Annotated in this window: 42 protein-coding genes (1 of these 42 running past the window's edge); 30 read left to right on the top strand and 12 right to left on the bottom strand. The window is 51.0% G+C overall.

Annotated features, from left to right (window positions below; all coding sequences use genetic code 11):
- Nucleotides 1-21 precede the first annotated feature (21 nt).
- From QKW35_RS16285 to QKW35_RS16295, 3 genes are all read left to right on the top strand, one after another.
- Entirely contained in the window at nt 22-963 is a 942-nt protein-coding gene (locus tag QKW35_RS16285; RefSeq protein WP_282354898.1) for an electron transfer flavoprotein subunit alpha/FixB family protein, read from the top strand.
- Nucleotides 964-1104: 141 nt separating this feature from the next.
- Complete coding sequence (locus QKW35_RS16290) at nt 1105-2766, top strand: electron transfer flavoprotein-ubiquinone oxidoreductase (RefSeq protein WP_282354815.1); 1662 nt, start codon at nt 1105-1107, stop codon at nt 2764-2766.
- 132 nt (nt 2767-2898) lie between these two features.
- Nucleotides 2899-3516, top strand: coding sequence for a helix-turn-helix transcriptional regulator (locus QKW35_RS16295; RefSeq protein ID WP_282354816.1), 618 nt, complete (start codon nt 2899-2901; stop codon nt 3514-3516).
- A gap of 9 nt (nt 3517-3525) precedes the next feature.
- Here the strand turns inward: QKW35_RS16295 and QKW35_RS16300 are convergent, their stop codons facing one another.
- A complete protein-coding gene (locus QKW35_RS16300; protein WP_282354818.1) occupies nt 3526-4344 on the bottom strand; it encodes an AraC family transcriptional regulator in 819 nt (272 codons plus the stop codon).
- Between the two features lie 224 nt (nt 4345-4568).
- On the opposite strand from QKW35_RS16300, the gene QKW35_RS16305 reads away from it, so the two are divergent.
- From QKW35_RS16305 to QKW35_RS16315, 3 genes are all read left to right on the top strand, one after another.
- The gene (locus QKW35_RS16305; RefSeq protein WP_282354819.1) at nt 4569-5453 is read left to right on the top strand and encodes a nuclear transport factor 2 family protein; all 885 of its coding nucleotides are present in this window, start codon (nt 4569-4571) and stop codon (nt 5451-5453) included.
- Nucleotides 5454-5699: 246 nt separating this feature from the next.
- Nucleotides 5700-6824, top strand: a complete 1125-nt coding sequence (locus tag QKW35_RS16310) for a substrate-binding domain-containing protein (RefSeq protein WP_282354820.1) — start codon at nt 5700-5702, stop codon at nt 6822-6824.
- Entirely contained in the window at nt 6825-9533 is a 2709-nt protein-coding gene (locus tag QKW35_RS16315) for an EAL domain-containing protein (RefSeq protein WP_282354821.1), read from the top strand.
- On the opposite strand, the gene QKW35_RS16320 is transcribed toward QKW35_RS16315, so the two are convergent.
- The 4 genes from QKW35_RS16320 to QKW35_RS16335 all read right to left on the bottom strand — a co-directional run bounded on the left by QKW35_RS16320 (nt 9530) and on the right by QKW35_RS16335 (nt 13407).
- Nucleotides 9530-10534: an MBL fold metallo-hydrolase gene (locus QKW35_RS16320; protein WP_282354823.1), complete on the bottom strand. Its 1005-nt coding sequence runs from the start codon at nt 10532-10534 to the stop codon at nt 9530-9532. The two genes, QKW35_RS16315 and QKW35_RS16320, sit on opposite strands and share 4 nt — an antisense overlap.
- 14 nt (nt 10535-10548) lie before the next feature.
- Nucleotides 10549-11535 (bottom strand): Clp1/GlmU family protein, encoded by a 987-nt coding sequence (locus tag QKW35_RS16325; RefSeq protein WP_282354824.1) that lies wholly within the window; start codon nt 11533-11535, stop codon nt 10549-10551.
- A gap of 127 nt (nt 11536-11662) precedes the next feature.
- The gene (locus QKW35_RS16330) at nt 11663-12532 is read right to left on the bottom strand and encodes a DMT family transporter (protein WP_282354825.1); all 870 of its coding nucleotides are present in this window, start codon (nt 12530-12532) and stop codon (nt 11663-11665) included.
- Nucleotides 12533-12945: 413 nt separating this feature from the next.
- Complete coding sequence (locus tag QKW35_RS16335; protein ID WP_282354826.1) at nt 12946-13407, bottom strand: Lrp/AsnC family transcriptional regulator; 462 nt, start codon at nt 13405-13407, stop codon at nt 12946-12948.
- A gap of 693 nt (nt 13408-14100) precedes the next feature.
- Here QKW35_RS16335 and putP point away from each other — a divergent pair.
- Together putP and putA are read left to right on the top strand one after the other, a co-directional pair.
- Nucleotides 14101-15603, top strand: coding sequence for a sodium/proline symporter PutP (gene putP, locus QKW35_RS16340; protein WP_282354827.1), 1503 nt, complete (start codon nt 14101-14103; stop codon nt 15601-15603).
- Between the two features lie 518 nt (nt 15604-16121).
- The gene (gene putA, locus QKW35_RS16345) at nt 16122-19787 is read left to right on the top strand and encodes a bifunctional proline dehydrogenase/L-glutamate gamma-semialdehyde dehydrogenase PutA (protein WP_282354828.1); all 3666 of its coding nucleotides are present in this window, start codon (nt 16122-16124) and stop codon (nt 19785-19787) included.
- 1162 nt (nt 19788-20949) lie between these two features.
- Here putA and QKW35_RS16350 read toward each other — a convergent pair.
- Nucleotides 20950-21861, bottom strand: coding sequence for a hypothetical protein (locus QKW35_RS16350; protein WP_282354830.1), 912 nt, complete (start codon nt 21859-21861; stop codon nt 20950-20952).
- Nucleotides 21862-21904: 43 nt separating this feature from the next.
- The gene (locus QKW35_RS16355) at nt 21905-23452 is read right to left on the bottom strand and encodes an SDR family oxidoreductase (protein ID WP_282354833.1); all 1548 of its coding nucleotides are present in this window, start codon (nt 23450-23452) and stop codon (nt 21905-21907) included.
- Nucleotides 23453-24086: 634 nt separating this feature from the next.
- Between QKW35_RS16355 and QKW35_RS16360 the strand changes: the two genes are divergently transcribed.
- On the top strand, nt 24087-25466 hold the full coding sequence (locus QKW35_RS16360) for an MFS transporter (RefSeq protein ID WP_282354835.1): 1380 nt from the start codon (nt 24087-24089) through the stop codon (nt 25464-25466).
- Between the two features lie 715 nt (nt 25467-26181).
- Here QKW35_RS16360 and QKW35_RS16365 read toward each other — a convergent pair.
- The 4 genes from QKW35_RS16365 to QKW35_RS16380 form a co-directional block, all read right to left on the bottom strand.
- Nucleotides 26182-28140, bottom strand: coding sequence for a bifunctional diguanylate cyclase/phosphodiesterase (locus QKW35_RS16365; RefSeq protein ID WP_282354837.1), 1959 nt, complete (start codon nt 28138-28140; stop codon nt 26182-26184).
- Between the two features lie 15 nt (nt 28141-28155).
- Complete coding sequence (locus tag QKW35_RS16370; protein ID WP_345774501.1) at nt 28156-28878, bottom strand: transglutaminase-like cysteine peptidase; 723 nt, start codon at nt 28876-28878, stop codon at nt 28156-28158.
- Nucleotides 28879-29024: 146 nt separating this feature from the next.
- Nucleotides 29025-30371, bottom strand: coding sequence for an O-antigen ligase family protein (locus tag QKW35_RS16375; RefSeq protein WP_282354839.1), 1347 nt, complete (start codon nt 30369-30371; stop codon nt 29025-29027).
- Between the two features lie 79 nt (nt 30372-30450).
- Nucleotides 30451-31044 carry a hypothetical protein gene (locus QKW35_RS16380; RefSeq protein WP_282354841.1) on the bottom strand — a complete coding sequence of 198 codons (594 nt, stop codon included), beginning with the start codon at nt 31042-31044 and terminating at the stop codon, nt 30451-30453.
- Nucleotides 31045-32140: 1096 nt separating this feature from the next.
- Here QKW35_RS16380 and QKW35_RS16385 point away from each other — a divergent pair.
- From QKW35_RS16385 to QKW35_RS16485, 21 genes are all read left to right on the top strand, one after another.
- On the top strand, nt 32141-33547 hold the full coding sequence (locus QKW35_RS16385; RefSeq protein ID WP_282354844.1) for an undecaprenyl-phosphate glucose phosphotransferase: 1407 nt from the start codon (nt 32141-32143) through the stop codon (nt 33545-33547).
- A gap of 74 nt (nt 33548-33621) precedes the next feature.
- On the top strand, nt 33622-34752 hold the full coding sequence (gene wecB / locus QKW35_RS16390; protein WP_282354846.1) for a non-hydrolyzing UDP-N-acetylglucosamine 2-epimerase: 1131 nt from the start codon (nt 33622-33624) through the stop codon (nt 34750-34752).
- Nucleotides 34753-34776: 24 nt separating this feature from the next.
- On the top strand, nt 34777-36024 hold the full coding sequence (gene wecC, locus QKW35_RS16395) for a UDP-N-acetyl-D-mannosamine dehydrogenase (RefSeq protein ID WP_282354848.1): 1248 nt from the start codon (nt 34777-34779) through the stop codon (nt 36022-36024).
- Entirely contained in the window at nt 36024-37259 is a 1236-nt protein-coding gene (locus tag QKW35_RS16400; protein WP_282354849.1) for an O-antigen polymerase, read from the top strand. Before wecC ends, QKW35_RS16400 begins: the two co-directional genes overlap by 1 nt.
- Nucleotides 37252-38421: a hypothetical protein gene (locus QKW35_RS16405; RefSeq protein ID WP_282354851.1), complete on the top strand. Its 1170-nt coding sequence runs from the start codon at nt 37252-37254 to the stop codon at nt 38419-38421. The genes QKW35_RS16400 and QKW35_RS16405 overlap by 8 nt, the downstream gene beginning before the upstream one ends.
- Entirely contained in the window at nt 38414-39409 is a 996-nt protein-coding gene (locus QKW35_RS16410) for an acyltransferase family protein (protein ID WP_282354853.1), read from the top strand. The genes QKW35_RS16405 and QKW35_RS16410 overlap by 8 nt, the downstream gene beginning before the upstream one ends.
- A 43-nt stretch (nt 39410-39452) precedes the next feature.
- The gene (locus tag QKW35_RS16415; RefSeq protein WP_282354855.1) at nt 39453-40544 is read left to right on the top strand and encodes a glycosyltransferase family 4 protein; all 1092 of its coding nucleotides are present in this window, start codon (nt 39453-39455) and stop codon (nt 40542-40544) included.
- The gene (locus QKW35_RS16420; RefSeq protein WP_282354856.1) at nt 40528-41907 is read left to right on the top strand and encodes a phenylacetate--CoA ligase family protein; all 1380 of its coding nucleotides are present in this window, start codon (nt 40528-40530) and stop codon (nt 41905-41907) included. The genes QKW35_RS16415 and QKW35_RS16420 overlap by 17 nt, the downstream gene beginning before the upstream one ends.
- A gap of 27 nt (nt 41908-41934) precedes the next feature.
- Nucleotides 41935-44109 carry a bi-domain-containing oxidoreductase gene (locus tag QKW35_RS16425; RefSeq protein WP_282354857.1) on the top strand — a complete coding sequence of 725 codons (2175 nt, stop codon included), beginning with the start codon at nt 41935-41937 and terminating at the stop codon, nt 44107-44109.
- A 7-nt stretch (nt 44110-44116) separates the two neighbouring features.
- Nucleotides 44117-45289 carry an aspartate-semialdehyde dehydrogenase gene (locus QKW35_RS16430; protein ID WP_282354858.1) on the top strand — a complete coding sequence of 391 codons (1173 nt, stop codon included), beginning with the start codon at nt 44117-44119 and terminating at the stop codon, nt 45287-45289.
- Nucleotides 45276-46016, top strand: coding sequence for a WecB/TagA/CpsF family glycosyltransferase (locus QKW35_RS16435; RefSeq protein ID WP_282354859.1), 741 nt, complete (start codon nt 45276-45278; stop codon nt 46014-46016). Before QKW35_RS16430 ends, QKW35_RS16435 begins: the two co-directional genes overlap by 14 nt.
- 6 nt (nt 46017-46022) lie before the next feature.
- On the top strand, nt 46023-47432 hold the full coding sequence (locus QKW35_RS16440; protein WP_282354860.1) for a mannose-1-phosphate guanylyltransferase/mannose-6-phosphate isomerase: 1410 nt from the start codon (nt 46023-46025) through the stop codon (nt 47430-47432).
- A 146-nt stretch (nt 47433-47578) separates the two neighbouring features.
- Complete coding sequence (galE, locus tag QKW35_RS16445) at nt 47579-48589, top strand: UDP-glucose 4-epimerase GalE (protein WP_282354861.1); 1011 nt, start codon at nt 47579-47581, stop codon at nt 48587-48589.
- 376 nt (nt 48590-48965) lie between these two features.
- A complete protein-coding gene (locus QKW35_RS16450; protein WP_282354862.1) occupies nt 48966-50348 on the top strand; it encodes an MBL fold metallo-hydrolase RNA specificity domain-containing protein in 1383 nt (460 codons plus the stop codon).
- A gap of 26 nt (nt 50349-50374) precedes the next feature.
- Nucleotides 50375-50728: a hypothetical protein gene (locus QKW35_RS16455; RefSeq protein WP_282354863.1), complete on the top strand. Its 354-nt coding sequence runs from the start codon at nt 50375-50377 to the stop codon at nt 50726-50728.
- 136 nt (nt 50729-50864) lie between these two features.
- Nucleotides 50865-52034, top strand: coding sequence for an outer membrane beta-barrel protein (locus QKW35_RS16460; protein WP_282354865.1), 1170 nt, complete (start codon nt 50865-50867; stop codon nt 52032-52034).
- A gap of 41 nt (nt 52035-52075) precedes the next feature.
- Nucleotides 52076-52627 carry a polysaccharide biosynthesis/export family protein gene (locus QKW35_RS16465; RefSeq protein WP_282354867.1) on the top strand — a complete coding sequence of 184 codons (552 nt, stop codon included), beginning with the start codon at nt 52076-52078 and terminating at the stop codon, nt 52625-52627.
- A gap of 75 nt (nt 52628-52702) precedes the next feature.
- Nucleotides 52703-54901 (top strand): GumC family protein, encoded by a 2199-nt coding sequence (locus tag QKW35_RS16470; protein WP_282354870.1) that lies wholly within the window; start codon nt 52703-52705, stop codon nt 54899-54901.
- The gene (locus QKW35_RS16475; RefSeq protein WP_282354872.1) at nt 54898-55614 is read left to right on the top strand and encodes a tyrosine-protein phosphatase; all 717 of its coding nucleotides are present in this window, start codon (nt 54898-54900) and stop codon (nt 55612-55614) included. Before QKW35_RS16470 ends, QKW35_RS16475 begins: the two co-directional genes overlap by 4 nt.
- A gap of 340 nt (nt 55615-55954) precedes the next feature.
- Nucleotides 55955-56542, top strand: coding sequence for a hypothetical protein (locus QKW35_RS16480; RefSeq protein WP_282354875.1), 588 nt, complete (start codon nt 55955-55957; stop codon nt 56540-56542).
- Nucleotides 56543-56809: 267 nt separating this feature from the next.
- Nucleotides 56810-57259 (top strand): REP-associated tyrosine transposase, encoded by a 450-nt coding sequence (locus tag QKW35_RS16485; RefSeq protein WP_282354876.1) that lies wholly within the window; start codon nt 56810-56812, stop codon nt 57257-57259.
- A 290-nt stretch (nt 57260-57549) separates the two neighbouring features.
- Here the strand turns inward: QKW35_RS16485 and rpsA are convergent, their stop codons facing one another.
- On the bottom strand, nt 57550-57671 hold the 3' portion of the coding sequence (gene rpsA, locus QKW35_RS16490; protein ID WP_282354877.1) for a 30S ribosomal protein S1. 1555 nt of this gene lie beyond the right edge of the window; the window shows 122 of its 1677 coding nt (coding positions 1556-1677); its start codon lies beyond the right edge, outside the window — the gene reads right to left on this strand; its stop codon occupies nt 57550-57552.

A 57671-nucleotide genomic window follows, 5' to 3' on the forward strand; every position in this document is an offset into this window, starting at 1 on the left:
AGTAATTTAAGGGGTGATCTAATGGCTATTCTGGTTATTGCAGAACACGACAATAGCACCCTGAAAGGTGCAACTCTGAACGCAGTTACCGCCGCCTCTCAGATGGGCGATGACCTGCACGTACTGGTCGCAGGTGCCGGTTGTGGCGCGGTGGCTGAAGCCGCGGCACAGGTGGCAGGCGTCAGCAAAGTACTGGTTGCTGATGCGGCCGCCTACGCGCATCAGCTGGCCGAGAACCTGTCCAAGCTGGTGGCCCAATTAGCGAAAGAGAGCGGGCAAGACTACAGCCACATCGTATCGCCAGCGACGACTACCGGCAAAAACTTCCTGCCACGCGTCGCGGCATTGCTGGACGTGGCGCAGATCTCCGACATCACTGCGGTAGAAGCGGCGGATACGTTCCAGCGCCCAATTTACGCGGGCAACGCCATTGCGACCGTTCAGTCCCTGGATGCGATCAAAGTGATCACCGTGCGGGGTACTGCATTTGATGCAGCGGCTACCGAAGGCGGTTCCGCCGCGGTTGAAGCGGTGGGTTCCGTACACGATGCCGGTATCTCCAGCTTTGTCGGCGAAGAGATGGCGGTATCCGACCGTCCAGAACTGACCGCTGCAAAAGTGGTGATCTCCGGTGGTCGCGGTATGGGCAACGGCGAAAACTTCGCCCTGCTGGAAAAAGTGGCCGACAAGCTGGGCGCAGCGGTGGGTGCCTCCCGTGCCGCGGTGGATGCTGGCTTCGTACCGAACGATATGCAGGTCGGTCAGACCGGTAAGATCGTTGCGCCTGAACTGTACATCGCGGTGGGTATCTCCGGTGCCATCCAGCACCTGGCGGGTATGAAAGACTCCAAGGTCATCGTCGCGATCAACAAAGACGAAGAAGCACCGATCTTCTCCGTGGCTGACTACGGTCTGGTGGCGGATCTGTTTGAAGCCGTGCCGGAACTGGAAGGCAAACTGTAAGTCGCTCCCGAGCCGTTAACCTTTCCGTAGGTTGGCCTTCGCAACGCGAAGCCCAACACACAGGTAAATCGTTGTTGGGCATTGCTGCGCAATGGCCAACCTACGGGATGCCGTATTGGCTCATTTTTGTGAGGTATTCATATGCGCGAATCCATGGAATTTGATGTTGTCATCGTTGGTGCCGGCCCATCTGGCCTGTCGGCGGCGTGCCGCTTGATGCAGCAGGCGCAGGCCGCGGAGCAGGACCTAACGGTCTGCGTGGTGGAAAAAGGCTCCGAAGTGGGCGCCCATATCCTGTCCGGTGCGATCATTGAGCCGCGTGCCCTGAATGAACTGTTTTCGGACTGGAAAGAGCAGGGTGCGCCGCTGAATACGCCGGTCACTGAAGACCAGTTGTTCTTGCTGAAAAGCGAAGTAAAAGCCCAGAAGCTGCCGAACCTGGTGGTGCCGAAGACCATGCACAACCACGGCAACTACATCGCCAGCCTGGGGAACCTGTGCCGTTGGCTGGCCGAGCAGGCGGAACAGCTGGGTGTGGAGATCTTCCCGGGCTTTGCCGCGGCCGAGATCCTCTACCGTGAGGACGGCTCCGTCAAAGGCATTGCCACCGGTGACATGGGCATCAGCGAAACCGGCGCGCAGAAAGGCAGCTATATGCCGGGCATGGAGCTGCACGCCAAATACACCCTGTTTGCCGAAGGCTGCCGGGGTCACCTGGGTAAAGAGTTGTACGCCAAGTTTGATCTGGATGCTGACGCAGACGCCCAGCACTACGGGATTGGCATCAAGGAGCTGTGGGACATCGATCCGGCGCAGCACGCGCCAGGATTGGTGTTGCACGGATCCGGTTGGCCGCTGGAGAAAGACACCAGCGGTGGTTTCTTCCTCTACCACACCGAAAACAACCAGGTGGTGGTGGGGCTGATCATAGACCTGAACTACGCCAACCCGCACCTCAGTCCGTTTGATGAGTTCCAGCGCCTCAAGCACCATCCGGTCCTCAAGCAGTATCTGGATGGCGGCAAGCGTGTCTCCTACGGTGCACGCGCCATCGCCAAGGGCGGCTTTAACGCGCTGCCGAAGATGACCTTCCCGGGTGGTCTGGTGATCGGCTGTAACGCGGGCACCCTGAACTTCGCCAAGATCAAAGGCACTCATACCGCCATGAAGTCCGGTATGTTGGCCGCAGAAGCCGTCTTTGACGCGATCAGCGGTGGCTGTGAAGGCGGCAACGAACTGACCGGCTTTACGGAGCGCTTCAAGGATTCCTGGTTGTACGATGAGCTGTACCGTACCCGCAACTTCGGTCCGGCGATGCACAAGTTCGGCCCGATGCTGGGCGGTGCCTTCAACTTTATCGACCAGAACCTCTTTGGCGGTAAACTGCCGGTCACCCTGCGTGATAACCATGTTGATTATGCCCAGCTGAAACCGGCGGACCAGTTTACGCCGATCAACTACCCGAAACCGGATGGCAAACTCAGCTTCGACAAGCTCTCCTCGGTGTTCCTGTCGAATACCAACCACGAGGAAGACCAGCCGTGTCACCTCAAACTGAGTGACGCCGATCTGCCGCTGAACAAGAACCTGCCACTGTATGCAGAACCTGCACAGCGCTACTGCCCTGCGGGGGTGTACGAAGTGGTCGAGGACGACGCTCTTGAAGGGAAGGGGGGACAGCGCTTCCAGATCAATGGCCAGAACTGCCTGCACTGTAAAACCTGTGATATCAAGGATCCGGCCCAGAACATCACCTGGGTAACCCCGGAAGGGGGCGGTGGTCCCAATTACCCGAATATGTAAGCGGCTACCAGCCCTTACTTTTCCTCTCTTTGCTGTTGTGAGTCCGTTAGCTCGCACATCCTTTGTCAGGTGCCGTTTTGACGGCGCCTGACCTTTTTCCTGACCTTTTAACGAATGTTGCCGGACAAGATTATGAGGGTATTCAAGACTATTCTGGTTGTGGCTCCAGATGAGCTGTATCGCCAAGGCGTAAAAATCGCTCTGACCCAAGGTGAACCTGTAAAACACCCCGAGTTTGCAGAAGCGGAAAAGCTGACAGCCAAACATGTTTTGCAGGCTTGGGACTTGATCATACTGTGCGAGCACACCGTAACGCAGGGGCGAATGCGTACGCTTCGACAGCTGATCAGCGCAACTGACGTGCCTGTACTGGTGATTTCAGATCATATGGGACCTGATTCGCTCTATAAAAGTCGTCGAATTGGCGCGCAGGGGCTGGTGTTCAGTTATTCCGGACTGGTCGAGGTCTACCGTGTTGCAAACAAACTGCTGAGTGGTCAACACCATTGGCCCGTTGTTAGGGAAAGATCCAACTTAAAAGATTCTTCACGGGCTCAAAGGACGTTACCTAAACCGCCGAAACTTACCGAGCGGCAGGAGCAAGTGCTGGAGTATGTGAGGGTGGGATTGTCGAATAAGCAGATCGGCTATCAGATGAATCTCTCGGAAAGCACTGTTAAATCGCATTTGGCCGTGGTGTTTCGTAAATACGACGTGTCTACGCGCACTAAACTGGTCGCAAAATTATAAGGGCTGAATTTAACGTCCGCTTCTGGTCGAACGAAACTCTGTGGGTGTCAGATTCACATTACGTTTAAAGAACTTGATGAAATTGGTAGCTTCGGAAAACCCGAGATAGTGGGCGATCTCGGCTACCGATGCACCACTGTGCGCAAGCATCCTTTTCCCTTCCAGTGCGATACGGTGATCGATCACCACTTTGGCACTGTATCCTTCGATCTCAAGACAGGCTCTGCTCAGCGTGCTGGTAGCGTACCCCAGCCGTTTGGCATAAAACTGTAGCGCGTGTTCGACGCGGTAATGCTGTTCCAGCAACTCAATAAACATTTTGTACTTTTCGTAGCCAACGGTGCGTTTGGTCTGGCTTTGAACCAGATCATGCTGAAAACAGGCCAGGCGAAACAGCAGGGCCAACAGTTCATGGCGAATCAAAGAGATTTCCAGCTCACTGCCATCAAAGCCTGCGATATCGCTCTCCAGTCGACCGATTATCTGCTCCAGATTGGTTCGCAACTCATCGCCCAGCTGCGTTTGGGGCTGCCAGTCGAATAGGGTAAGCAGTTCCAGTTCGCGGGTATGGGAAACGGCGGCGTCGAACGGCAACGCTGTGGGGTCGACCAGGACAATCTGTGCCTCCACCTCTGGAGTTGGATGCCATTGTTGGACCTGACCGGGTCTGACCACCACCAGTGAGCCTTGCGGCAGCGTGTAGTCCACGAAGTCGAGCGTATGGATCATATCTCCCGAAGTAACCATCAGCAGCAGGTAGAGTTCTACCCGTTCGGGTAGCGTCAGGCGCTCATCCGGTACCTTTTTCTTCAAATCACTGAATGACAACACCTCAACGCCAATAGAATTTAACTTCCTGTTTTCAAAGCGGGTCTTTCTAAGTGGGGTTGCTTCAACTGTATTCGTTGCCATATGGGACTTTTACATTTTGCTCGATTTTGATCATTAATTGCGTCTAGCTTACCTCGTTGCCTAGAGGTCTGTCAGAGATAATTTTTCCATCACATACGTTATCAACATCGGCTCGGAAAGAGTCGATACCGGGAGGAAATATGCGTCTCTTATCTCGTACACCATTTAAAGCGGTTGTCGCACTGAGTGCCGTTTTGCTGAGTGGATCTGTAATGGCGGGCAGTGCTATGAACGATACGATGGGCGTGTCGAACAAAACCAAAGTGGTTGAACTGCTGAAAAGCATCGAAACCGGTGATGCAGGTCCGGTGGCTTACATTAACCCTGAGAAGTATATCCAGCACAATTTGGCTGTAGCCGACGGTTTGGCAAGTTTCGGGGCAGTCTTGCAGGCATTGCCAAAAGGCTCTGCGAAAGCGGATACCGTGCGAGTATTCCAGGACGGTGACTACGTTGTTGCGCATACCACGTACAATTTCTTTGGTCCCAAGGTTGGTTTTGACGTCTTTCGCTTTGAAGAGGGCAAAATTGTCGAGCACTGGGATAACCTGCAGGAGATCGCGCCGGCAAACCCAAGTGGACGCACGCAGCTGGATGGCCCTACTGCTGTGACGGATCTGGATAAAACCGAGCAGAACAAAGCGATTGTCACTGATTTTGTACAGTCGATCCTGATTAAGGGCGAGATGGAGAAAATCTCACAGTTTATCGACGGAGGGGACGATCAGTATCTGCAGCACAACCCCGGTGTTGCGGATGGGTTGAATGGCCTGGGACAGGCGCTGCAAGCATTGGCTGACCAAGGAATGCCGATGGTATTCACCAAGAATCACAAAATACTGGGAGAAGGTAATTTTGTGCTGTCGATCAGCGAAGGGCAGTTCCTGAATCAACACGTGGCTTTTTATGATCTGTTCCGCCTGGATAACGGCAAAATCGTTGAGCACTGGGACACCATTGAGGCAATCCCTCTGCGTACCGAGTGGAAGAACGACAACGGCAAGTTCGGTTTTGTAGCCCGATAAGCTATTAAGCCTTTAGCTCAAATTTATCCCTCCAAAGTCGCCTTTCTTATGGCGACTTTTTGCGTTCTGCTAGCAGTGGTTTGGTGTTCACATCACTTTATCTAAAATTTGTTGGACAAACTCACAGCGAATATCGGGTTATTACCTATAATCCTATTTCAAGAACTGCGTTTAACCGGTATCTTGTATATCAATCAGGCTGTACCGCCTATGAGGGCGGGTAAAACTGACAGGAGGTTGGTCACCATGTCCAGGTTTGTTTCCCATATCTGCGCGCTTGCCGTTGTTGCTGTGTGTGTCGTTATCACTCCGATAGCACAGGCTTCGGAAGATTATATGCGCATAGATGAGTATCTTCGTCTCCATCCGGAAGAGCGGGATACAATGGATCAATTCTCTGAACTGGTGCGCGCGCCTGCCATTCCTGTAACAGCCCAACTGGATCGCCCGGTACGCATTGCGGTGATCTACCCGGGGTTGCAAAAGTCCGATTACTGGCGCCGCAGTTTAACTTCGTTTGAGCACCGTCTGCGAAGTTTAAAGTTACCCTATGAATTAAAATCCTTTTTATCCCGACCATCTGTGGACGCGGCACTGCAGCGCCAGCAGTTGTCAGAGGCGCTTAAATGGGAGCCGGATTACCTGGTCTTCACCCTAGATATAGCACCCCAAAGCCGCATGATTGAGCGCTTGATTGCCCGGGGTAAGCCTAAGCTGATTTTGCAGAATGTGACGACACCGCTGATCCGTTGGCAGAAACGCCAGCCGTTCCTGTATGTGGGCTTTGACCACGCTGAGGGCACCAAGCTGATGGCGGACTGGATGCTTCGCAAAACCGATTACAGCGGTGAATACCTGATGCTCTACTTTTCTCCCGGCTACGTCAGTCAGATGCGGGGTGATACCTTCGCCAACCAGGCGGCTAAGCATCCGGATATCAAGCAGGTTGCCGCCTTCTATACCGATGGCGACCGCGCAAAAGCCTATGAGGCAACAGTCAGAACGCTGGAGAAACATCCGGACATCAAGATGATCTTTGCCAACTCCACCGATGTAGCACTGGGTGCGCTTCAGGCACTGAAAGAGGTTAACCGCACCGATATATTGTTGAATGGTTGGGGTGGTGGTGACGCCGAACTCGCCGTGCTCAGCAAGCAGGGGCTGGATGTTACGGTAATGCGCATGAACGACGACAATGGCGTCGCTATGGCTGAAGCGATTAAGCTGGATCAGCAGAACGAAGCGAACCGTGTGCCGCAAATCTATTCCGGAGATATTGTCCTGCTCGACAACAACCAGTCTGCCGAAGAGGTTCAGATACTGAAGCAGAGGGCCTTTCGACTGAGCGAACTACCTTTAGAGGCTCAGTAAGTGCAAAAGGCTCGTTTCTCTACCGTTCTACTCATCTTGGTGTTTACACTGCTGGCCGTCGTCTCTGCCCTTTTGTTAACACCGGCCTACTTGGGGTCTGAAAAAGCCCTACAGCATGAAATTCAGCTCGCCTATGAGCGAGATCAGCGTGCGTTGGACGGTCTGCTGGAAGCGCGATTCCGTAACATCCAACATATCAGCCAGGAATTGATCAAAACCCACGAGCTGCGTGATCGGATTCAAGCGAATGAGTACCTGTCGGTAGCGAGCTTTCTCGACGAGTTATTGCTGGGCCCCAACGGTCAGCATATCGATGCACTGGTGGTCGAATATAACGACGGTGCGCCCACTGTTGTCACCAATAGCAGCATGTTCGATATTCAGCTGCCGTGGGACCAGATACTGGAGACGTACAGCCCGCCCGGTGTGTGGAACACGGTGACTGCAGAAGGAGAAAGGAAGCGTTATAGCTTGCTTCGGCTGACGCTACCGGTGGTTGATGCACAGTACGGTGAAGTGATTGGCAAGATGCATACCTTCGTGATGCTGAACGACAACTACTGGATTATAAGTTTATTCCAGGAGTTGTTTGGTGCGCAGGCGATCTCTTTGCATAACGGTGCACAGGTGCTGGACGGTCTGGAGAGTGAAGACACGCAACTGCAGACCCTTGCCAACGCAGAGTTCACAGATCGGGGCGTGGTGACCAATGATCAAAGCATCCTGCGCGAGCATACCTTGAATATAGGTGGCGGTGAGCAGTATACGGTGCGCTCGCTGTTACCGAACGCCGCTTATCACGCGTTGCAGGATGCCTATCTTTCCAATTTGCTGGTGGCTGCGATCGTGGTTGCGGTGCTGGGCATTTCAACCATGTTTGTTATCCTGCGCCTGACGCGGAGTTCGCTCTCCTACCTCACGCGGTACGCTGAACAGGTGCCGGAGAGCGGTTCGCCGCAGAGCTTCAGCGGAGGGCACTTCCAGGAGTTCGAGCGTGTCGGCATGGCCGTGGAGAAGATGCTGCTACGCATCCGCGACCGCGATAAACTGCTTTCAAGTATTCTGGATCATTCACCCGACCTGATCTTTGTAAAAGATAAGGGACAACAGTACCAAGTGGTAAATACCCGCTTTGCTGAAATGTTCAACCAAACGCCTGAAGAGGTGATTGGACAGGCCGATCAGGCCGTTTTGTCTGAGGGGTTGAAGCGACTGGCCAATCGTTCAGATTCACAACTTCTTGAAAGCGGTGAACCGAACTCCTACGAAATGGATATGGAAACCAGCAAAGGTGAGCTTACTTTTCTGGTAAACAAGTTCCCGATTTATTCCGACGAGGGGGATATCGAGTCGATTGGTGGTATCGCCACAGATATTACCGAGCTTAAAAATGCCGAGCGACGCCTGCAGCGCTTGGCGCATTACGACAGCCTGACCGGATTGCCAAACCGTACGCTGTTTAAGCAACAACTCAAAGCTGCAATCGCCGATAAAAAAAGCCATATAACGGCGGTGATGTTTATCGATCTGGATCACTTCAAGAACATCAACGATACCTATGGACACAGTGTGGGTGACCAGCTGTTGTTGCAGGTGGCAGGTCGTCTGCGCAGCTGTGTCAGTCTGGAGGATACCGTATCTCGTCTGGGAGGTGATGAGTTTACCGTGATCCTTCGGGGGTTGAAGGACAACCTGCAGGTCGAGACCATTGCTCATCGCATTGTGGTTGCCCTGCGTAAACCGTACGACTTGGGGTCGATCCGCTGTTATACCTCGGCCAGTATCGGTATCTCGATCGCAGGTAAAGATGGTAACGATGTGGACACGCTTACACGTCATGCTGACCTTGCAATGTACCAGGCCAAAGAGAAGGGGCGTGACGTTATCCAGTTCTTTGATCAGGAGATAAACGAGTGCCACCAGCTTCATCATCAGTACGAAGAAGATCTTCGCCAGGCCTTTGATCGGAATGAGTTGTTTGTGGTGTTCCAGCCGCGCTTCGATATTACCGGCCAGCATATGATGAGCGCTGAAGCCTTGGTCCGCTGGCGTCATCCTGAGCATGGACTGGTGCCACCGAGCGACTTTATTCCGATCGCAGAGGGTTCCAACCAGATTGTTAAGCTGGGACGTTTTGTGCTGAACGAAGCCTGTACCCAAGCGGCTGCCTGGCTGGCCGAGGGGTATCCGATGTCCGTCTCGGTAAACCTTTCAACCCGTCAGCTCTACGATCAGGATCTGTTGCGGGACATTCGCAATGCGTTGTCCGACAGCGGTTTGCCATCCCGCCTACTGGAGCTGGAAGTGACCGAAACCCATATGATGGAGAATATCGATCAGTTCCTGCCGCTGCTCAACGAAATTCGTGGCATCGGTGTTCAGATCTCCGTGGATGACTTTGGCACAGGGTACTCTTCGCTGATGTATCTCAAGAAGTTACCAGTCGCGGCCGTAAAGATCGACCGCTCCTTTATCATGGATATACCGGGGGATGTGGATGATGAAAACCTGGTCAGGGCGATCATCAGCATGTCACACAGTCTGCGCTTGAAGGTCGTGGCCGAAGGTGTGGAAACAGAGGAGCAGCGTCGCTTCCTCAGCAGTCTCGGATGTGATGAATTGCAGGGCTTCCTGTTAGGACGTCCGGACGATGTTTCTGTACTCAAGGCGTTGGCAGACAAGCAGACGTTGAAATCGGAGAACGATTAAGCGGCGGGTTTGCGGGTGTTTGGGCAAGACGTGGTTACTTCGTCATAGATCACGTCAGAAAGTGCTTGATACCGTCCAGAAAAATGAAACGGTATCAGGTGCTGGACAGCGGCCGCTGTGCCGATCTCTCCGCACGCTTTGGTGGTCAGATGCCCGGTAAAGCCCGCCAGATCCTTGTCTCCGTTCATAAATGACGCCTCGCAAAACAGTGTATGCGCACCTTGTGCAAGGCTACACAAGGTGGATCTATTCTCCGAACTGTCCGCCAGATCAGTCGCGTATACCAAACGTTTTCCAGCGCTTTTCAACAGAATCTTATCCGCCAGTTCACCCGATAAAAATGTCTTGTCCTCGACCTGGATTTCGGCATCTCTTACACCATTCAGTACATGATCTTTCAATACCTGTAGCCAGGGGCCTGCGCATAAGTTAAGAGCACGTAGACGATCTTTCCTTACGTTCACCTGTCTTAGCGGTTCGAAGGCATAGGCGAGAACCGGGGTGAAGGGGTTGTCCGGACCGCAGTCTTTGGCGGTGTGATCAAGGGTGACCGCCCGAATCTGAAATTGGGTTTCTTGCCAGATGATCTGGTCGTTAATGGCTCGCACATCCAGTGCTGCGCTTAATGGGGAACCGGCGGCAATCTGCCAATGGTGTAAATGGTTTCCGTGCACCTCGTAGATATCGAAATGCGGCGCTTTGTCACCGATCCGGTCCCACAAGATCCCGTCGATCATGCCGGTAATGTTCTTTGCCAGCCCCGGTGGACCAAAGATACGGCATGACGGATAGTGGCCGATACGGCATCGCATCAGCCACAGGAAACCACAGATATGATCCACGTGGGCGTGGCTGATAAATACATCCGTTACCTGATGGGCGGTGCGGGCGGAGAGGGGGCCGTGATAGCCCAGATCAAATAGCAGGCAGCGTTTCTGATGGCCGATCTGAAGCAGCAGCAACGGATCACCAAATACACCGTTAACCAGCGTGGCATCCACAAGGCCAACCCGCATCATGATGGGGGGCTGAGCTGATCCATCGCCTGTCGGGCGACAAAGGCTTCATGGGCGAGGGGGGCTATTGTCGGTTGGGTTTTGTTTTCTTCACCGGATAGGGAGTGAACGGCGGTGTGAAGCCCGCGTTTGTCGTTGTATACGGCATCCCGTATCAATAGCCTGTGGACCTTGGTTTCCGCCGGGACCGGTGTTGTGATCAAGATCTCATCGTCATCTATCGCAGCAATCTGCCCCATACCCAGTGTGCGCTGACCGTTGATCAGTGCGACCTGTCGACCAGTCCAGCCATCGCTATCTTTGGAGGATGGCAACATACCGGTTAGCTGCAGACGATCCAGCCTGAAACGGCGCTCATGGGCGTGTTGCATATAGTCCAACCACCGGTCGGTACGGTGTTGCTTGATATCGGACTTCACCGGTTTTTGTGCATCTGGATTTGCATCGAGAAACAGCACTTCAGCGCGGCATCGCTCAAGCTCATCGCTTAACGGGGTAGGTAAGTCAGCTTGTACAAGCACAACGACGAGGTCAGCCTGAGTCGCCTGGGTCATTGCCGGCAGAAGTTCAGCCGCACCCACTCCGCGTGTTACACCCGGGGTGTCAATGAGCAGGTAGGCTTCGGGTCGTTGTGTTTCTCGTTCAATCAGCTGAGTGATGCCGGTGATCAGCGGCAATCGGAAACGACCTGCATCCAAAGAACAGAGAGGCTCTGCGTCTAGCAACAGCCACTCTGGGGTGCTGGATTCATGCTGATCCAGTTTATACAGCGACAGGCAGCCGGGTATACCAAAGGCTGGAGATCCTGGATCGGCATCAAGAAGCCTGACGGAGGCTCCCTTATTAAGCAGCTGGGTTGCGAGCTGAGTCGCCAGGGCGGACTTGCCTGTCCCAGTGTCGCCAAAAATCAGTATGCGACGGGGATGCTGAAGATACTGGCTGATAAGCGTCTGGCAGCTGCTTCTATTGGAGTGAAGGCTACGCATTGCAGGTTTTCTGCAGGAAGATCAGCTTCCTGATATCTACAAGCGTAGCAGAGCCACCGATAGACGGTGACCTGTGACGTTAACGCCCGCGTATTCTGCCGATCCTTTTCAGCTCGCCGAGAAAAGGCTAACGCTTGGCCTGTCCAACCAGCACACCACCAATAATCAGCACTAATCCTGCAATGGTAGAAATCATTACCGGTTCGCCGACGATCACCGCCAGAAGCAGCAAAGAGATCGGAGGAGACAGATACACCAGGTTGCTCAACTGTGCGGTGTTGCTGCTCAGGCGCAGGGCGTTCATCCAGAGCAGGAAGGCCAGGCTCATCTCAAAGGCACCGATGTAGATACCCCCTGCAAGCGCCTGCCAGGGCATTGCCGTAAAGCCGTCCTGGATAAACATCAGCACCGAGAGTATGGGTAGGCTCAGGCCAAAACAGAGCAGCAGGGATGCCACCGCATCGTGGGGCTTGCGGGTATTCAAAATCCAATAGCTGGCAAAGAAGATAGAGCTGCCGGCACCCAGTGCAACACCCAGCGGGTTCTGGAAGTCCAGAGACAACAGATCCCCCTGAGTGGCGATCACCAGCACGCCGGAGTAGGCAATAACAACGCTGATACCGTTGAGCAGCGTAAAGCTCTGTCCCAGAAACGGTACGGCCAGAATACTTAGCATCACCGCCCAGGTGTAGTTCAAGGCCTGGGCCTGTTGCGCGGGTAACAGGTCGTACGCGGCAAACAGGATCAGGTAGTATGCGGTGGGGTTAAGTACCGCTAAAAGCAGAAAGTAACCTGGGGACTCGCGCAGGTAATCCTTGGCCAGTTGGAGTTTGCCCTGATGGGCTGCCGCAACGGCCAGAATGCCGCAGCTGGTGGCCACAGCAAGCCAGAGCATCTGCAATGGGCTGATCAGGGATAGGGTCAACTTAAAGGCGCTGGCGACGGTAGACCACATCAAGACGCAGCCCATGGCCAGTAATACAGCTTTACGGTTCAAGGTGTTTCCTTACAGAGAATGGGTTCCATTTGCAGGCAGTAGTCATCAGGTTGGTGCAATTGTAGGGCAGTATTGATGCTGCTGACAGCCTAAAGCGCTGCCTTACATTACAAGATAAAAATCCACTGTCCCTGTAGGGCCGCGTCGTCGTCATCGTAGGTGATCACGCTGCCGGCAGTCTGAAGGACTACCCTACAACACAAGATAAAAATCTACCGTCCTGTAGGGCAGCGTCGTCGTCATCGTAGGTGATCGCGCTGCCGGCAGTCTGAAGGACTGCCCTACAACACAAGATAAAAATCTACCGTCCTGTAGGGCAGCGTCGTCGTCATCGTAGGTGATCACGCTGCCGGCAGTCTAAAGGACTGCCCTACAGAGGTAGGGGGTTCATCAGGTACCGATCGCAACAAAGATCAAAGCAGCTTCGCTTCAATATCTTTTACATCTTCCATAACCACAAACGTGCTGGTCTGCGTTACGTAGGGGAGGGAGGAGATCTTTTCACCCAGTACCGCTCGGTAGTTTTCCATGTCGGTGGTACGCACCTTGAGCAGATAGTCGAAGTTTGCCGCGATCATATGGCACTGCTCGATCTCCGGAATTGCGCGTACCGCATCGTTAAATGCCTGCAGTGCTTTGGTACGGGTGTCGCTGAGTGAGACCTGCACAAACGCCACGTGCTTGGTGCCCAGCTTTTTCTGATCGATCAGCGCGATGTAACCCAGGATATACCCCTGTTCTTCCAGCCGCTTCATACGGATCTGGCAGGGCGTTTTAGACAGACCCACCCGCGAGGCTAGCTCGGTGACGGTGATACGGGCGTTCTTTTGTAGCTCGCGCAGAATGGCGCGATCAATCTTGTCCAGATTATCCATACAGATGTCGATGATTAGTGTTTTTATGGCTGCTTGCAGAGTATGTGTAGAAGCATACGGCTGTGTTTGTGAAAAATACAGTGAAAAAGACTAATGCAGACGGGGGTGGATTGATTGATGGTTGGGTGTGCCCTGTCTTTAGTGGGGAATTGGCCTTTGAGTAAGGCCAGTTTGGAGCAAATACGACTACTGAACGCGAAGCATGAACATTGATTGCCTGCAATTTGAACAGTGAAGAGGCCTATGTTGCTTAGAGGTGGTGCTGATTAGTGCAAATGTCTCTATTGGATTGTCCAAAATGCTTTAAAGACTTTTTGAGAGATCAATTAAAAACAAATGATCTTCATATCAAGGATATATAGAACAATCGCCTTTAGCGTTATCTGTAAGCTATTGCGCCATTGTGATAGCTGGTCTGTGGTGCGGTGATCCCGTGCCATTCCTGCGCACATGTAAGGAACCGGCAAGCGGCGGCAATACATGCGCTGTTGCTTGCCGGGGCTTCAGGGAATTCGCCAACTCAGGATACTGCGAACAAGTCCGAAAGTATCAGATTTATTCACAGTATCCTTACGCTTCGGGGGTGTTGGTAGGTTTTCCACATCAATGCTCTGGAAGAGGTTTCCTGCTTGGGAAGACCTGTTCTGTCCGAACGCATAATAATCATAACGCTGAATAAATAGGTTTCTGTTCATGGTAACCCTTACCTTTATTGTGTACCTGATTCTGATGCTTGCGATTGGTATCGTTGCATACCGTCGTACTCAAGATCTGTCCGACTACGTACTGGGTGGTCGTAACCTGGGTCCTATCCCTAGTGCACTGAGTGCCGGTGCGTCCGACATGAGTGGCTGGCTGCTGATGGGTCTGCCGGGCTACGCGATGGCTGCCGGTTACGGTTCTTTCTGGCTGGCTGGTGGCCTGCTGGTAGGTACCTGGTTGAACTGGCTGCTGGTTGCACAGCGCCTGCGCGTATACTCCTTCAAAGCGGACAATGCGCTGACTCTGCCTGCTTTCTTCGAAAAACGTTTTGAAGATAACAGCCACAGTCTGCGTGTCGTATCTGCTTTCTTTGTGCTTGTATTCTTCATGTTCTACACCAGCTCCGGCCTGGTTGCGGGTGGTAAGCTGTTCGAGACCGTATTCGGCTTCGACTACACCATTGCGGTTCTGGTTGGTGCGGCTGCGGTGATCTCCTACACCCTGTTCGGCGGCTTCCTGGCCGTATCCTGGACCGACGTGGTACAGGGCCTGCTGATGGTCGGTGCACTGATCCTGGTGCCGCTGATTGCGATGGGTGAAATTGGTGGTCTGAGCGGTACTCTGGCTGCAGTTGAAGCCAAGAACCCTGAGTTGCTGAATGCCTTTACCGAAGCCGATGGCAGCTCCATCAGTGTAATCGGTACGCTGTCCCTGCTGGGGTGGGGTTTGGGTTACTTTGGTCAGCCGCATATCCTAGCGCGTTTCAAAGGTATCAAGAGCAAAGATGCGGTGCCGTCTGCACGTCGTATCGCTGTGATCTGGTCTGCTATCTCCATGGCGGGCGCATGTCTGATTGGTCTGGCGGCGATTGGTTACCTGCCGGAAGGTCTGGGCGACAATGAAACCGTATTCATGGTAATGGTTGATGCGCTGTTCCACCCTGCGGTTGCGGGTGTTCTGCTGGCAGCGATCCTGGCGGCGGTAATGTCCACTGCTGACTCCCAACTGCTGGTATCGTCCTCCGCGCTGGCGGAAGACTTCTACAAGGCGCTGTTCAACAAAGACGCGTCTCAGGAGAAGCTGGTGCAGGTGGGACGTATTGCCGTGATTGTGATCGCTGTGATTGCGACCTTCCTGGCGCTGGACAAAGACTCTAAGGTCCTGGCGCTGGTATCCTATGCTTGGGCTGGTTTCGGTGCGGCATTCGGTCCTGCCCTGATCATGTCCCTGTACTGGAAGCGTATGAATAAAGCCGGTGCGCTGGCGGGTATCGTCGTAGGTGGTGTGACCGTTGTTGTATGGAAGCAGCTGTCCGGTGGACTGTTCGACCTGTATGAGATCATCCCAGGTGTTATCTGTGCTTTCATCGCAATCATTGTGGCAACCCTGGCGACTGCAGCGCCTGCACGCTCTATCGAAGAGAAATTCGAAGAAGTTGAAGCAGAGATCAAAGGTCCTGAAAGCGTAGGCGTTGGAGTGGCTGTCAAAGGCTAATCCTTGCCTGCTGAGCTCTGAGTTCAGCATATCCATAAAAACCCCGCTCATTTCGGTGAGTGGGGTTTTTTATTGTCTAAAATTTGGGTGTGCAGAGCATATTTTGAAAGTCATCGGTATCTGTAGGGTAGCCTTCAGGCTACCGGCAGGCTGATCACCAAAGATGACGCAGAGCCTGCCCTACAGAAGATGTGGTAGTGGATAGGGTTGTAGCATCGGTCTCAGGCCGCGACCGAATCCGGGGATTGATATGTCGCCCTCGGAGCGGGCTGCTACAGAGGTATTGAGATCGCGCGCTCGTTCCCACGCTCTGCGTGGGAACGCATACCCATTGAGGGAAACAAAACAACAAAAATTCACGAAGTAATATGTTCTTTTTTGTCGGTCTTTTAAGGTCGCATTGCCTTTAAATTAGATAAAAAATAATTGAAACAAAAGATAAAACAGTAATATTTAGAGAAAACGAACTTTAAGTCATCGATAGAATAGCTAAAAAATTCTTACAAGAAGGTGAGGCTATGAATCTTACGACCGAGCTGACTCTCGACCAGTACCGCGAGATTATCCGCAACAACTACCTGGCAGATGAAACCACTGCTATTCACTCCCTGATGGATAATGCCCGTCTGTCTGCCGATGATCGTGCAGCGATCTCTGCCCGTGCGGCGGAGCTGGTTACTAAGGTTCGTAACGAAAGCAAACCTTCCATGATGGAAAAGTTTCTGGCGGAATACGGCCTGACGACTAAAGAGGGCGTGGCCCTGATGTGTCTGGCTGAGGCGCTGCTGCGTGTGCCGGATTCCACCACCATCGATGCCCTGATCGAAGACAAGGTTGCCAGTGGTAACTGGCGCAGCCACTTGGGTCAAGCAAACTCCTCTCTGGTGAACTCCTCTACCTGGGCGCTGATGCTGACCGGGAAGCTGATCGCACCAGAAGAAGACGAGAAGAAAAGCGTTACCAAGACCCTGCGTTCTCTGGTTAAGCGTCTGGGCGAGCCGGTTGTACGTACTGCCGTGGGTCAGGCAATGAAAGAGCTGGGCCGCCAGTTTGTACTGGGGCGTACCATCGAAGAAGCGACCAAGCGTGCCAGCAAATACGAAGCACAGGGTTATACATACTCCTACGATATGCTGGGTGAAGCGGCACGTACCGATGCGGATGCGATCCGTTACCACCAGGCATACTCCAAAGCGATTCGCGAGCTGTCTGCAGCGTGCAAACACGATGATATCCGCAAGAACCCGGGTATTTCCGTAAAACTGTCCGCACTGCACGCCCGTTACGAATTCGGTCAGCGTGACCGTGTGATGAACGAGTTGGTTGACCGTACCCGCTCTCTGGCCCTGCAGGCGAAGCAGGCCAACATGGGCTTCAACATCGATGCGGAAGAGGCCGATCGTCTGGATCTGTCCCTGGATATCATCGAAGCAGTCCTGTCTGATCCTGCGCTGGCAGGTTGGGATGGCTTCGGGATCGTTGTACAGGCGTTCGGTCAGCGTGCGTCTCACGTACTGAACTGGCTCTATGCACTGGCGACCAAACTGGACCGCAAGATCATGGTGCGTCTGGTAAAAGGTGCGTACTGGGATGCAGAGATCAAGCGTGCACAGGTGCTGGGCCTGAATGGCTTCCCTGTGTACACCCGCAAGGTGAACAGCGATGTGTCCTACATGTGCTGTGCCGAAAAACTGCTGGGTATGACCGATCGTATCTACCCGCAGTTCGCGACCCATAACGCACACTCTGTGTCCTCCATCCTGCACATGGCACGTGATATGGGCACCGAGAAGTTTGAATTCCAGCGTCTTCACGGCATGGGTGAATCCCTGCACGACACCGTGCTGAAAAACAGCAACACCGGTTGTCGTATCTACGCACCGGTGGGTGCGCACCAGGATCTGCTGGCGTATCTGGTACGTCGTCTGCTGGAAAACGGTGCCAACAGCTCCTTTGTAAACCAGATTGTGGATACCCGCATCTCTCCGCAAGAGATCGCACGTGACCCGTTTGATGCGGTTAAAGCGCTGGGTGGCAACGTTACCAGCACCATGATTGACCGTCCTGCTGGTCTGTACGGCGAAGGTCGAGTAAACGCCCGTGGCTGGGATATTACCGATCCTGTAGCGGTAGAGCTGCTGGAGGCGGAACGCTCTGGTTTCCAGGAGCACCAGTGGAATGCTCAGCCGATTGTAGGCGGTAAAGCGATCACTGAGCCAGGCGCCCGTAATCAGATCAATGTTGTAAACCCGGCCAAGCCGGATGACCTGGTTGGTTTTGTAACCGAAGCCTCTGCCGAAGACATCGAAACGGCCATCACCTCCGCACAGAACGGTTACATCGCGTGGTCCAAAACCTCGCCGGAAGAGCGTGCAGCTGCCCTGCGTAAAGTGGGCGACCTGATGGAAGAGCATGCCGCAGAACTGTTCAGCCTGACCACCCGTGAAGCGGGTAAAAACTTGCTGGATGCGGTGGGTGAACTGCGTGAAGCAGTCGACTTCGCCCGTTACTACGCGGCGGAAGCCCTGCGTAACGCCGGTGCCGGTGAAGCGCGTGGCGTGATTACCTGTATCTCTCCGTGGAACTTCCCTCTGGCGATCTTCTCCGGTCAGGTGCTGGCTGCACTGGCGGCGGGTAACGCTGTACTGGCGAAACCGGCAGACCAGACTGCGCTGATCGCTTCACGTGCAGTAGAGCTGATGCACGAAGCAGGTATCCCTGCCGATGCACTGCAGCTGCTGCCAGGTAGCGGTGCCAATGTCGGTGCGCCGCTGACCTCCGATGCACGTATCGCAGGCGTATGTTTTACCGGTTCTACCGCAACTGCTCAGCGCATCAATAAAGTGATGGCTGAAACCGTAGCGCCGGACGCACCGCTGGTGGCTGAAACCGGCGGTCTGAACGCAATGATCGTAGACTCCACCGCGCTGCCGGAGCAGGTGGTACGTGACGTGCTGGCGTCATCTTTCCAGAGCGCCGGCCAGCGTTGTTCTGCACTGCGTATGCTGTACCTGCAGGAAGACGTGGCGGATCACATCCTTGAGATGCTGTTTGGCGCGATGGACGAGCTGCGCATTGGCGATCCATGGCTGCTGAGCACGGATGTGGGTCCGGTGATTGATGCCGCTGCTAAAGCACGTATTGATGAGCACTGCGAAGCATTCCGTAAGCAGGGGCGTGTGCTGAAAGCACTGCAGGTACCGCAGGACGGCCTGTTTGTTGCGCCGACCGTGATCAAGCTGAACGGTATCGAAGAGCTGGAGCAGGAGATCTTTGGTCCTGTACTGCACGTGGCAACCTTCTCTGCAGGCGAAATCGACAAAGTTGTCGATGACATCAACGCGCAGGGTTATGGTCTGACTTTCGGTCTGCACACCCGTGTTGATAGCCGTGTAGAGCGCATCTGCGACCGCATCAAGGTGGGTAACATCTATGTGAACCGTAACCAGATCGGTGCGATCGTTGGGTCCCAACCGTTTGGTGGTGAAGGCCTGTCCGGCACCGGTCCAAAAGCGGGTGGCCCTCACTACGTTAAACGTTTCATGACCAATGCGCAGGCTGCCGTAGAGTCCGAGCTGTCGGCAAACATCGACGCCGCTGTGCTGCAAAGCGCGATTGATCAGGTAAAAGGCTCCGCTCTGGCGAAAGCATGGGCACGTGAACCGGAGCGTAAAGCGAAGTTGGTGAGCCTGCTGGGCGAATCTGCGAACAGCATCGAGGTGCTGAGCAACCTGGAAGCCGAAGCGATGCCAGGACCAACCGGTGAGCTGAACCTGCTGTCCGACCTGCCGCGTGGTGTGGTGCTGTGTCTGGGACCAGACAAAGAAACTGCAACCCAGCAGGCCGCGGTAGCGCTGGCGCAGGGCAACGCGGTTGTGCTGGTGGCTCCGGGTATGGAAGCCTGGGCGCGTAACGCGACAGAAGTGGGTCTGCCGGTAGTTGCCGTTGAAGGTTTGTTGCAGGCGGATGCGCTGGCAACCACCGAAGGCTTTGCTGCCGTGGTAAGCAGTGCGGACAGTGAGACCCTGCGTAGCTACCGCCGTGTACTGGCTGCTCGCGACGGTGTGCTGTTGCCGCTGATCACCGAAATCAACGCACCAGAGCGCTTCGTCATCGAACGTCACCTCTGTGTAGACACTACTGCGGCAGGCGGCAACGCTAGCCTGATCGCATCGGCGGAGTAATCTCCGCCCCGTATCAAATCACTTGTTGAGCTTCTTCACGATCTCACTCCGCCGGATCTGGCCTGATCCGGCGTTTATCGCCTCCGCTCTGGGGGCTTTTTTTGTCTGGAATTTGATTGTGCTTTTGTAGGGCAGCGTTCACGCTGCCGGTAGCCTGAAGGCTACCCTACAAGGGTGGGGCACTTTGTTGCGGTGGTCTCCGACTGCGACTGATCCTGGTATGTAGGTCGATTTTGTGTCGCGCTGGGGGCTTTTTGCCTGGAGTTTGATTGCACTTTTGTCGGGCAGCTTTCAAGCTGCCGGTAGCCTGAAGGCTACCACTACAAGAGAGGGGCGCTTTGTAGCGGCGGTCTCTGACCGCGACTGATCCTGGTATGTAGGTCGATTTTGTGTCGCGCTGGTTTTTTTTGCCTGGAATTTGATTGAGCTTTTGTAGGACAGCGTTCAAGCTGTCGGTAGCCTGAAGGCTACCCTACAAGAGTGGGACGCTTTGTAGCGGCGGTCTCTGACCGCGACTGATCCTGGTATGTAGGTCGATTTTGTGTCGCTCTGGGGGGACTTTGGGGGCCTGGAATTTAATTGTGCTTTTGTAGGGCAGCTTTCAAGCTGCCGGTAGCCTGAAGGCTACCCTACAAGGGTGGGGCGCTTTGTAGCGGCGGTCTCCGAGCGCGACTGATCCTGGTATGTAGGTCGATTTTGTGCCGCTCTGGGGGACTTTGGCCTGGAGTTTGATTGCACTTTTGTCGGGCAGCTTTCAAGCTGCCGGTAGCCTGCAGGCTACCCTACAAGAGTGGGACGCTTTGTAGCGGCGGTCTCCGAGTGCGACTGATCCTGGTATGTAGGTCGATTTTGTGTCGCTCTGGGGGCTTTTTTACCTAGAGTTTGATTGCGCTTTTGTAGGGCAGCTTTCAAGCTGCCGGTAGCCTGAAGGCTGCCCTACAAGGGGGGGCGCTTTGTACTAGCGGGTTGTGTTGTCCGTGACTGTTTCAGATACGAGGAGCAATCCCGTAGTGGAATTATGCTGTAGGGCAGCGTTCACGCTGCCGGCAGGCTAAAAGCCGGCCCTAGAATGTCTGATCACGGGCAAGAAAATGCAAAGGCGGCCATACCAAGGTCACCACAAAACGGAGCGGTGACGTTGGCATCGCCGAGAGGTGTGACTTTAGAAATCTGCCGCCACGCTGAGGGTGATGACATTGCCTTCGGCATCAACCGAGGACAAATTTGAGTTTGTATTGGTGTACTCGTAATTCAGTACAACATCAAAGCGGTCATCAATCGGTTTAATCAGCGTTAGGCTGATCATATCCTGATCATCTTCACGCTTTTCACCAATGGAAGCGGTGACGTTGTCATAGTCACGCCAGTATCGCTGGTACTTGCCCTTGAATTTGGCGATTTGCTCACCGCCGTAACTCACAGGAATGGAAACTGCTGCCTTCAAGTAAAAGGCCTGGTAGTCCAGCTCGTTGTCATCAGCATCCTCTTTTTCCAGCTTGGCGCCAATTGAGGTATAGGCAGAGCTGTCCATAAAGAAGTAATAGTTATCCGTCGAGATGCTGTTTTGAGTGGCATCACGTCCAGGTGCTGAGTCAAAGTCTTTTAAGACCAGGCTGTAGCTGAATTGGTTATACCAGTCATCGGCGGCTGCAAACGCGATGGACGGAGTCAGGCTGTGGGAGTTGTATAAATCATCACTGCCCAAGTCCACTGTCGAATAGCTGTAATACAGACCCAGGTCGTTGTCTTCGGTCTCCCAGGAGCCGAATGCAGACAAGGTGTGAATCTGGAGATCAAAGTCACTCAGAGTGTCGTGTTTGCTTTGGTACAGGTCGTATACCAATTCAAGCTCGGAGTTTTCGCTTTCCAGGGCTAAATAACTGGCAGAAAAATCCAGCACAACCGCTTCGTCGGATTGGCCGGTGGTGGTGTCCAAGGCGGAAACCGTGATGTTGTCGTCGTACTCAACACCAAGTGATGCCGACAGCGAGAGAGGAGACTCTCCCGCGTACGACAATGAACTTGATGCCAGTACTGCACACGCGATTAACGTGTTTGATTTAGCTTTTTCCATAAAAGCTGATCATCCTTTTATCAAATGTGTATCTGGCAAAGCGTTAAGAGTTTTTCGCAGCTTTCTTGGCATTTTCTTTGGCAGCGTTTTTCGCATTTTCCTTCGCGGTTGCTTTGGCTACCTGTTTAGCGGTCTCTTTGGCGATATCCTTTGCAGCTGATTTGGCCGCCTGTTTTGCACTGCCTTTCGCTGCAGATTTCGCTGCGTCTTTGGCTGCGTCTTTGGCTGCAGCTTTTGCTGCTTGCTGAGCTTCAGCTTTCGCTACCGTTTTAGAGGAGCTTTTCGCCGCGCTTCGTGCCGCGTCTTTGGCATCAAACTTAGCGATACGTGCGTCAAACTTAGCTTTTTGCAATGCGCCTTTCTGCTCCATAAACGCAGCTTTTTCCTGCATGTGTTCATCGCCGGTTTCTTCAAACTTGGCTGCGAACTTATCTGCTTTGCTGAGGAAGCGTGCTTCCTGCTCAAAAGACTGTGTGAAGGCATTGATTTGCTGCTTGGTATAGTTGCCTTCAAGCACGCGCTGCAGGTCTTCTGCATCAATGTCGAGCACCAGCTTTCCGTTGCTCGCGTTATTCAGGGAGCGGTTCATCGCAAACAGCTGTTCAGGCGAAAGCTGGCCTACGAGCTCTGCGGTGGCATCAATGTCGGCCTGGATAGCGTCCGCGTCTGTCAGATCAGCAATAGCCTGCAGCGCATCCGCGTCGGTTTCGTCGGCGATGGTCTGCAGCGCATCGGCGTCGGTTTCATCGGCAAGTGCTTGCAGGGCTTCAGCATCGGTCTCGTCTGCCAGTGCCTGCAGCGCCTCAGCATCGGTTTCGTCAGCGATTGCCTGCAATGCATCAGCGTCGGTTTCGTCAGCGATCGCCTGCAAAGCGTCAGCATCAGTCGCATCGGCAAGTGACTGCAGTGCTTCAGCGTCAGTTTCATCCGCGACCGTTTGCAGAGCGTCAGCATCAGTTGCATCGGCGATTGCCTGCAGGGCATCTGCATCGGTTTCGTCTGCGATTGCCTGTAGCGCATCGGCGTCAGTAGCATCGGCGATTGCCTGCAGCTCGGCTGCAAGTGTCAGGTTTTCTTCAGTTGGATCCGCTTCGGCGGTTTCCTGTGCAGCTGCCGCAGCGGCATCTGCCTGAATCGCGTCCTGTGCGGCCGCATCTGCTTCGAGTGCTGTCAGTGCAGCGGTATCTGCTTCTGCCGCTTCTAGCGCTGCAAGGTCGGCTTCCTGTGCCGCTTGGGCGGCTGCGTCTGCTTCGGCTGCTGCTTGCGCTGTCAGATCCGCTTCAACGGCAGCCAAGGCATCGGCATCTGCCTCAGCGGCTTCAATGGCTGCTGCGTCCGCTTCGGCTGCCTCGATTGCCGCTGCATCGGCATCGATAGCGGCTTGTGCTGCCGCGTCAGCTTCATGTGCTGCTTCCGCCGCGGCATCATCCGCTAGCGCCTGTTCCAGATTTTCCAGGTCGTCTGCGGTGAGGGTGGTGATTAACAGGTCTTCGCTATCAAATTTATGACCATCTACGCCGTCTTGCGCGAAACTTGTTGGGAGATAGGTCAAAGAAAGGACTAGTGTGGAAATAGCAGTCTTTTTGAACATGTAAGACATCCTATACATACTGTGGTCAAAAAATCGCCGTTATTCAGTGCTGATACGCACACAGGGCTCCCTCCCGCGATGGCCGCATCGAGATCTGCGGAACTGCTAAGGTTGGATTCCCGTGTCGCGTTTTGACAACACGCTCCTAACTATCCGATTTCATCGTTTAATAAACGAGAGCAATGCTCCCTTGCATACTTAGTTCCATACCGAATTCCATTTACATGCAGTCGGCGGGGGGCTCACCACGGGTCATACGGATACGACTACAACCCAAGCGAGATGTCGGGTGGGTAGCAAGCTATAGGCCAAGGGTTAAAATTCTATTTATTTCAATGGGTTATGCTCGTTTTGTTGTAAGCGTGAATATGAAGCGAGATGAACGCAGGTTGATATTGCGAAAAACTGACGCTAATCGGAGACAAGAAATCTACGTAATATAGGTAATACTATAAAAAACAATAGATTATAGTGTCTCTAAATGGAGACATGAGTGGGTCTGCATGGAGATACTGTGTATGCGAGGTGTGGTAATAGACGCGTGCATCTCGATTTCTGGATCTGCAACGTCACCAGCATTAATATTTCAGGCTTGGGCATTCAGGGGCAGCGATTAAGCGGCCGGAGGCATAACATGGATCTCTTCTCGCCACTGTCAAACGCGACGTTTCGCTGGCTTTTCTTCAGTCAGATAATTTCATTGCTGGGTACCGGGTTAACCACGGTTGCATTGGCATTGCTTGCCTACGACTTGAACCCTGGCCATGCCGGCGCACTGTTGGGAAGCGCGCTGGCGATCAAAATGGTGGCGTATCTCGGCGTAGCGCCGGTGGTTGGCGGGTATGTGAGTCGCTTGCCCCGTAAGGCATGGCTGGCATCGTTGAATGTGGGGCGGGCGCTGGTCGTTGCATGCCTGCCGTTCGTCAGTGAAACCTGGCAGCTGTTCCTGCTGATCTTTCTTCTCAACGCTCTGGCCGCGGGCTACACGCCGGTTTACCAGGCGTTACTACCGGATATCCTGCCTGAAGAGAAACAGTATACCCGCGCACTGTCCCTATCCCGCCTGGCGATGGAGATAGAGGCGTTGTTCAGCCCGATGTTGGCCGCGTTGCTGTTGCTCGTAGCGTCCTATGACCTCTTGTTTGTTCTCAATGCGGTGGCGTTTGCTGTTGCTGTCGGATTTGTGTTGGTGTCCGTGCTTCCGCAAGGCGTGGTCAGTGAGCGCAGTGGCGGTGTCTGGCATCACGTGAGCTTTGGCGTAAAGAGTTATCTGAAAACACCGCGTTTGCGAGGGGTGTTGTTGCTCAACCTGGCGCTGTCTGCAGCAGGCGCGATGATCATTGTAAATACGGTGGTCTACGTACGCAGCGTACTGGGGCTGGGTGAAGAGGCGGTGCCGCTGTTGATGGCGTCTGCGGGGGCGGGGTCTATGGTCGCGGCTTTGGTGCTGCCTAAGTTGTTGGAACGCTGGCCGGATCGTCCGGTTATGTTATGCGGCGGGGTGTTATTTGCGGTAGCTCTGATGTGTGGTTTGCTAGCGCCGGGGTATGCGGGATTATTTCCAATCTGGTTTGTTATTGGTGTCGCAACTTCACTGGTGTTGATTCCAACAGGCCGTGTCGTGCGCGACTCCTGCAGTGCCGCTGATCGCAACGATTACTTTGCCGCAAACTTCGCGCTAACCCATGGCATGTGGCTGGTGGGATACCTGTTGGCGGGGTGGTTGGGTAGCCTGTTGAGTATAACGATGACGTTTTTGCTATTGGGGCTAGTGGCTTTTGCTGCCACGATTACCGCAAGCAGGGTATGGGGCCAGATGGATCAGAAGGTGCTGTGGCATGAGCACCAAGCGATGGAGCACCTGCATCCCCACGTGCACGACGAACACCATCAGCACGAGCACGAAGGATGGGAGGGGCCTGAGCCGCATGTGCATCCCCATCACCACCCCAGGCAACGCCACCGTCATCCATTTGTGATTGATGAGCACCATGTGCATTGGCCGAAGCAGTAGTGCTCTGTGTTGTAGGGCAGCTTTCCAGCTGCCGGCAGCCTGAAGGCTGCCCTACAGACGGGGCATGATTATCGGTAGCAGCCCGCTTTGAGGGCGATTTGAGGTATACAGCATCTAGCCATTGTTTGTCGCTTTCAAGCTGCGTGTTAACGGGCATATTGTAGGGCAGCTTTCAAGCTGCCGGCAGCCTGAAGGTTGCCCTACAGACGGGGCAGATTATCAGTAGCAGCCCGCTCTGAGGGCGACTTGAGGTATACGCCATCTAGCCACTGTTTGTCGCTTTCAAGCCGCTGTGTTATCGAGCAAATTGTAGGGCAGCTTTCAAGCTGCCGGCAGCCTGAAGGCTGCCCTACAGACGGGGCATGATTATCAGTAGCAGCCCGCTCTGAGTGCGACTTGAGGTATACAGCATCTAGCCATTGTTTGTCGCTTTCAAGCCGCTGTGTTATCGAGCATATTGTAGGGCAGCTTTTAAGCTGCCGGCAGCCTGAAGTTTGCCCCACAGACGGGGCATGATTATTGGAAGCAGCCCGCACTGAGGGCGAGTTGAGGTATACAGCATTTAGCCACTGTTTGTTGCTTTCAAGCTGCTGTGTTGTCGAGCATATTGTAGGGCAGCTTTCAAGCTGCCGGCAGCCTGAAGGCTGCCCTGCAAAGGTAGGTCTGGTTGCCGTGTGTTGGCCACCGCAACGCGGTGCCCAACACACTCTCTAAATTAACCTTCCAGTGCCTTCGGGCGACCGTGCAGCCAGCCCTGGGTACCGTCAATCTGCAGCTGATTCAGCTCGTTCAGCTGAGTCTCACGCTCGATATGTTCCGCATACGCCTTGATACTCAAGCTGTGCGCAATACTGATCAGGCTACTCACGAAGAAGCGGTCTTCCGCGTGCTGGTCGATCTTGCGGATCAGCGAGCCATCAATCTTGATGTAGTCCGGCTGTAACGTGTAGAGGTACGCAAAACCAGCCGGGTGGATGCCGAAGTTATCGACACCAAACTCCATGCCGTTTGCTTTCATCATCTCGCGGAAATGGCGCACATCGCTCAGGTTGTTGAGGATCGCGCTTTCGCTCACCTCAACATGCAGGTGGTGTTTGTGTTCGCTATCGGCAACCTGAGTCTTAAACCAGTTCACAAACGCTTTATCACGCACGGCGTCTGCACTCAGGTTGATCGCTAATGTGCCGCAGTTTGGATGTTGGCGGGCATGTTCGAGCGCACGCTGAATCACGGCGCGGTCCAGCATTACCATCAGGCCAAGTTCTTTGATAACACTCAGGAACTCACCGGCGGTGCACGGTGTGCCTTTCTGATCGAGAATGCGGGCCAGCAGCTCCTGCTGAGTAGGCTCTGGACTTTCTTTACTGCACACCAATGGCAGGGTCTGCAGGAAGATCTGTGCGTTGTTTATAGAATCGGCGACGTGTTGGTGCCATGCGGTGCTGTCTCGCAGGGCTTTCTCATCAGAGCCGTACATTACGTAGTTCTGGTCCTGCTCTTCCGCCTCACTCAATGCCAGGCGGGCTTCGGTGAGCAGTGGGTTGCAGCGGGTTGTGTCGTTGGCGTGAGCCAAACCGATATGGATCGGCCAGTGGCGCTCGATAACTGTAGAGCCGCTCAGTGCCTCGAAATTAGCCTGCAGATCAGCACACAGCTGGTTTACGGTGCGCTTCAGACTGTCATCATCCATTCGCTGCAGTAGCAGAACAAAGTCTGCGCCGGTCAAGCGCCCCAGAATGCTTTGATCGGATGCCTGGGCGAGCTTCTCCAACTTGCAGGCAACAACCTTGATATAGTTGCTGGCTTTTTCCATACCCAGATCGCGGTTCAGGCGCGTAAGATCGGTAATGCGCAGGTAGAGCAGGGTGCCGTTGCCGAAATCCTGGCGGTAATCCAGACGCTCGGTAAGCTGTGCTTCGGCGGCGCGCTGGTTGGGCAGGCCGGTCAGGCTGTCCTGGTAGGCGGTGCGGCGCAGGTCTTCGATGTGGCGGCTCTGCTCGTCAAACATCAGGCGAACCTGTTTCACCATCTGGTTCATCGCGGTGACCACGCGTTTCAGCTCGCGGGTGCCGGGGATGCTGGATTGCTCGATAAAGCGCTTCTCACTCAGGGCCAGGGCCTGGGCTTCCACGCCTTTCAGCGGGCTTAGGATATACGTCAGCAGGGCGCCGATGGCGACAGCGCTGAGCGCGGCCAAAATGCCAAACCAGATCAGGGTGTTCTGAATCCCGTGCCAGAGTTTTGCATAGGCGTAACCGGCGCGGCTCTGAACGTGTACGCTGCCGATCTTGCTCCACTGGTGGGTTACATCACGGGTCATCTGAGGCGGAGTGATCTGAAACAGGTTGGTAAACCAAGTGGGTACATCGTCATCAATACGTGGAGGCGTGGTTTTTGAGTACAGGATCTTGCCGCTGTTGTCGCTGATGTCGATACGTTGGTAGAAACCGCTGTCGAAGATGGCGTTCACGGTTGTTTCGATGGCGGCAATATCGTTCTGTGCAATGGCGGGCGCAAGATAAAGCCCCAGATGCGTGGCGGCGTCCTGGCCGTGGGATTGCAGCTGGTTTAACAGCATCGTCTTGGAGCTGTTGGACATAAGGTAGGCGGAACCCAGCAGCAGGGCGATCAACACTGCAAAGGACGCGGCTACAAGTTGCTTAACAAGACTCATTGTATGCTCTCCCAGCTATTCAACAGAGTTCACTGTCTGGTTCTCAAGCCGCGAACGTAGCTTGACCCAGTGTTCCAATCGATCAGAAGTACCGATAATTTCGGCGCGGCGTCCCTTTTTGGATAACCAGAGGTTGTCACCGTTAAAGCTGTACACGTGAATCAGGTCGGGACGTTTGTTTGCCGGTTTGATCTGCGGGATCAGATTGTCCAGTACCAGTGGCATCGCGGATGGTGTTTTGTAATAGGTCAACACCATGTGTGCCTGGTTGTACTCCACCGCTTTAACGTAGGCGATGCTCATCTTGCTATCCGGCACACCTACCTCACGCAGGGTGTAGTACTTGGCGATGGAGAAGTCTTCGCAGTCGCCGCCATTGGTGATCAGAAACTCCACCGGTGTGGCCCAGTAGTCCTCTTTCTTCCAATGGTTGATGTCATCTACGAAGCGCAGCTGGTTAAAGAAATCGTTAACCTTACGCAGCTTCACAGCTTCGGAATCGCGCTTGATGCTTTTAATCAGCTGTTGCCAGCTCTGTAAGCGAAGCTTGGCCTGGGGTCCATACTCGCGTCCAAGCTTTTCGATATAGGCTTTAGACAGGCGAACGCTCTGGTGGCTGTCCCCGAGGGTGGCAACAGAGAGGCAGAAGGCGAAAATAGCCAGTAATAGGTACAGGCCCAGGCTGCCCGGTCGGGTGTGGTTTGAGACTCCGGAATTGGGGCGTGCGCGTTCAGCCACAAAGCCTCCTTGCGTTAAAGTGAGGAGCGATCCGCGATTATCTGGCTGTGATATACAAATCAGCAGATCAGCACAGCATCAGCTAGGCAGTATAGCTGCACTCATCAGAAAGGCCTTTGCCGGTAAATGACCGGCACAAACCGAGGTTAGTGCCGGCTGAAACTCGTCTGTCGTTTTCCGTCCTTGTGGTACATCGATATCCAGCCAAGTGCGAGAATCACCATAAAGGTGGCGGCGTTGGCTGGAATCTGCAGGTTGAAATCGACGGTTGAATGGATGCCCAGGGCAATAATAGCCATGATCGCGGTGAAGGATAACCCGCGCATCAGCGTATCCTTGCGCTGCCACTGGGCGCGCAGTGCCACTATAAAAGTAAGCAGTACCGCCAGTAGCAGTGGCATAAAGCCAATCAATCCAAACTCGATGGCAAACTGCAGGTAGTCGTTGTGGGCATGATCAAAGTAGATGCGGATATCCTGATGGCGATACTCCGGGAATACGCCATAAAATGAACCCGGCCCAGTGCCGGTGATCAGGTTGTCCTTTAGGAGGGGCAGTGCTTGTTCGTTTACCTCATCACGAGCGATCGTGTTCCTGGTGGTATTTTCGATACGGTTAACCACTTTCTCCACGCCAAAGAACGTACCCACCACAACCAGGTCGATGATGATCAGGCTGGTGAGCAGAATAACGGTGGCACGCGAGGCGCGTTTGCTCAGTATCAGGGCAATCACACCGGCAAGGGACATGCTGGCAAAGAATGCGGTGTTGCCCATGCGGGAGTGGGTCATCACCAGTGCTGCAACCATTATCACCAGGCCAATACGCACGCGGGCCTTAGTGCCCAGCAGAGCCTCCAGCGTGCGGCGGCCAAAGTCGCGCCAGCTACCGGCTGAATTGTCTTTCAGGCTGGCGATCATAAAGCCGATACCGACCGCCAGGCAAAGTTCGAGATATCCCGCGAGGTGGTTGCGGTTGATAAAGGTACCGGTTGCCACGCCCTTGTACGCTTCTTTTGGCAGGAAGAGTACGTATTCGATGCCGGATAAGGTCATCAGGCTGCCGTAGATCGCCTGGCAGATACCGGAAATAATCAGCGTGTATACAACAATTTTTATGCGGCGGCGCGACTTCAAAAGCAGCAGGGTTAAAGCAAACAGTGCCGTTAGCGCGAGGCCTAAAATCAGTTGTTGAAGGGTGCGTGCGGGGTCAAGCGAGCCGCCCTGACTGTTGTCCAAATAGAAACTGGTAAATACCCAGCCCTGGACGAGCGTAAATAATCCCAGTACCGGCCACGCCTTGCGAAAAGCGCGGGGTAAAGGCTGTTGGTTCTGAAGGTGTTTAATGCCCCACCACGCACACAAGCCAAAAGTGGCGACGCACAATACGGCTACAGCCCAAGGACGGTTGCTGCCCAGTGGGATAGGCAGCCAAAACAGCAAACCACAAAACAGGTAAAAGATCGGACGGTCTGAGGCGATTGCGCGGGACATGGTAACTACAAGCTAAAGAAAAAGACAAAAAGAAAGCGCAATAATGCGCTTTCTTTACAACAGTCGCGGCACGTGACTATTAAGTCGGGCTTCCGCTAGTACCACCGGACGCACTTGGAGCCGGAGCAGGTGGTGCGTTAAACGTTGGTGCAGGCGCAGCCGGTGTTGGTACTACTGCAGTAGGTACAACCGTAGCAACCGCTTGAGTAATGGCTGCGGCTTCAGTAGGAGCTGCTTGAGTTACTGCCTGAGCAACGGCAGCGGCTTGCTCTGGAGCTGCCTGTGCAGCTGCCTGTGCAACAGCTGCAGCCTGGGCTGGAGCCGCCTGGGTTACAGCTTGGGCAATGGCAGCAGCCTGTGCTGGAGCTGCCTGTGCAGCTGCCTGTGCAACAGCTGCCGCCTGGGCTGGAGCGGCTTCTGCTGCTGCTTGAGCGATAGCTGCTGCCTGAGTAGGAGCTACCTGTGCTGCTGCGGCTACTGCCTGGGCAGCCATGGCTGGGTTTGCTGCAGCAATCTGTGCAACAGCCTGTGCAACACTCAAACCTTCAGCTTCAGCATTTGCGATGATCTGATCCATTGGCAGGCCTGCATCCAGGTCCGCTTGAACGTCAGCATAGGCAGAGCACAGTGGGATCATCATCCCTGCCAGTGCTCCAATAAGTACTCGGCGCATGATTTTCACTCCATGAGAGGCGTTTCAAACAAAAATATAAGTGCTGGGATTGTACCGGCAGACGGAAATCACTGTAAACCATAAAGTGTGACTATTGGGTGAAAAGTGCGCGGAAATTTTGAGGGTAGAACATGTTGGCTGGCGTCTATAAGAGGGGGGGAATTTGGTGAGGTGGTTCACACTAGATCCTGTAAGGCCGTCCTTCAGAGGGGGGCAAGCATGCTGCTCTGGCTGATACGGCGTTACAAACCTACTCAAATGCTCATTTACATTTACACATTGTGGGGCCGCTTTTAGAGGGTATCGCAAAACTACTGCGCTTGCTGATATGGTGTTAAAAATCTGCTCGAAATGATCATTTACACCTATACATTGTAGGGCAGTTTTTAAGCTGCCGGCAGCGTCAATGCTGCCCTACAAATCCCTATTAGTCTGTGCCGCCCTAAATGCGTTTTCGCAGCTTTTTGCCTTGTATAAGCTACGCTCATTACGTTTTACAACACCCTCTTTAAGCTGCCAGCAGCGTGATCGCTGCTCTACAAATTCCCATCAGGTACAGCCAATAACAAAAACTGTACGCATTCTCATGCAGAGCTGGGAACGAGGAGAAAGGTAGCTTTCCCTGCTAATCAACGATGAACCTTTTTAAAGTCATACAACCGAAATAGTTTTTCAATATCATCGTTAGGACTGCACGGGCGATAACATCGGGAATGATGCCCAGAATTTAAACGTGCGTTTAATGCGTCGCGCAGAGGGTGTCACATCTGGGCGTTAAGAATTTCTTCGGTTTTCACGCCATGGGGCTATCCCGCAACGATATGATGTTTGTATAATCCTTCGCCTGCTGTCGCCAGCATAATATGGAAGTGGTTTGGATTTAGTGGCGGATATAGGCAAGCACCGGATTGCATTGCGCGCAGTGCGTATTTTTCCCTTTTGTTTGTCCTCTCGCTCCTAATTCATACGCACACCCAAGTATAGCCAAACCTTTTGTTGTATCTAGAAAAAGGTGGCGTGTAATGATTTAAACGCTTGGTTGCAGTGAACAGGTTGTAAAGCCGCCAAGTGGTAAGCAAGGGAACGATGTGTACAGATGCTAGATAGAAGAAAGCGAAGCCGTGTAACAGCGAAAGGCGCGAGTGGTGGTATTACGTTTTGGGTTCAGTGGGGAGCTGCGCTGTCATCTCTGCTGCTGTTACTGATTGGCCTAACCGTATTGAAGACAGATGGCTTTGATGCACAGTACCGCATGTTGGCCGTTTTACTTCCTCTAGCTGCGGTACCTGTGTATACCCTGATGCGCGTTTATCAGCGCGGTGTGGGGTATTTTGCAGGTGCCACCCGTGTTTTAGTCGCTTGGAGCGTCCTGTTAGCGCTTTTGGTGGCCGTAGCCTTTGTTACTAAAACGAGTGAAAGCTTCTCACGAGAGGTCTTTTTACAATGGGCTGCGTTGGGTGCAATTGCCCAACTTATCTCTTATGTCATTATTCATAATATTAACGAGCGTCTATACAGTCGGCACCGTGCAAAGCGGGTGGCCGCAATTATCGGCACAAATTCGAGTGCGTTATCCTTAGCTGAAAAAATTACCCGTGAGCGTGGTGAGCCTTTAAGGGGCTTTATCTCCATGGGTGATGATGCGGATGAGGTCAAAGCATCCGGCTATACAACCATTGGTACTGTTAGTAGCCTGCGCAGCTTGGTTGCCAATCACTCAATCACCCGGCTTTATATTGCGCTTCCTCTAAGTGAAGCCAAGCAGATCGAAGGGTTGTATATCGATCTCCTGGACATAAGTGTTGATGTGGTATGGGTGCCTGATTTTGCTGATTTGGTCCTGCTTAATCACTCTGTGTCTGAAATCGCAGGTATGCCTGCAATTCACCTGAACGAAAGCCCGCTTACCGCATACCCGGCTGCAATTGCCGTCAAATCTATTCTGGATAAGGCAATAGCATTGATGGCATTAGTGGTGTTAAGTCCATTGATGCTGGGCGTGGCATTGGCAATCAAGCTGACATCACGCGGCCCTGTAATATTTAAGCAGCTACGTCACGGATGTAATGGCGCGATTATCGAAGTTTGGAAATTTCGCTCGATGCGTGTGCATGATGATGCGGATGTAAAACAGGCCTCACGTGGTGACTCTCGTATTACGCCGGTAGGGCGTTTTATACGCCGATCGTCCATTGATGAGCTGCCGCAGTTGATCAATGTGCTACAAGGCCGAATGTCCCTTGTAGGTCCTCGTCCTCATGCGGTACAGCACAACGATTATTACTCAGACAAAATTCACGCCTATATGGCGCGCCATCGCATCAAGCCTGGTATTACCGGTCTGGCTCAGATTAGTGGCTGTCGTGGTGAAACTGAAACGATTGATAAGATGGAGCAGCGGGTAGAGTTGGATCTCGCATATATCAATCGATGGTCTGTATGGCTCGATATCAAGATATTGGTTAAGACGCCAATGTCATTGCTTTCTAAAGATATTTACTAATTACATTTGGATACAAGCATCTGGTGGAGCGTTGTTTGCTCGCGATTCGCCTTTTGTGTTGATAGGACGCTTTAATGGAACGCAAAAAAGTACTTATAGTATTTGGAACTCGCCCGGAAGCTATAAAAATGGCGCCTCTGGTTCATGTGCTTTCTGACGATACCCGTTTTGAGGCGAGAACATGCGTGACAGGGCAGCATCGAGAGATGTTGGATCAGGTATTGGAGTTATTTCAAATAGAGCCTGAGTATGATCTTAATATCATGCAGCCAGGGCAGACGTTAGGTCAGGTTACATCACGTATTTTGGTCGGTTTAGATGAAGTTCTAGATAGCTTTAACCCGGATGTGGTGCTTGTTCACGGTGATACCGCAACGACCTTTGCAGCTTCTCTCGCGGCTTATTACAAACAGATTCCGGTTGGCCATGTTGAGGCCGGCTTGCGTACAGGAAATATTTATTCCCCTTGGCCTGAGGAAGCTAACCGAAAGCTGACGGGCTGCCTGACACGATTCCATTTCGCGCCTACTGAGGCGTCAAAGCAAAACCTGTTAAGCGAAGGATACCCATCCAGTCATATCGAGATAACAGGGAATACAGTTATCGATGCACTGTTGATGATAAAGAAAAGATTGGATGAAGATGTGCAGTTAAAGGATTCATTAACTGCTGCCTTCCCAATGCTTGATCCGGGTAAAAAGTTAGTGCTTGTTACCGGTCATCGTCGTGAAAGTTTTGGTGGCGGTTTTGAACGTATTTGTATGGCGCTGCAGCAGGTTGCGCGTAAACACCCTGACTGCCAAATCGTATACCCGGTACATCTTAATCCACAGGTTCAGGAGCCCGTTAATCGGTTGCTGAGTGACGTGAGCAATATCCATCTCATTGAGCCGCAGCAATATCTGCCTTTTGTATATCTGATGACCCGCGCGCACGTGATCCTTACGGATTCTGGCGGAATTCAAGAGGAAGCCCCTTCTCTTGGAAAACCAGTGTTAGTGATGCGAGACACAACCGAGCGGCCTGAGGCTGTTGAGGCCGGTACGGTTAAGCTGGTTGGAACCGACGTAGAGCAAATAAGTTCAAGTCTCGATATTTTGCTGGCAGATGAAAATGCGTATCAAAAAATGAGCATGGCCCATAATCCTTATGGGGATGGTGCAGCATGTCAGCGCATCGCAAGTGTATTAGCAGAAAATTTGTAAGTTGTACCACGAAAGGAATTTAGTATGTCGTTTAAGAAAGTATCTGTAATTGGACTGGGATACATAGGTCTTCCTACCGCCGCTGTTATTGCTTCTCGTGGTATTGAGGTAATTGGTGTCGATGTTAATCAGCATGCTGTTGATACCATTAATAACGGCGATATCCACATCGTAGAGCCTGATCTCGATATAGTTGTTCGAGGTGTTGTATCAACGGGCAACTTGCGTGCAACGACAACTCCTGAGTCTGCAGATGCATTCATGGTGGCCGTTCCGACGCCATTCAAACACAGTGATGATGGAAGTCACGAACCTAACCTTGAGTACATTAAAGCAGCATCCGAAGCAATAGCTCCGGTATTGGAAAAAGGAAACCTAGTTATCCTAGAATCAACCTCCCCGGTTGGTGCTACCGAAAAAATGGCTGAGTGGCTTGCTGAAGCACGTCCGGATCTGACATTTCCTCAGCAGAAGGGTGATGGCGCTGATATAAACGTTGCGCATTGTCCGGAGCGCGTATTGCCAGGGTATGTACTGCAGGAGCTGGTATCTAATGACCGTGTTATTGGTGGTATGAGCAAGGTCTGTAGTGATCGCGCTGTAGAGCTCTATAAAACATTTGTACGTGGTGAATGCATTATTACAACCGCACGAACTGCTGAAATGGCAAAGCTCACTGAGAACTCCTTCCGAGACGTAAATATCGCTTTTGCAAATGAACTATCCATTATCTGCGACAAGTTGAAAATCAATGTGTGGGAGCTTATTGCGCTTGCAAACCGTCATCCGCGTGTAAACGTACTCAATCCTGGGCCGGGTGTTGGTGGGCACTGTATTGCGGTTGACCCTTGGTTTATTGTTAATAGTTGTCCAGAACACTCAAAGCTCATACGTGTAGCAAGGGAAGTGAATGACTTAAAGCCAGAATACGTGATTGGAAAAGTTTTAAGTGCTGCTGATGAGTTTAAGAGACCAGTGATTGCTTGCTTAGGGCTTTCGTTTAAAGCGGACATAGATGATCTACGTGAAAGCCCGGCGTTGGAGATAGTAAAGGAGTTACATAAAAGGCAGGCTGGGCGATTGGTTGTTGTTGAGCCTAATGTGGAGTTATTGCCAAATGAAATTGATGGGAGTGTTGAGCTGGCATCTATTGACTACGCGTTGGATGTTGCAAATATAGTGCTTGTACTGGTTGATCACAAAGAGTTTAGAGTGCTTGAACGCAATAAGTTGTTGTCTAAAGTGCTGATTGATACTCGCGGTATATTTTGATGAATATTCGCCACCTGACGTCCCCGGTGCTAGTGGTAGGATTTGTGCTAGCGCTATTCTTTGCATCATTTGTTGAAAATGGAATTTCTTGGGGGCGATATGATACTGAGTTGTTCCAATATGTGGGAATATACGCCCTTTTTGTGTTGTGTTTTTTAATTGGTGGTCGGTTATCGGGCGCGAATCGCAATATTGAGAATGATCATAATGCTATAGCGGGTAGTTTTGAGGAGAGTATTAATAAAAAACGGTTTGTGATTGTATGGGGAGTTGCGATCCTTTTTTATTCCCTTAAGCTTCTAGTGTTAGGTGCAGTTCCGATACTAAGTTCAGATCCTACAATTCGCTCGACGGGGGCGTCGCTAGGGGGGGTGGTAGATTATCCTGTAAGGCTGCTTAGTATTTTGGGGGTCGTTTCTTTTTGGTTGTATTACGAAGTACGAAGGCGACAATACTTAGCTCTATTTGCTTTGTCTGTTCTGTGCAATTTGCTGATGTTGAATCGAGCTGAATTGCTCTTTTTGGTGTTCGCAGCAGGTTTGATTTCTCTTAGGGGAAAAAGGATAAAGCTGTCTAGTTTCGTCGGTTACTGCGTTGGCTCTGTGGCACTTTTGTTTGTAGGTATTGGGCTTTTGGCTGTGGTTCGCTACGGGGCCCATAATATTGGTAATGGCTTGGATCTTGGTGAGCTAGTGTTGTGGGTGATACACGGGGATCTGACTGGAGCGATTAATTTCGGCTCATATGTGGCTGACACCGTGAAGGGCGAGCTTTTGGGTGGTAGATACACCCTTGGTGAATACCTGTCTATAATCAATCCTTGGTATGGGGCTCACGGGGCTGAGTATCTAAGAAACGAATTTTTACCAAATCGAAAAACTGCGCAGTCCGTGGCATTGCCGTTTAACTACTATTTGGATTTTGGGTTCTTTGGTGTGGCGCTTTTCTCCTTTGTTTGCGGTTCGGCTTACGTTGCGTTGCGGCGTTATTTTATTTCGGGTGGGAATATTTTGGCAGGGACATTATTTGTATTGTTCTTTTTTAACTTGTTGTTGTCGGTTAGAAACGGAATTTTTCCTGTGAACCCGCTTTTTCTTTATTGTATGGGTGGGGTGTGCTTTTTCTATAAGGTTGGAGGGTTGAGTGGGTGGCGGCTTCTGGTAATGAAGTTGTCGGCAACTTTGTTTGTGATGAGTTTGCCTGTGTCGCTTTTGATTGGCCTTTCTCGTGTATAGAATTGTTAACTTATTTTTTGTTACAGCTTCCCCAGGGCTTCATAGGCTAGCCCCGGTTCTTGTCATACCTTTATTTTTTGGTGAAGATGCCAGCATAATTCAGTTGTACTCGTTGGCTGGGGTGCTTTCTTTCTTTTCAGCTATGGGTTTTGTTAATGTGCTCTATAGTCTGCCTTCCTGTGAGCGAAAGGAGTTTATAACCAGCTATCAATTGCTAATGTTAGCTCTACTATCATTCTCTGTTTTGGCATTGCTAGTGTTTCGTGGCGGGTATACCAACGCTCTTCTTGTCGTGCCGCTTTGGTTGTATGGCTGGGGGATGTATCAAGTTCTTCGAGCCTATTTGCTTTCAAAGGATTGTTTAGGTCAGTTGGCGCTTTTGGAAGCTGCTTTTCTGGGTTGTTTGTGCTTGGTTGTATTTTTTCTTTATCTGTTTGAACCGGGAGCGCTGGGTGTTGTTTTGGGGTTGTTGCTTGTTCCCTATCTGGTTGTTCAAGTGGTCTTTTTTCGAGAGGTGGATTTTTTGTTGGTCTCTCTGAAAGGATGTGTGGAGGTCGTTTTGAGCAAAGGGCTGTGCTATTTTTCCTTTGCTAACTTTTTTAGTGCTTCTCCAATGCTTTTGATGCCTGTTATCTATTCCTATTTTGAAGTGAATGATAGGGATGTTGTATTTGCTGGGGTTGTTTCTACAGTCCTTAGTGTGGCGATGTTGGTTGGAAGGGTGCTTTCAAATTATTATCTTCCAAGGATGTCTAACGCTGTAAGTCCTTTGCCTTACCTAAGAAGTTTTCTTGCATATAATACTTTGTCGTTGGTTTGTGTTTGTCCGCTTTTGTTTGTTTTTTTTGTGTTTGGCTTTGATGTGGCTTATCCTGAGGTGGTTACTTCAAACTCGGGTTATATCCTGGTAGGTTGTGTCGTTTCTTTTGCGTTCTCTCAGTTTGTCCTTCCTCACTCGAACTATATTGTTGTTAGCAATAAATCTGGTTTTTTGTTTTTCGTGAATTTTGTTTGTTTTGTTTTGTTTTGTTTTGGTCTCTTTGTTGTGTGGTTGATGGGAGGGGGTGTGGTTGTAAGTGTGGTTAATTTGGTGGCTGTTTTTTCTTTGCTGAGGGTGGTTTTTATGAGTGTGCAGCTTTATAGGTGGGGGGTGTATGCTTAGTGAAAATATCTCTTTGCGAATTTCTGTTTTAAGAAATGTCGCGATTTTTTTTGTTTTATATATTCATGTTTATGGTTATTTCTCGCAAGGTGACTTTGTATTTGGGTATGTTTTTGATTTCGTATCCCAAGTGGTCGCTAGAAGCTCGGTTCCTGTTTTCTTTTTTGTGTCTGGTTATTTGTTGGAGCACTCTCTGGGAAGAGCTAGGAGGGGGCAGTATGGGCGCTTGATTAGGTTGGCGAAAGTTTACGTTGTATGGAATTTCATTGCTGCTTTTTTGTATTTTATAGTTTCTTTCTGGGTACAGCCGGGTGAGCAGAGTAATGTGTCACAAATGACGGCAGTGGAGTTTTTGCAGGCGCTACTTGGGATTGGGCGAAACCCAATTAATTATCCTTTATGGTTTCTAAGGGATTTGGTGATTGTTTCCTTAGTCTATTTGCTTTTTTTGAGAAGGACTTCATCGATATTTTTGATTGTAATGTTTTTGGCTTCCTTGATGGGTTGGTTTTGTTACTCTGCGGAGGGGTTGTTGCAGCTTAGTTCCCAAGGGCCATGCTTTTTTCTAATGGGTGTATTGCTGTTTAAATTTGGTCGTTTCTCTCTCTTGTCTGCTCCATGTGCCCGCTGGACGTGTCTGGGGGGGTATTTGGTGATGGCGTTTGTTTCTACTCTATTGATATCGGAATATGGGTGGTTGGTGTTTGGGGTATTTAATAAGGTTGTTATTTTCCTCGGTGTTCTTTTGTTTCTTTCAGTGCCTTTTGAAAGGTTGGCGTCTTTCTTTGGGGGGAAGGAGTATTCCCTTCTTTTGTTTGTTGCGCATGAGCCTGCGATGACTTTTCTTATGAATTGGCTGGGGTTGGTGGTTGGCTACCAGTCTTGGCAGTTTTTTTTGGTCCCTGTTTTTTTTGCGGTTGGAATTTTGGGGGTGATAATTCTGTTGAGACTAAATGTATTTAGTCGTGTTCGGTCGGTTGTATTGTGAATTGAACAGGCGCGTATTTGTGTTCTTGGTTAAAGGTATGTAGATGAAAGATATCCAGCTAATAGTAGGGCCTTTTCCACCGCCGCTTGGTGGGGTGAGTGCTTCCGCTGATAACTTGAAAAGATTGATGAGCGAATGTGGCTATTCATGTGCCTGTTTCTCAACAAGTGCAGGAAGTCATAGGGAAAACTTGTATGCGCGAAAAGGTTTGTCAAGCTATTTTTTTGCGCTAAGGCTAATGGTTAGATTGGTTTTGTTTTTGTGTGCTCGTAGAAATATAAGAGTTGTGCATCTTTTTGTTGTGTCGAATAGCGCTTTCTTTCGAGACTTTATATTGTTGCTTGTATTATGGTTTTTTAGGAAGCGTGTCATTGTTCATCTGCATTCTAAAATCAGAGGTGAATTGTTTTTATCGGAACGTTTGCTGCCGATAATGATGTTCGCTTTGAGGCTGGCTGATAAGATACTTGTGCTTTCTGATGGTCATAAGGATTTTTTTTCAAAATTTGTTTCTGCAGAGAAAATTAGAGTGCTTGAAAACTTTGTTTTTTCTGAAGACTTCAAGCGCAGCGAAGTCGAACGTGCGGATGAATGGCTTTATGTTGGTAGGCTTAGCGAAAAAAAGGGCTTTGTCGATTTGCTAGAAGCAGTAGATCAATGTGTGAATGAAAAAGGCGATGATGAGCTTGTAGTTCGTTGTTTGGGATTGGCGGAGAGTGACGAAAAACAAGAATTCTTCGAAGATAGGATTCGGTTACTCGGTCTTGAAAAGAATATAAAGCTTTATGGGGTGGTTCAAGGCGAAGGTAAACTGAAGCACTTCAGTGAGTGCAAAGGTATGGTGTTTCCTTCTCACTTTGAGAACTCTCCTGTAGTTCTAAAGGAGGCGATTGCTGCAGATATGCCAGTCATTGCATCTGATATAGAGGCAAATATAAAAATTTTGGAACGATCCGGTAATGCTGTTTATTTTTCTGCGCAGTCGGTTGAAGGATTGGTTCGCGCGTTTACTGAGGTGTCTAAGGATGAAGGGCGGTTAGCTACCTTAAGGGAAAACTCTAGAGAATCTAATAAATTTGATGAAAAGTATGCTGCTGGGGTAATAGAGGAGGTTGTTAGTGGGTTTGGAGGATAAGCTTTACCCCTTGTTGGATGTATATTATAGGCTTCCGGAGCCTGTGGCTAAATTTATTGGAGGGGTGTATTCATCGTTGCCAGATCGGTGGATTAAAGGAAAGGAGTATGAGGCATTTCTGGAGCTTGCGGAAAACACAACTGTGCGCCAGGAGTATTTGGAATATCAGTTTTTGTCAATGGTTGCTTCTGCAAAAAAAACTGATTTCTACCAAGAGCTTTATAGTGATCATGGTGTATCGTTTGAGTCTGTAAAGGATTTGCGAGACTTGAAAAGATTGCCGACCATCTCTAAGGATGATGTAAAGGCTAACATTGATAGAATGGTATGTTCAGATTTAAGATCTAAAGGTCTCTATCTGACGACAGGAGGGAGTACTGGTCATCCTGTTGGTTTCTTTCTTGAGAAAGGAGTCACAAGGCCGAAGGAAGCGGCGTTTATTGATAGTCTCTGGAAGAAGTGCGGCTTTTTTAAGGGGGCTAAGATTGCTGTTATTAGAGGTCTGGCTTTTAAGTCTAACGACGGTATTTCTCGGCTGGACCCGATTAAAAATGCTTTAATGCTTTCAAGTGGGCAGCTTACTTTTGAAAATGTTGGGTTGTATGTCGACCGGTTGAATGCTTTTAAACCGGATTTTCTTCATGCATACCCATCGTCGGTATATCTGTTAGCACGTTTGTTAAAGAAAGCTGGAGTTAGGCTAGACTTTTGTCCTCGATATATATTTTGTGGATCTGAGAATATATACCCTGAGCATCTTTCGCTAATTGAAGAGGTTTTTGGTGCGCCAGTTTTTAGTTGGTATGGACATACGGAAAGAGTATTGCTGGCAGAACGGTTGACTGATGGGAGGTATCGTTTTCTTGATCATTATGGTATCGCTGAAGTTGTAGATGACTATGGTATCAACATAGGTTCAGGCTTAGGTGAGCTTTGTGGTACTGGTTTGAATAATGGTGTTATGCCTCTCATACGCTATCGGTCTCAGGATATGGTGCTTTTAGATGATGGCTGTCAAAGAAACGACTTTAGTGGTCCATTGATTGTCGCTTCAATAGAAGGTCGTTCCCATGAGTTTGTTTATTCCAAAGCACGCCGTCCGGTGAGCATGACCATGATAAATATGCATAGTTCTGTTTTTGATAACATCGAGAGGTTTCAGTTTGTTCAGAGGGAAATTGGGTGTGTTGTTTTTCAGTATAGATCTTTAAGCGAGCTGTCTGATAATGACTTGTGTAAAATTGAGCGGGCATTATTGGATAAGCTAGGTGATGGATTTGCGCTGAAAACCGAAAGGGTTAACGATATAGCGCTTACGCGGAATGGTAAGCAAACGTTCCTCAAACAAGAGATTGTGATCTAGATTATTTTAGATATTGATAGGTGTGCTGTGAAACAAGTTACTCAAACACTTAGGACTGGTGTAGTTGAAGTCAGTGAAGTGCCTGTGCCTACCCTTTCTGACAAGTTCGTATTGGTTAAAAACGTAGCATCTGTAATCAGTGCTGGAACCGAAAAAACCAAGATCGATATGGGCAAAAAAAACCTTTTGCAAAAAGCGAAGGCCCGTCCTGATCTTGTAAAGCAGGTAATCAAGAAAGTAAAAACTGAAGGTTTACAGAAAACGCTGCAAACTGTTAAGTCGCGCTTAGACTCGCCTTCTCCTCTAGGTTACAGCTGCGCAGGTGAGGTAGTGGCAGCAGGTGGTTTAGTGGAGGGTATTTGTCCCGGAGATAGAGTAGCCTGCGGAGGTGCTGACTACGCGAACCATGCCGAATTCGTAGCTATTCCTAAAAACCTTGTAGTTAAGATCCCTGAGAATGTTTCCGATGAAGAGGCTGCGTTCACCACTGTGGGTTCTATTGCTTTGCAGGGGGCCAGGTTGGCCGATCCTAAGCTTGGCGAAACGTTTTTGGTTCTGGGGTTGGGGCTTCTAGGTCAAATCATGGTGCAGCTGCTAACCGCAAATGGTTGTAAGGTAATTGCGACCGATCTGGATGCTGACTTGGTTAAACGTGCTGAAGGATTTGGAGCGGTCGGCGCGTACCCAGGATCTGATCTGGATGGTATATGCAAGGAGTTTACAGCCGGACATGGTGTTGATGGTGTGCTGGTTTGTGCAGGTAGCTCCAGCAATCAGCCGATCGAGCTATGTGGCCAGGTAACGCGTGAGAAAGGCCGTGTAGTTGTAGTGGGTGCTGTCCGAATGGATATCCCTCGGGAAGACTACTTCAAAAAAGAGATTAGTGTCGTTATTTCCCGTTCATACGGTCCTGGGCGTTATGATCCGTTTTACGAAGAAAACGGAAATGACTATCCGCTGGGTTACGTTCGTTTTACTGAACAGCGGAATATGCAGGCGTTTCTTGAGCTTATATCTCAAGGAAAAATGGATGTTAAATCGCTTATTACTCATCGCTTTGAAGTCGAACAGGCTGCAGAAGCGTATCAGTTGATCGAAGGTAATAAGACTGAACCGTACCTTGGTATTTTGATGCAATATCAAGCCGATCTTTCTGAGGTTGTGAATGGCGGCCGCATCAGTGTAAATAAAAAACCTGTGTCCACGGATAAGATTGGTGTGTCTTTCTTTGGTGCGGGTAATTATGCTACTGCAAGCCTGCTTCCACCTCTGAAGTCAGATGCAGACATTGAATTCCGTGGTTTGGTAACTGCAAGTGGAAGGACTGCTCAAGGTGTAGCAAGTCAGTTTGGTTTCTCGTTCTGTGCAGCAAATTACGATGAACTGTTGGAAAAAGATTCCGATGCGATCATGGTTGTGACCCGTCATGACACTCATGCCGAGTCTGTTTCCAAAGCGCTCGGGGCAGACAAGCATGTATATGTCGAGAAGCCATTGGCTTTGACTATAGACGAACTTGCGAATGTCCACACAGCTTATAAACGCTCAAAAGGTACGGTTATGGTTGGTTTTAACCGTCGGTTTGCGCCATCGACGCTTGAGGTTGTTGAACACTTCAAACATGTTAAATCTCCGCTGGTCGTAAATATTCGTGTTAATTCCGGTCAGATTCCAAGCCATCATTGGATTCAGGATCCTGAAGTGGGTGGTGGACGCATGATCGGTGAAGGCTGTCACTTTGTCGATTTGGCGTCAGCACTCACGGGCTCAAATCCTGTTACCGTTTCGGCGATCGCGAGTGCTAAGGCCGACAAATCTGCTTTGTTGAATGACAATCTTTCCGTCTCTCTCCAATTCGAAAACGGCAGCATCGCAAACATTATCTATTGCGCAGATGGCTCCAAAGCTATGGCTAAGGAGTATGTCGAAGTGTTTGGCGGCGGTAAGAGTGCGGTCATTAAAGACTTTAAACAGGCTGAGCTGTTTAGTGGTGATACAGAGGTTGTAAATAAAAAGCTGTCAGCACAGGATAAGGGGCAGAAGAATATGCTCAAGGACTGGTTGGCGGCTATGAAAGCAGGGCAGCAGTCTGTGCCTTACGAGTGCCTCATGGCTACCAGTATGGCGACGGTTATGGCTATTGAGTCTATTGCAACCGGCTCGCCGATGAAGGTGGATCTGTCAGTTCTTGATAAGGACTAAAGACTCAATGTTTGAAGCCAATAGTGCTGAAATTTTGGAAAATGCCCGAAGAGATAACTTTGCGGGCTTTGATCCTTTTGATGGTCTTAATAGCAAACTGTTTAAACTAGCTCCTTCTTTGAAGAAGGGGGTGTTTGGGTTGGCTTGGATTCAGCTGCATAAACGCTCAATACTCAATCTGAGGCCGGTTTTGGGTGTCCCCAAAGCACGCAATCCAAAAGGTGTTGGGCTATTTATTCTAGGGCTGTTGGAAGATCACAAGCGTACAGGTGATGCTGCTTTTTTGGATGAAGCGTGCACACTTGGAGATTGGTTGCTTGGGCAGAAAAGCGACCAATCCGTGTGGAAGCATGCTTGTTGGGGATACCATTTTGATTGGAATGCCCGAGCGTTCTTTGTTCCAAAGGGTAAGCCCAATATCATTACAACGGTCTATGTTTCACAGGCATTGTATGCGCTAGGGACGACAAAGGGTGAGCAGACCTATATCGATGCGGCATTGGATGCGGCTTCGTTTATGGTGGAAACCCTCTACACCGAGGCTGACGGAAGAAAATTCTTTGGCTATATCCCAGGTGAAAAGGCGTTTGTGCACAACGCCAGCCTTTGGGGCGCAGCATGGGTTGCATTTGTCGGAAGTCAACAAGGTAATTGTCGGTTTAAAGAGCTCGCACTCGCTGTCGCTCGTCAGTCTGTTGCGGAACAGGGCGAAGACGGATCTTGGGTTTATGGTGCCCGACATCATCACCAGTTTATTGATGGTTTTCATACAGGCTACAATCTTGAGGCGCTGCACATCATCCGCAAAGTGCTGGCTATTTCTGAGTTTGATGAAGCTATCGAGCGCGGATTGGCGTACTACAAAGATAAGTTGATCGAAGGTGATGGTACTGCCAAGTACTATGACAATAATCCTTATCCTCTGGATATGCACTCGGTTACCCAGGTTGTTATTACGTTGCTGAAGGTAAGCGGGAAGTTTGAGGATCAGGAGCTGGCGCGAAAAGTTATTGATAACTCAATCAATACTCTCTACATGCCTAACAAAAACCGATTTATGTATCAAAAGCATAAGAGATTCTCCAACAAAGTCGACTACATGCGCTGGACGCAGGCTTGGGTGTATTACTCTTTCGCCTATTTCAATCGAACAATAGCGGAACGAAATGAAACGAATTGAGTTGCTTGGCTCTCCTATGGACATGGGGAGTATGGAAGAGACGGTACAGCTTATTAAAGAGCGCTTAAAAAACGGTGTCTTTACGCAGCACGTGGTGGTGAACGTTGCAAAAGTTGTCAACATGCGTAGAGACTCTGAGTTGGCTCAGTCTGTAACCGAATGTGACATCATCAATATCGATGGTATGGGCGTTGTTTGGGGCGCACGTTTCCTTGGTCACGACGTTTCAGAGCGTGTGGCGGGCGTTGATCTCTTTCATGAGTTAAACGCGATGGCTGAGGAAGAAGGGTTTCCAGTCTTTTACCTAGGTGCAAAAGACGAGATCGTTTCTAAGACAGCTTCAATTATGACGGAAGCGCACCCGAATTTGCAGGTGGCGGGTTATCATCATGGATATTTCTGGGATGATGAAGAGGCCATTGTCGAAGAGATTCGCAAGTCTGGCGCTAAGCTGTTGTTTGTTGCCATTACCTCTCCTAAGAAGGAAAACTTTATCAATAAATGGAAAGATCAGCTGGGTGTTGATTTTGTGATGGGGGTTGGGGGTACATTTGATGTCGTTGCCGGAAAGGTTAAACGCGCGCCTATGTGGATGCAGCGTTGTGGCCTTGAGTGGTTCTATCGGGTGTTGCAAGAACCGAGACGGATGTGGAAACGCTACTTTGTCACAAATTCGAAGTTTGCGTGGCTATTGCTAGCTACGAAACTTGGGCAAACGCGTGTTTAATACATAATGATATTTCCGGTTATTTTGTCTGGTGGGTCTGGTACACGATTGTGGCCGCTGTCCCGCACGATGTTTCCAAAACAATTTTTGGCACTTAATTCTGATTTGGCAATGCTTCAGGAGACGGTGTCACGATTAGAGAGCATAGAAGTTTCTAGCCCTCAGGTGATCTGTAATGAAGAGCACCGCTTCCTCGTAGCTGAGCAGATGCGTCAGATGGATGTTAAAGCTCACATCTTGTTGGAACCTGTTGGCCGAAATACGGCGCCTGCTATCGCTCTGTCTGCGCTTCACCTTAAAGAACAGGGTAAAAGCGATGCGGTAATGTTGGTTTTAGCCGCAGATCACGTTATCGAGAATGTAGCGGTATTTCATACTGCTATTCAGACCGCTTTGCCAAAAGCCGAAGCGGGTAAATTGGTTACATTTGGTATTGTTCCTACCGAGCCTGCAACAGGGTATGGATACATAAAGGGTAATCCCAACGCAAATGCGGATCCTGTTATGGATGTTGCCGCATTTGTCGAAAAGCCGGACCTAAGAACAGTGCAGTCTTATTTGAAAAGTGGCGATTATTTCTGGAACAGTGGCATGTTTATGTTCCGTGTAGACCGCTATCTTGAAGAGCTTGAAATGCATCGCGCAGACATTCTTGATGCCTGTGTTAAAGCAATGAAAGTAACATCCAGTGATATGGATTTTATTCGCGTTGATCGGGATGCATTTGTGTCGTGCCCAGATGACTCCATAGACTATGCCGTTATGGAAAACACTGACCAAGCAGTTGTCGTTCCTCTGGATGCTGGTTGGAGTGATGTAGGTAGTTGGTCGGCGTTGTGGGATTTGAAAGAGAAGGATGAGCATAATAATGTTGCGGAAGGTGACGTTATTCTCGAAGATGCTTCCAATAGCTTTGTATACGGTCAGGACCGGATAGTTGCTGCATTGGGTGTTGATAACCTGGTTATTGTTGATACAAAAGATGCGCTGCTGGTCGCCGCTAAAGATAAAGTACAGGATGTCAAAAAAATTGTTCGCCAGGTGAAAGAAGCTGGCCGCAGTGAACATCTGCAGCATCGCGAAGTGTACCGTCCTTGGGGTAAATACGATTCGATCGACAGCGGATCCCGTTATCAGGTAAAGCATATAACCGTTAACCCAGGGGCAAAACTATCACTGCAGAAGCATCATCATCGTGCAGAGCATTGGGTGGTCGTCAAGGGAACGGCTGAAGTTCGATGCGGTGATAGAACGATGCTGCTCACAGAAGACCAATCTACTTACATTCCACTTGGCGAAGTTCATCAATTGAGTAATCCGGGTAAAGTGCCGCTAGAGATTATCGAGATACAGTCCGGTTCCTATCTCGGTGAGGATGACATTATTCGCTATGAAGATGATTACGGTCGAAATTAAAAACTGAGGGCATCGCATGAAGCGTGATAGCGATCCTGCCCATAACACTCACGTTTCTAGCGCTGTACCTTCGGAATTGCAGTCATACGGCTCGTAAAGTAGATAACCAAAAGTTATGCGAAATTGATATTCAAAACGGATTTCATATGAGAATTCTTGTTACAGGTGGCGCGGGTTATATCGGCTCCCACACCGTTCTGCTATTGCTTGAGGCTGGGATCGACGTTGTAGTCTTGGACAATCTAAGCAATAGCCACTCTACAGTTTTCAGTCGTGTCGAGACGATTACCGGTGGCCAGGTGACCTTTGTCGAGGGTGATATTCGGGATCGGGCCTGCTTAGATCGTGTATTTGGCGAACATCAGATTGATGCGGTGATTCACTTTGCCGGGCTGAAGGCTGTAGGTGAGTCGGTTGAAAAGCCGCTGGAGTATTATCAGAACAACGTTGCCGGTTCGATTGTACTCTGTGAGGCAATGACTGCGGCCGGTGTTAAGGCGTTGGTGTTTAGCTCTTCCGCGACCGTTTATGGTGAAGATGCACCAGTGCCGTATACAGAGGATATGCCGCGAGGGAAAACCACCAATCCTTATGGTACGTCCAAGGCGATGGTTGAGCAGATCCTTACGGACTTGACGGTTTCAGATCCAGAGTGGTCTGTCGTTTTGCTACGTTATTTCAATCCGATTGGCGCGCATCCCTCCGGACTGATTGGTGAAGATCCCCAGGGTATTCCCAATAATCTGATGCCGTTTATCAGTCAGGTGGCTGTAGGAAAGCGGGAGCAGTTGTCTATTTTCGGAAATGATTATCCTACAGAAGACGGGACCGGCGTTCGGGACTATCTGCACGTTATGGACTTGGCCGACGCTCACCTTAAGGCGTTAAAGCGTTCAACAATACCGGGAACAGATATTTATAATTTGGGCACGGGCAAAGGCGTATCTGTTCTGCAGATGGTGAATACGTTTGAGACGGTAACAGGTGTTCCTGTGTCGTATCAATTTGTGCCACGGCGTAGTGGTGATATAGCGGCGTGTTGGGCTGATCCTACCAAAGCACAGCAAGAGTTGGGTTGGACTGCGGAGAGGTCGCTTGAGGATATGATCAGGGATACGTGGACCTGGCAGTCGAAAAACCCGGAGGGGTATCGATAGGGTTGGTTTCTTTTTGCGGGATTTGGGGCAGCCCGAAGGGCTGCTGGTAGGCTGAAGCCAACCCTACAAAAAACCAGAACTAAAAAACCGCTGTAGCTGTAGGGCAGCTCTTTAGGCTGCCGGTAGGCTAAAGGCCTACCCTACAAAAAGCACAGCTAAAAAATGCGGGGCCTGTAGGGCAGCCCTTTAGGCTGCCGGTAGACTGAAGCCTACCCTACAAAGCTGAAGGTCTACCCTACATGCAGAATTAAAACTGGGGTGCCTGTGATGCAGAGTGTAGGTTGGCCAACGCGCAGCGTTGCCCAACATATCAGGCATCGCAGCGCGATGGCAGACCTACAAGGATTGTTTGCTAATTTCACAAGGAATGTGATGTATGTCGGATGTTAAAATTCTACATCATGGCGCTACGACGGGTGTGACCGGTTCGTGCCATGAACTGTTCTATTCAGATAACAGCAGTGTACTGATCGATTGTGGCATGTTTCAGGGTGCTGAATCCGCAGATCGGGAGCTGGGCGAGTCGCAGATCGATTTTCCGCTGGATGCAGTGCAGGCTCTGTTTGTTACCCATTGCCATATTGACCACGTGGGGCGTATTCCCTGGTTGCTAGCGGCGGGCTTTGACGGACCGATTATTGCCACTGAGGCAACGGCTAAGCTTCTCCCGTTGGTATTGGAAGATGCGCTTAAGGTGGGTGTTACACGCAACAAGCGTATTATCAGCAAAGTCATCGCGCGTATTAAGCAGCTGATTGTACCGGTGCCTTACAATACCTGGTATCAGCCGTTTTCGGATAACCGCTTTAAGGCTAAATTCAGGGTTGCGGGTCATATATTGGGTTCGGCCTATATCGAATTCCAGGTCAATAAACGTCGCGTGACCTTTTCCGGTGATTTGGGTGCACCCTATGCGCCTTTGTTGCCTGCGCCTAAATCCCCTTATAGCTGCGATATTCTGGTGTTGGAAAGCACCTACGGTGATCGTGAGCATGCGAAAAGACGCGAACGAAAAGCGCAGCTTCGCGCGGTAATAGAGCACGCCCTGAAAGACAAAGGTACGGTGTTGATTCCTGCGTTCAGTATCGGTCGCACGCAGGAGCTGTTGTACGAGATCGAGCACCTTATTTACCGCTCACAGTCCCGAGTTTGGAAGGATCTTGATGTCATTGTTGATTCGCCTCTGGCGGCAGAGTTTACCCGTCATTACCGCGAAATGAGTAAGTTGTGGGATAAGGAGGCGCTAAGGCGCAAACGATCTGGTCGGCATCCCTTGGCGTTTGATAACCTGATTACGATTAACGACCATGCATCTCATCAAAAATTAGTGTCCCACCTCAAGATCAGTGCCCGCCCGTCGATAGTGATAGCAGCCAGTGGTATGTGTGCAGGTGGCCGCATTCAAAACTACCTGAAGGCGCTGTTGCCAGATCATCGTACGGATGTGTTGTTTGTGGGCTACCAGGCCCAGGGCACACCCGGTCATGATATTCAAAAATACGGCCCGCGGGGTGGGTATGTGTATTTGGATGGTGAGCGTGTGGATATTCGGGCGGCGGTTCATACGATAAGTGGGTATTCTGCCCATGCGGATCGCTCTGACCTGGTAAATTTTGTGCGTCGGATCTATCGCAAACCCGCCGAGATACGCTTGGTACATGGCGATAAAGAGGCGAAGCAAGCGTTGCGCCGCGGATTGCAGGCTGTGGTGCCTGAAACCAAAATTCTTATTCCAACGGATCAGGGCAGTAGCAATTGATAAATACTCGTGGGGGCTTACGGCTGTTGTCTCTTATTGCAGTTTTGGGGCTGTTGTGGGGGATCTTTAATCCTGAGCCGCTTCATGGCTTTTTGGGTGAGTCGGACAAAACCGATCATACACTGGCCTTTATGGTGGTTGCTGTGTTAGGGCGTTTGAATTGGCCGGGCGGTAAACCGGTGGTCTACTGGGGAATCTGGTGTTTGTTGGCGGTGCTTCTGGAGTATCTTCAGGGGCGTTGGATGCCGTTACGAACCTATGATATTTACGATGCGTACGCCAATTTGGCCGGAGTACTGGCTGCGTTTTTATTCTGTTTTATTGTGGCGATGGTGCGGCGTTCCCGTTGTTCACAATGTTGTCACGAGTTAGATGATTAAATGGGTCATTAGTGTTTAAAATTCAGGCGCTTTTGCTTTGTTTCATGTAAAGCAATTGTGCTAGCATAGCGCTCAATTGGAATATCGAAGGGGCATGACCCGTGCTCCGTGAGACCTGCTTATAGGAAAGGTATATATGGAAACTAAGGATCTTCGTTTGGCTCTCATCGGGCTGTGTGGTGCATACGCTACATCTGCGGTCGCTATCGAGCCTGCTTCAATCACATCTGGCCCTATCGCTGTGATCCCGCAGCTGACAGTTCAGGTTGGTCACGACGATAACATCTTTACCGATGAGACCAACGAACAGGACTCTTTGATTACTGTGATTAAGCCTTCTGTTCAGCTTGTTGCTGAGAAGGAGAACGATGCGTACCGTGTGACGTTTGAATTGGAAGACGGTACCTACCAGGATAGCAGTGCCGATAACTACACCGACCACAGTTTGGTGGGTGAGGCGATTATGGAGCTGAACAGCCGTAACCGTCTGGATTTGACTGCATCTTACATCAAAGATCACGAAGATCGTGGCAGTAATGATTCCGGTATCTCTGCGTCTCCAGATCGCTACACCGACAAGTCCGTTGCTGCGGTGTACCGCTACGGCGCAGAAGGCGCGCAGGGTAACCTGGAGCTGAAAGGTTCTTTGCTGGATCACCAGTTCGACAACTTCAAGTCTAAGAACGAAAGCCGTGACCGTCAGAATGCGCTGCTGGATGCGACCTTCTTCTACCGCGTAGCACCTAAAACCAAAGCGCTGTTTGAGATCCGCCACGAAGATATCGACTACGATCTGTCAACCAGCGATCTGGATAACACCGAGACTAAATACCTGGCGGGTGTGACTTGGGATGCAACCGCAAAAACCTCTGGTAACGCAAAAATTGGTTACGCCGAGAAGGACTTTGACGACGCGTCCCGTACTGACCGTGACGGTACCAGTTGGGAAATCGGTATGACTTGGGCGCCGCAGAGCTATTCTACCTTTGGTCTGAATGCGTCTCAGGAGTTTGAAGAAACTTCCGGTCAGGGCGATGCGATCGACACCGAATCCTTCAGTGTGACCTGGAACCACTCCTGGAGCGAGCGTGTAAGCACCAACGCGATGCTGAGCCGCACTGATGAGAGCTACCTGGGTAGTACCCGCGAAGATGAAACCGATAGCCTGAAGCTGGGTGTAAACTACGATCTGCAGCGTTGGTTGGCTGTTGATCTGTCTTACACCTTCACAGACAAAGAGTCTAACCAGGCAGACGAAAGCTACGAGCGTAACCAGTTTATGGTAACGCTGACAGGATCCCTGTGATCCTGTCTCCTCTGAAATTAAGCTTGTTGGAGAAATAGGACGTGCTGTCGTCAGTAAACTTCCATCTTAAAGCTTTTCTGGTGTGGGCGATGCTTTTGGTATCGCCCCTGTCTTTTGCAGAAAGTAAAGGTCTATCCGACTATCCGTTAGGGTCGGGTGATCTGTTGAGTATTCAGGTTTTCGGCGAGGAAGACCTGAGTCTTGAAGTGCGTTTGAGTGATGCCGGAACTGTATCTTACCCGTTTCTGGGTGAGCTAAAGGTGACTGGATTGAGCATTAGTCAGTTGGGCGAACTTGTACGCTCCAAGCTGGCGGATGGTTACCTGGTTAACCCGAGTGTAAACGTCACTGTGCTTGAGTATCGTCAGTTCTTTATCAACGGTGAAGTGGAAAAACCAGGCGGTTATCCGTACCAGCCAGGTCTTACGCTGCAAAAAGCGGTTGCGTTGGCCGGTGGTTTTACCGAACGTGCGTCTAAGTCAAAGATGTATGTTGTGCCTGATGGTAAAGAGGGTGAGCCTCCACGTAAACTGAAACTGGGGAGCCTGGTGCGCCCTGGTGATGTTGTCACAATCGAAGAAAGCTTCTTCTAAACCTCTCTATCTATAGGGTACACAAACGGATGTGTGCCCTATTTTTGTTTCCTATCAACGTCGGTATTGAATTTAATGGATGCACAGAACAAAAATTCACATGATGGGCTGTTACGCGACGATGTAATCGATCTGCGTCAGTATTGGCTCACGGTGATGCGTCATAAATGGGGTATCTTGGGGTTTGCGTTTGTTGTGACCCTGTTGTCCGTATTGGTCGTGTTTTCTCTGGAGCCGGTTTACCGTGCTACGGCGACCCTGTTGATCGAGTCCAAGCAGGCGAAGGTGGTGTCGATCGAAGAGGTGTATGGCCTTGATTCATCCAATAACGAATATTATCTGACGCAATTTGAAATTCTGAAATCCCGCAAGCTGGCGGAGAAGGTAATCCGGAAATACGATCTGGTTAACCATCCGGAGTTTAAACGTGAGCCTGCGTTTAAGTTTGATTGGCGTGAGGTTGCCGGTGAGTACATCCCGGAGCTCGCACCTAAAGTGCCGACTGAAGAGCAGGTGTTCCAAAGCAAGGTTGATGCTTTTATCGAACGCCTGACAATCTCTCCTGTACGTAAAACACAGCTGGTCAAAATCAGCTTTGATGCCTTCGATCCGCAGTTTTCCGCGCAGATGGCCAATGCTGTGGGCGAAGCCTATATCGAAAGCAACCTTGAAGCGAAGTTGGAGTTGACGGTGAAAGCGTCGTCCTGGCTGAACGAGCGCCTAGGTGGCTTGAAAGATAAGTTGAAGGAATCTGAACGCCGCTTGCAGGCGTTCCGTGATCGTGAGCAGATCGTCGGTGAGCGTGGTGGTTTGGATATCGCCAGCACCGAGCTGGATCTGGTCGCAACCAAGTTGGTTGATGCGCGTCGCCAGCGCCTTGAAATCGAGAGTTTGTATCAGGAGATTCAAGCGCTTGGTAAGAATGCCAAGGCTGAGCGGTATGAGCGCATCCCTGCGGTACTGGGGCACCCGGTTGTTCAGAATTACAAGCAGGCATTGCTGGAAGTAGAGCAGAAGAAGTCTGAGCTGGCCAAGCGCTACGGACCTAAACACCCTAAGATGATCTCGGTGAATTCCGAGATTGATAGCGCCCGTCGTTCCCTCGATCGTCAGATCATGAGTGTTGTAAACGGTATCGAAAACCAGTACCGCGTTGCGCGTAAGAGCGAACGCTCTTTGGAAGGGTCTCTGGGTAATACCAAGCAGGAGATTCAGGGGCTTAAGCGTAAGCAGTATCAGTTGAAAGAACTGGAGCAGGAGGTTGAAACCAACCGTCAGCTTTACGATACCTTCTTTACCCGTCTGAACGAAACTGCAGCAACCGGTGACCTGGAGTCGGCCAACGCCCGACTGGCGGATCCGGCGGTGGCGCCGAACGCTCCTGCAAAACCGAAGAAAGGCTTAATTATCGCGCTGAGCTTTGTGGTGAGTATGATGTTTGGTGTGATGTGTGCGTTCCTGCTTGAGGCGCTGAACAACACCATTCGCAGCTCTGGCGATGTACAGGAAAAACTGGGTCAGACCATGCTGGGCTTGCTGCCTAAGCTGCCAGGTAAAGCGCAGAAGCGTTCTTACCGTCACTATATTGAGGATGGTAAATCAGGTTTCTCTGAGGCGGTGCGTACCATTCGCACGGGTCTGGTGTTGTCCTCTTTGGATAACCCGCACAAGGTAATCGCGGTTACCTCTACCGTGCCGGGTGAGGGTAAAACCTCGACCTCGCTGAGCCTTGCGTACTCGCTGGGGCAGATGGAGCGTGTGTTGTTGATCGATGCGGATATGCGTCGTCCATCCATTGGTAAACTGTTTAAGTTTGGCTCTAAAGCGCCGGGTCTTTCCAATCTGGTGGCCGGTACTGCCTCCCTGGAGGAGTGTGTGCACCGATTGGATGAGGAAGGAATTGATGTGATCTCTGCAGGTGTGATTCCGCCAAACCCGCTTGAGCTGCTGTCGTCCGAGCGTTTCGGTAAGGTGCTGGAGGTGCTGGAGCGTCAGTACGATCGTATCGTGATTGATACAGCGCCATGTCAGGCTGTAAGTGATTCACTGGTGCTGGCACCGCGCGTAGGTTCTATGGTGTATGTCATCAAAGCGGATTCTACGCCAAGTGCGCAGATCAAGGCTGGCTTGCGTCGACTGTCTGAAGTTAATGCACCGTTGGTGGGTGTCGTGCTGAACCAGGTTAACCTGAAGAAGGCGTCTCGCTACTACGGTGAGGGCTACTCCGGTTACTACGACGTATACGGTTACGGCGCTGACGAGAAAGCGGCATGATCGATCTGCACAGTCATCTGTTGCCGGGTATTGATGACGGGGCGCGTTCCATGGAGGACGCGCTTCAGCTGGCGCGTGTTGCGGTTGAAGACGGTATTCAGCACATCACCTTTACACCGCATATCCATCCGGGCCGCTTCGACAACTCGGTTTATACAATTCAGCCGGTGTTTGAGCAGTTTCAGCAGGCGCTGAAGGAAGAGGGGATTCCTCTTTCGGTGGCGATGTCGGGTGAAGTTCGGCTTTCTGCCGAGGTGTTGATGCTGGTTGCCCAGAATCAAGTGCCGTTTCTGGGTGAGTGGGACGGTAAGAAGGTTATGCTTCTTGAGCTTCCGCACAGTCACATCCCGCCGGGCAGTGACAAGCTGGTTAAGTGGCTTCTTGATCGCAATATCCTGCCGATGATCGCCCATCCAGAACGTAATAAGGACATTATTCGTGACCTGGATACGATCTCTCCATTCGTTGAGATGGGGTGTCTGTTTCAGGTGACGGCGATGTCTATTGCGGGGCGGTTTGGTGTGCCTTCCGCTCAGCGCTCTATGGAACTTCTGGAAAACGACTGGATTACCGTGTTGGCTACCGATGCGCATAATCTGGAGCATCGCCCGCCGGTGCTTTCCGAAGGTTACCGGGCGGCTAAAGCGGTAGTTGGAGAAGGCGCGGCTAAGGCGCTGGTGGTGGATAATCCGGCTAAGATTGTCGGGCTCTAACGTTAGTCTGCTGGATTGTAGGGCAGCCTTTAGGCTGCCGGTAGGCTGAAGGCCTACCCTAGAATACAGAATAAAACCACGATTCCTGTAGGGCAGCCTCGTTGTTTTCGGAGATGACGAGGCTGTCAGCGAGCTAATAATCTTCTCTGCAACCAGAATAAAAAGTTACATACCTGTAGGGTAGGCTTCAGCCTACCGGCAGCCTAAAGGCTGCCCTACAGATGGGCTGCCATCGGTTTTTTCCCTTATGAACATTCCTTTCAAAAAACCTTCCACTTACTTCGTTTTCCTTTTGCTCCTCGTGTCTGTATGGGGGGCATATCATGCTGTGCGTATCGGTATGGCAGACTTCATTGGCCACAAGGCTGATTACGCTCTGGAGACATGGGAAAAAGAGCGTCGGCTGCCATCTGAAACCGAAGTGATTGCAGCGCTGGAACATGTAAATTCCGCACTCGGCTGGACACCGGATAATCCTGAGTTGCTCGAGCTGAAAGCGCTGTTGTTATCGCAAAAGGGATTCGTGCGTTGGTCGAGCGGCGAGTTCAAGGCGATCACGGATGAGGCTATCCCGCTTTACCTGAAAGCCGTGGCGCTCCGTCCAAAGTGGCCGCACACCTGGGCTAACTTTGCGCTACTGAAGGCGCATCGTGGTGAGTTTGATGCGCAGTACAAGGAAGCTATCGAACAATCCGTGTCGCTTGGTCCTTGGGAGCCGGGTGTGCATCGTGTGATCACGGATGCAGGCTTGTACGGTTGGGGTCATATCGATACTGATACCCGCCGCCTTGTAGCGGCTAATATCCACCGTGGCTTGTTGCATGGTAAACGAAGCGTGCAAGCGGTAGCGAAGCGTCATAATAAGACGTTGCTTGTGTGTGGTTACCTTCCTCGAGATAAACAGACCATCCGTTTTTGTGGGTGGTAGTTCCTTTCTTTTTATCTGGTTGTAGGGCAGGCCTTCAGCCTGCCGGCAGCGTAAACGCTGCCCTACAGGCATGGTGGATGTTTTTATCTTGTGTTGTAGGGTCGGATTGTTGTCATTGCAGGTGATCACGTTGCCGGCCCAAGATAAACAGACCGCTCGGTAGAGGTGTTATTTGAAGTGTGCTGTAGGGCAGCGTTTACGCTGCCAGCAGCCTGAAGGCTGCCCTGCAAAGCGAACAGTTACCTAATTGTAAATCAGGAGACACGGATGTCTTATGATGATCTGAAGGTCGGGCGTCGATCGCTGCCTGGTCATGCCTATTTTGTGACGATCGTCACGTTCAAGCGTAAACCTCTCTTTTCTGATCTATATCTCGCCCGTTGTGTGATTCGTGAAATGCGAAGGATGCATGGCGAGGGGGATCTGGATTCTATGGCATGGGTTTTAATGCCGGATCATCTGCATTGGTTGTTTCAATTGGGTGACCGTTGCGACCTGGGCAATGTAATTGCTCGGTTTAAAGGGGTTAGTGCCAGGCGGTTAAATCAGCATCTGGGAATGGGCGGTCATATCTGGCAGCGTGGATTTTATGATCGTGCAATACGAGCGAATGAAGATCCCATCACTGTGGCGCGGTATATGGTGGGGAATCCGTTACGTGCAGGGTTGGTGGATTCGATAGAGGATTATCCGCATTGGGATGCGCGGTGGTTGTGAGGTTTGAGTGAATTGTATGTAGGGCAGTCCTTCAGACTGCCGGCAGCGTGAACGCTGCCCTACAGGGAAGGTGGATCTTTATCTTGTGTTGTAGGGCGGTCCTTTAGACTGCCGGCAGCGTGAGCGCTGTCCTACCGGACGGTGGGTCTTTATCTTGTATTGTAGGGCAGCCTTTAGGCTGCCGGTAGCCTGAAGGCTACCCTACAAAAATGCGCACAGTTGTTGGGAGATGGCGTATCACAAACAAAAAAGGCGCCACGAGGGCGCCTTTTTATCGCGAGAAGTAATGATTACTTCTTAGCCATCTGAGCCTTGATCAGGTCACCGATAGTAGTTGGGCCGGAAACCTCAACTTCAGCGCTCTGAACAGCTTTCAGTGCAGCTTTCTCTTCTGCCTGATCCTTCGCACGGA

Origin of the sequence: Pontibacterium granulatum (genome assembly GCF_029961155.1) — a bacterium.
GTDB classification, from domain to species: Bacteria; Pseudomonadota; Gammaproteobacteria; order Pseudomonadales; family Balneatricaceae; genus Pontibacterium; species Pontibacterium granulatum.

Bases quoted from the DNA above. Each gene is read 5' to 3' on its own strand.
- QKW35_RS16305 (WP_282354819.1), top strand. From the start codon at position 4,569: ATGCGTCTCTTATCTCGTACACCATTTAAAGCGGTTGTCGCACTGAGT.
- QKW35_RS16375 (WP_282354839.1), bottom strand. From the start codon at position 30,371: ATGTCCCGCGCAATCGCCTCAGACCGTCCGATCTTTTACCTGTTTTGT.
- QKW35_RS16450 (WP_282354862.1), top strand. From the start codon at position 48,966: ATGTCGGATGTTAAAATTCTACATCATGGCGCTACGACGGGTGTGACC.
- QKW35_RS16485 (WP_282354876.1), top strand. From the start codon at position 56,810: ATGTCTTATGATGATCTGAAGGTCGGGCGTCGATCGCTGCCTGGTCAT.
- QKW35_RS16295 (WP_282354816.1), top strand. From the start codon at position 2,899: ATGAGGGTATTCAAGACTATTCTGGTTGTGGCTCCAGATGAGCTGTAT.
- QKW35_RS16470 (WP_282354870.1), top strand. From the start codon at position 52,703: ATGGATGCACAGAACAAAAATTCACATGATGGGCTGTTACGCGACGAT.
- QKW35_RS16400 (WP_282354849.1), top strand. From the start codon at position 36,024: ATGAATATTCGCCACCTGACGTCCCCGGTGCTAGTGGTAGGATTTGTG.
- QKW35_RS16475 (WP_282354872.1), top strand. From the start codon at position 54,898: ATGATCGATCTGCACAGTCATCTGTTGCCGGGTATTGATGACGGGGCG.
- QKW35_RS16380 (WP_282354841.1), bottom strand. From the start codon at position 31,044: ATGCGCCGAGTACTTATTGGAGCACTGGCAGGGATGATGATCCCACTG.
- QKW35_RS16325 (WP_282354824.1), bottom strand. From the start codon at position 11,535: ATGCGTAGCCTTCACTCCAATAGAAGCAGCTGCCAGACGCTTATCAGC.
- QKW35_RS16355 (WP_282354833.1), bottom strand. From the start codon at position 23,452: ATGTTCAAAAAGACTGCTATTTCCACACTAGTCCTTTCTTTGACCTAT.
- galE (WP_282354861.1), top strand. From the start codon at position 47,579: ATGAGAATTCTTGTTACAGGTGGCGCGGGTTATATCGGCTCCCACACC.
- wecB (WP_282354846.1), top strand. From the start codon at position 33,622: ATGGAACGCAAAAAAGTACTTATAGTATTTGGAACTCGCCCGGAAGCT.
- wecC (WP_282354848.1), top strand. From the start codon at position 34,777: ATGTCGTTTAAGAAAGTATCTGTAATTGGACTGGGATACATAGGTCTT.
- QKW35_RS16285 (WP_282354898.1), top strand. From the start codon at position 22: ATGGCTATTCTGGTTATTGCAGAACACGACAATAGCACCCTGAAAGGT.
- putP (WP_282354827.1), top strand. From the start codon at position 14,101: ATGGTAACCCTTACCTTTATTGTGTACCTGATTCTGATGCTTGCGATT.
- QKW35_RS16335 (WP_282354826.1), bottom strand. From the start codon at position 13,407: ATGGATAATCTGGACAAGATTGATCGCGCCATTCTGCGCGAGCTACAA.
- QKW35_RS16385 (WP_282354844.1), top strand. From the start codon at position 32,141: ATGCTAGATAGAAGAAAGCGAAGCCGTGTAACAGCGAAAGGCGCGAGT.
- QKW35_RS16415 (WP_282354855.1), top strand. From the start codon at position 39,453: ATGAAAGATATCCAGCTAATAGTAGGGCCTTTTCCACCGCCGCTTGGT.
- QKW35_RS16460 (WP_282354865.1), top strand. From the start codon at position 50,865: ATGGAAACTAAGGATCTTCGTTTGGCTCTCATCGGGCTGTGTGGTGCA.
- QKW35_RS16440 (WP_282354860.1), top strand. From the start codon at position 46,023: ATGATATTTCCGGTTATTTTGTCTGGTGGGTCTGGTACACGATTGTGG.
- QKW35_RS16480 (WP_282354875.1), top strand. From the start codon at position 55,955: ATGGCAGACTTCATTGGCCACAAGGCTGATTACGCTCTGGAGACATGG.
- QKW35_RS16310 (WP_282354820.1), top strand. From the start codon at position 5,700: ATGTCCAGGTTTGTTTCCCATATCTGCGCGCTTGCCGTTGTTGCTGTG.
- QKW35_RS16430 (WP_282354858.1), top strand. From the start codon at position 44,117: ATGTTTGAAGCCAATAGTGCTGAAATTTTGGAAAATGCCCGAAGAGAT.
- putA (WP_282354828.1), top strand. From the start codon at position 16,122: ATGAATCTTACGACCGAGCTGACTCTCGACCAGTACCGCGAGATTATC.
- QKW35_RS16350 (WP_282354830.1), bottom strand. From the start codon at position 21,861: ATGGAAAAAGCTAAATCAAACACGTTAATCGCGTGTGCAGTACTGGCA.
- QKW35_RS16435 (WP_282354859.1), top strand. From the start codon at position 45,276: ATGAAACGAATTGAGTTGCTTGGCTCTCCTATGGACATGGGGAGTATG.
- QKW35_RS16290 (WP_282354815.1), top strand. From the start codon at position 1,105: ATGCGCGAATCCATGGAATTTGATGTTGTCATCGTTGGTGCCGGCCCA.
- QKW35_RS16410 (WP_282354853.1), top strand. From the start codon at position 38,414: ATGCTTAGTGAAAATATCTCTTTGCGAATTTCTGTTTTAAGAAATGTC.
- QKW35_RS16360 (WP_282354835.1), top strand. From the start codon at position 24,087: ATGGATCTCTTCTCGCCACTGTCAAACGCGACGTTTCGCTGGCTTTTC.
- QKW35_RS16365 (WP_282354837.1), bottom strand. From the start codon at position 28,140: ATGAGTCTTGTTAAGCAACTTGTAGCCGCGTCCTTTGCAGTGTTGATC.